At 49.7% G+C, this 46,982-nt stretch carries 36 protein-coding genes and 1 other RNA gene; 14 read left to right on the forward strand and 23 right to left on the reverse strand.

All coding sequences use genetic code 11. The annotated features are described in order from the left end of the window. Positions 1-194: 194 nt before the first annotated feature. An RNA gene (gene ffs / locus NTV65_01945) (signal recognition particle sRNA small type) lies at positions 195-290 on the reverse strand. A gap of 141 nt (positions 291-431) precedes the next feature. Between ffs and NTV65_01950 the strand changes: the two genes are divergently transcribed. After that, the gene (locus NTV65_01950; GenBank protein MCX6113964.1) at positions 432-959 is read left to right on the forward strand and encodes a hypothetical protein; all 528 of its coding nucleotides are present in this window, start codon (positions 432-434) and stop codon (positions 957-959) included. Here the strand turns inward: NTV65_01950 and NTV65_01955 are convergent. The 10 genes from NTV65_01955 to pilM all read right to left on the reverse strand — a co-directional run bounded on the left by NTV65_01955 (position 901) and on the right by pilM (position 11,441). Next, entirely contained in the window at positions 901-2,424 is a 1,524-nt protein-coding gene (locus NTV65_01955; GenBank protein MCX6113965.1) for a J domain-containing protein, read from the reverse strand. The genes NTV65_01950 and NTV65_01955 overlap by 59 nt on opposite strands. Positions 2,425-2,445: 21 nt before the next feature. After that, positions 2,446-3,477 carry a DUF1573 domain-containing protein gene (locus NTV65_01960; protein ID MCX6113966.1) on the reverse strand — a complete coding sequence of 344 codons (1,032 nt, stop codon included), beginning with the start codon at positions 3,475-3,477 and terminating at the stop codon, positions 2,446-2,448. A 39-nt stretch (positions 3,478-3,516) separates the two neighbouring features. Beyond that, positions 3,517-4,875 carry an acetyl-CoA carboxylase biotin carboxylase subunit gene (gene accC / locus NTV65_01965; GenBank protein MCX6113967.1) on the reverse strand — a complete coding sequence of 453 codons (1,359 nt, stop codon included), beginning with the start codon at positions 4,873-4,875 and terminating at the stop codon, positions 3,517-3,519. Positions 4,876-4,879: 4 nt separating this feature from the next. Beyond that, positions 4,880-5,344 carry an acetyl-CoA carboxylase biotin carboxyl carrier protein gene (accB, locus tag NTV65_01970; protein ID MCX6113968.1) on the reverse strand — a complete coding sequence of 155 codons (465 nt, stop codon included), beginning with the start codon at positions 5,342-5,344 and terminating at the stop codon, positions 4,880-4,882. 98 nt (positions 5,345-5,442) lie between these two features. After that, a complete protein-coding gene (locus tag NTV65_01975) occupies positions 5,443-6,291 on the reverse strand; it encodes a hypothetical protein (GenBank protein MCX6113969.1) in 849 nt (282 codons plus the stop codon). Between the two features lie 19 nt (positions 6,292-6,310). Further along, positions 6,311-8,089 (reverse strand): type IV pilus secretin PilQ, encoded by a 1,779-nt coding sequence (pilQ, locus tag NTV65_01980; protein ID MCX6113970.1) that lies wholly within the window; start codon positions 8,087-8,089, stop codon positions 6,311-6,313. 4 nt (positions 8,090-8,093) lie between these two features. Continuing rightward, positions 8,094-9,071, reverse strand: coding sequence for an AMIN domain-containing protein (locus NTV65_01985; GenBank protein ID MCX6113971.1), 978 nt, complete (start codon positions 9,069-9,071; stop codon positions 8,094-8,096). A gap of 284 nt (positions 9,072-9,355) precedes the next feature. Continuing rightward, positions 9,356-9,928, reverse strand: coding sequence for a hypothetical protein (locus tag NTV65_01990; GenBank protein ID MCX6113972.1), 573 nt, complete (start codon positions 9,926-9,928; stop codon positions 9,356-9,358). 15 nt (positions 9,929-9,943) lie between these two features. Beyond that, entirely contained in the window at positions 9,944-10,519 is a 576-nt protein-coding gene (locus NTV65_01995; protein ID MCX6113973.1) for a PilN domain-containing protein, read from the reverse strand. Between the two features lie 16 nt (positions 10,520-10,535). Beyond that, the gene (gene pilM / locus NTV65_02000) at positions 10,536-11,441 is read right to left on the reverse strand and encodes a pilus assembly protein PilM (protein ID MCX6113974.1); all 906 of its coding nucleotides are present in this window, start codon (positions 11,439-11,441) and stop codon (positions 10,536-10,538) included. Positions 11,442-11,647: 206 nt separating this feature from the next. Between pilM and priA the strand changes: the two genes are divergently transcribed. Further along, positions 11,648-13,957 carry a primosomal protein N' gene (gene priA / locus NTV65_02005; protein ID MCX6113975.1) on the forward strand — a complete coding sequence of 770 codons (2,310 nt, stop codon included), beginning with the start codon at positions 11,648-11,650 and terminating at the stop codon, positions 13,955-13,957. 6 nt (positions 13,958-13,963) lie between these two features. Here priA and NTV65_02010 read toward each other — a convergent pair whose 3' ends face one another. Next, positions 13,964-14,626: a hypothetical protein gene (locus NTV65_02010; protein ID MCX6113976.1), complete on the reverse strand. Its 663-nt coding sequence runs from the start codon at positions 14,624-14,626 to the stop codon at positions 13,964-13,966. Between the two features lie 8 nt (positions 14,627-14,634). Then, positions 14,635-16,782, reverse strand: coding sequence for a VWA domain-containing protein (locus NTV65_02015; protein MCX6113977.1), 2,148 nt, complete (start codon positions 16,780-16,782; stop codon positions 14,635-14,637). Positions 16,783-17,212: 430 nt separating this feature from the next. On the opposite strand from NTV65_02015, the gene NTV65_02020 reads away from it, so the two are divergent. Next, complete coding sequence (locus NTV65_02020) at positions 17,213-17,830, forward strand: peptidylprolyl isomerase (GenBank protein MCX6113978.1); 618 nt, start codon at positions 17,213-17,215, stop codon at positions 17,828-17,830. Positions 17,831-17,903: 73 nt separating this feature from the next. Here the strand turns inward: NTV65_02020 and NTV65_02025 are convergent, their stop codons facing one another. The 6 genes from NTV65_02025 to NTV65_02050 form a co-directional block, all read right to left on the reverse strand. Continuing rightward, positions 17,904-19,727 carry a hypothetical protein gene (locus NTV65_02025; protein ID MCX6113979.1) on the reverse strand — a complete coding sequence of 608 codons (1,824 nt, stop codon included), beginning with the start codon at positions 19,725-19,727 and terminating at the stop codon, positions 17,904-17,906. A gap of 203 nt (positions 19,728-19,930) precedes the next feature. Further along, positions 19,931-22,360 carry a PBP1A family penicillin-binding protein gene (locus NTV65_02030; protein ID MCX6113980.1) on the reverse strand — a complete coding sequence of 810 codons (2,430 nt, stop codon included), beginning with the start codon at positions 22,358-22,360 and terminating at the stop codon, positions 19,931-19,933. Between the two features lie 70 nt (positions 22,361-22,430). Continuing rightward, positions 22,431-23,912, reverse strand: coding sequence for a DUF4340 domain-containing protein (locus NTV65_02035; protein MCX6113981.1), 1,482 nt, complete (start codon positions 23,910-23,912; stop codon positions 22,431-22,433). A 27-nt stretch (positions 23,913-23,939) separates the two neighbouring features. Beyond that, positions 23,940-25,544, reverse strand: a complete 1,605-nt coding sequence (locus NTV65_02040) for a Gldg family protein (GenBank protein ID MCX6113982.1) — start codon at positions 25,542-25,544, stop codon at positions 23,940-23,942. Between the two features lie 37 nt (positions 25,545-25,581). Next, positions 25,582-26,352, reverse strand: a complete 771-nt coding sequence (locus tag NTV65_02045; GenBank protein MCX6113983.1) for an ABC transporter permease subunit — start codon at positions 26,350-26,352, stop codon at positions 25,582-25,584. Positions 26,353-26,382: 30 nt separating this feature from the next. Further along, on the reverse strand, positions 26,383-27,129 hold the full coding sequence (locus tag NTV65_02050; GenBank protein MCX6113984.1) for an ATP-binding cassette domain-containing protein: 747 nt from the start codon (positions 27,127-27,129) through the stop codon (positions 26,383-26,385). Between the two features lie 658 nt (positions 27,130-27,787). Between NTV65_02050 and NTV65_02055 the strand changes: the two genes are divergently transcribed. The 7 genes from NTV65_02055 to NTV65_02085 all read left to right on the forward strand — a co-directional run bounded on the left by NTV65_02055 (position 27,788) and on the right by NTV65_02085 (position 34,396). Then, positions 27,788-28,543, forward strand: a complete 756-nt coding sequence (locus tag NTV65_02055; GenBank protein MCX6113985.1) for a DUF2071 domain-containing protein — start codon at positions 27,788-27,790, stop codon at positions 28,541-28,543. Between the two features lie 441 nt (positions 28,544-28,984). Beyond that, the gene (locus NTV65_02060; protein ID MCX6113986.1) at positions 28,985-29,677 is read left to right on the forward strand and encodes a DUF2490 domain-containing protein; all 693 of its coding nucleotides are present in this window, start codon (positions 28,985-28,987) and stop codon (positions 29,675-29,677) included. Positions 29,678-30,041: 364 nt separating this feature from the next. Continuing rightward, entirely contained in the window at positions 30,042-30,656 is a 615-nt protein-coding gene (locus NTV65_02065) for a hypothetical protein (GenBank protein ID MCX6113987.1), read from the forward strand. 74 nt (positions 30,657-30,730) lie between these two features. Further along, positions 30,731-31,408 carry a DUF2490 domain-containing protein gene (locus NTV65_02070; protein MCX6113988.1) on the forward strand — a complete coding sequence of 226 codons (678 nt, stop codon included), beginning with the start codon at positions 30,731-30,733 and terminating at the stop codon, positions 31,406-31,408. A gap of 420 nt (positions 31,409-31,828) precedes the next feature. Beyond that, positions 31,829-33,043 carry a DNA polymerase gene (locus tag NTV65_02075; protein ID MCX6113989.1) on the forward strand — a complete coding sequence of 405 codons (1,215 nt, stop codon included), beginning with the start codon at positions 31,829-31,831 and terminating at the stop codon, positions 33,041-33,043. 299 nt (positions 33,044-33,342) lie between these two features. After that, positions 33,343-33,864 (forward strand): adenine phosphoribosyltransferase, encoded by a 522-nt coding sequence (locus NTV65_02080; protein MCX6113990.1) that lies wholly within the window; start codon positions 33,343-33,345, stop codon positions 33,862-33,864. After that, positions 33,857-34,396 carry a 5'-methylthioadenosine nucleosidase gene (locus NTV65_02085; protein ID MCX6113991.1) on the forward strand — a complete coding sequence of 180 codons (540 nt, stop codon included), beginning with the start codon at positions 33,857-33,859 and terminating at the stop codon, positions 34,394-34,396. The genes NTV65_02080 and NTV65_02085 overlap by 8 nt, the downstream gene beginning before the upstream one ends. Positions 34,397-34,806: 410 nt before the next feature. On the opposite strand, the gene NTV65_02090 is transcribed toward NTV65_02085, so the two are convergent. After that, positions 34,807-36,198, reverse strand: coding sequence for an FAD-dependent oxidoreductase (locus NTV65_02090; protein ID MCX6113992.1), 1,392 nt, complete (start codon positions 36,196-36,198; stop codon positions 34,807-34,809). Between the two features lie 465 nt (positions 36,199-36,663). On the opposite strand from NTV65_02090, the gene NTV65_02095 reads away from it, so the two are divergent. From NTV65_02095 to NTV65_02105, 3 genes are all read left to right on the forward strand, one after another. Next, positions 36,664-37,689 (forward strand): hypothetical protein, encoded by a 1,026-nt coding sequence (locus NTV65_02095; protein ID MCX6113993.1) that lies wholly within the window; start codon positions 36,664-36,666, stop codon positions 37,687-37,689. A 995-nt stretch (positions 37,690-38,684) separates the two neighbouring features. Then, the gene (locus tag NTV65_02100; protein MCX6113994.1) at positions 38,685-39,032 is read left to right on the forward strand and encodes a DoxX family protein; all 348 of its coding nucleotides are present in this window, start codon (positions 38,685-38,687) and stop codon (positions 39,030-39,032) included. 83 nt (positions 39,033-39,115) lie between these two features. Next, a complete protein-coding gene (locus tag NTV65_02105; GenBank protein MCX6113995.1) occupies positions 39,116-40,108 on the forward strand; it encodes a hypothetical protein in 993 nt (330 codons plus the stop codon). Between the two features lie 308 nt (positions 40,109-40,416). On the opposite strand, the gene NTV65_02110 is transcribed toward NTV65_02105, so the two are convergent. From NTV65_02110 to NTV65_02120, 3 genes are all read right to left on the reverse strand, one after another. Further along, positions 40,417-42,759 (reverse strand): tetratricopeptide repeat protein, encoded by a 2,343-nt coding sequence (locus NTV65_02110; protein ID MCX6113996.1) that lies wholly within the window; start codon positions 42,757-42,759, stop codon positions 40,417-40,419. Positions 42,760-42,771: 12 nt separating this feature from the next. Beyond that, positions 42,772-44,292: a lysine--tRNA ligase gene (gene lysS / locus NTV65_02115; protein ID MCX6113997.1), complete on the reverse strand. Its 1,521-nt coding sequence runs from the start codon at positions 44,290-44,292 to the stop codon at positions 42,772-42,774. A 306-nt stretch (positions 44,293-44,598) separates the two neighbouring features. Further along, a complete protein-coding gene (locus NTV65_02120) occupies positions 44,599-46,209 on the reverse strand; it encodes a hypothetical protein (GenBank protein MCX6113998.1) in 1,611 nt (536 codons plus the stop codon). A gap of 135 nt (positions 46,210-46,344) precedes the next feature. Between NTV65_02120 and NTV65_02125 the strand changes: the two genes are divergently transcribed. Further along, on the forward strand, positions 46,345-46,982 hold a 638-nt coding region (locus tag NTV65_02125; GenBank protein ID MCX6113999.1), incomplete at its 3' end, for a M42 family peptidase.

Here is a 46,982-nt window from a genome sequence, read left to right on the forward strand (position 1 = left end):
GCAATGCGGTGGGGGTGAAAACATTAACTGGTCACAAAATCTGCCGTCCCCGATCAGGGGACGACCAATCGAATTACCTATGAAACTTCGCCGTAATCTCAATAGCTTGAATCGCGACATTAAACTACGGTGACCAGTTACAATGCTGCTGAGGTATTAAGATCGGCGCTCCCAGCTATGATGTGCTGGTAAAAAGCGGCGACCGGGAACGCATCACAGATACATGTGGTACGGTTGCTATCTTCCGATCCTGGCCGGGTTCGCGCACTCTCTCGCGCGCCCCAATCGCCGCGTTGATCATTATAGTCCCCTTCTCTGCCACTGTCACGAAGTAGGCCGCTGCATTCACATAAAAGGACTACTGCTGCAAAACGCTACACGAGTGCGGTCATTCGCAGCAGCACTCCTCAAGTTACATGAGAGATATCAGTATGTTGCAATATTATCTGGCGGGCATGCCAGATGCATTAAGGGAGCTCATGCAGATAAACACAGCTATCCTTAGAGAGATCTCGTTCCAGGTATCCGAGGGCAATCCACACTGGGGACTCCTACTTGCAAACGAGTATCTAGACGCAAGCGGCTACCTACATGCGGCGCTCTTTAGTAAGTTTCTGGCAAGATTTGGGGCCAGCTACGCCTGTCATCCCCTAGCAAAACGGCTAAAGGCTGGGGCGCGCGCCGCTGAGCTGCCTAAATATTTAAGGGAGCAGATCGGAGAGCGGGCCCACCGCAGCGACAAAAAGCGGGAGCTACTGGCGGGCCGAAACCTTGCGGTCCTTAGAAGCACTGGAGCTCGCCGTCCGCTGCCGCTGCGCTCACAGCCCCAGATGCGTTTTAGACCGACTGGCATATCGCCCCATCAGATCTATGCACGCAGAGAGCTACCGTTAGAGAGAGCTACCTATCTTCGCTCTCTTGCTCGTGTAACTCTAAAAGTCGCTCATAGCGCTGAGTAATGTAGATAAACTCCTCTGTTGTATCAGCTGGTGCGCCCTGATTGAGATCCGGATGTACCGCTTTAACCGCCTGGCGATAGGCGAGCTTTATCTCCGCTATAGACACCTGTGGATTAAGATTAAAGAACTTGAGAACCTCAAGATACTCAGCAGAAAGCCTTACCTCCACTCCTGCGCCCTGCGCTCTAGGTTGCTTTGGGGCTAGCTCTGCTACATATCCATTAGGATCTTCACTATGCAGAGCTTGCGCCCGACTATGTTCCTGTCTCTGTCTATGTCTCTGTCTGCGTTGCCGAATGAAAAGGAATAGGAGTAACAACAGAGCCCCGCTAGCTAGCGATATCGGCACCAAAGCTCTTTTAATGCGCAGCAAAATAGATTCAGCAGGCCGCTGGCTAAGTTCGGCCTGCGCGTAAAGAAGAGGCGCAATCTTTACAGCTATCTGCTCATCCTTACTGGCATATAACAGCAGGGCCGTTTTTATAGTGGGCTCTGCCATAGCCTGCATAACCGCCGCAGGCTGCAGATCCAGTGCGCGTAGCAGTAGTTCATGATGCTTAGTCGTGCGCTCATTAAAGTTTAAATTTGAGATAATGCGCAGGGTCAAGACAGCTTGCCCCTGGGCAAGCGCCCGTTCAGCAAAAGCGAGCGCAAGCTGCTTGGTGATTGATGGAGCAAGCCTTGCTGTAAGTGGCGCAACTCTGAGAATTTCAAGGTGTTGCTCAAAGGTTTTATTATCAAGTGCGGCTTCTGATTTATGAACCATCGAAACGGAGCTCAGCCACGCTAACAACTCCACCCTCTCGCTAGCATCACCCTGCATCAGAGCTACGACCTGCTGCACGCGCTGGGTGCCTGGTTCAATCCTGCCCTGGGTAAAATCCTGCTCTGCCAAATCAAATCCATACGATCGACATCGCACCAGGGGTTCTAATAGCTCTCTCCCTTGTAACACCAGGCTCTCTAGCTCCTGAACGTTTAGCTGGAAAATAATTGGGCAGACCCGATCTGTTGTGCTCTGCGGGACCACCTCGCGCAGAGCCTCGACTAACGAGCGTCTTCCTAGCTCTGTCGCCGTCATCTGCTGCACTATTTTTACAACATCTGCGTGTGAAATAATGGGGTCATGCAGAAGTGCTGTCAGTAACGCCACTGTAAGTTGGCCATCACCATCAGCACTCGCCGCAACTAGCAGCTCCCCGATACTCTGTAACGATAGATCGTGTAGGCGCCCAGAGGATGTGTAGAGTAGGACAACACGCCGTCCAACTTGAGACTCAGAGACGAGGGCCGCTTGATTAAATACCGCTACAGCGACCTGACCATGTCCCAATTTACCTAGAGAGGTAACCGGCAGTGCTATGCCCTGGTAAGAGACACTATCCGCCATCGCCAATAATGGAGAGTACAGGATCGACACACTACAAATAATAAGTACCTGTAGCACACGGAGAGAACGGGCCATTCGCACTACTCCTGTAACTATTTACTGCTTTGGTGGCAAAACTCCAAACACATTGAGAAATACAACCCGCTCGGTTGGATGATTTGTGGCGATTTCAACCGTAGCTTTCATATCGCTGGTAACCTTTGAGGGATCCACCCTCACAACGATTACCCCACTCTTTCCGGGCTGACTATCAACGAGTGTTGCAGTTACTGCGGCATCCGAGCTTAAAAGTGATTCGATGCTAACGGCTTGCTTCGATCTGTTTTCAAACTTAACTCGGCGCTCAATGGGCTCCACTCCCGACACAACACCGAATGAAACGGTTGCGGGGCTGACGATCAGATCGCCCTCAACGAACGCCACTATAGGTATGTTAAGAGCGGGTTGAGCTGTCCCCGAGAACTCAACTACCAAACGATCCCTAAAGGGCCCACGGGGCGCCTGGGGAAGTAGCGTAACGGTATAAGAGGCGCGCCGCCCAGCGTGCGTGACCTCCTGGATCTGAACGTATGGAGATGGGATATGGACCGAATTGATAGTTGCATCAACTGATTCAGGTACATCGACCGTGAAGCTCCTGCGTCGCTCATCCTCTGAGGCGCTCTGAGTTATCCTTCCGAATTCAAGCATTACTGGTCGCGCGGTCGCTCCAGGTACAATGTTACCCTTAATGGTAAGCACAAAGCTCGGCATGCTTGGATCGTTTGTAAGCACCTCGACGCTCTTTGTTTTATTTCCAGAGAATCCAGCGGAATCGAACTCAACTTTAATTTTGTCCGAGGCCCCAGGCAGTATAACCGGGGAGCCAACGGTTGCCGCAGTGCATCCACATGTTGTATTAAGCCCCTGAATACGGAGCTCTCCGTTGCCGATATTTCGGATCTCAAATTCATGCACAACCTTCTGCCCCTGCTGTGCTGAACCAAAATCAAATGAACGCTCCGCTACCTGAACGGTGCCCCGTTTTGCGGACTCCTGCGCCTGCGCGTTAATGATCAGAGCCGGGCTGTGTGATAACCAGCCGACAAGTAACACAGAGAGAGAAAAAGCTACTAGACTGCGATTCATTATAGAATCTCCCTAATGTTTCTTAACGCGCTAGCGACATCAATCAAATAGCTGCACCTGATCGAGGAACTTTGTTGAGAAGTTACCGCTCCTAAAGTCAGGATGTGAGAGCACCCTGCGGTGCAGTTCGATATTGGTTGTAATACCATCGATCAGATATTCATCTAGCGCAACAAGAAGCTTGTTTATGCAGGATTCCCTATCCAGATCGCGCACGATTAACTTCCCGATCATAGAGTCATAATAAGGCTTGACCGTATATCCTGCGTATATAGCAGAATCAACGCGCACACCGTTGCCACCGGGAGGGTGGTAACTCTTAATCAATCCTGGTGATGGGATCATGGTGCGAGGATCCTCTGCATTAATTCGCACCTCGATAGCGTGGCCTGAGACCTTTATATCCTTCTGTTGCCATGAGAGCTCAGCGCCTGCCGCTAGCATGATCTGCTCCTTAACAAGATCAGTATCGGTCACCATCTCGGTAACTGGATGTTCAACCTGCAAGCGGGTATTCATCTCGATAAAGTAGAACTTATTAGTTGCAAGATCAGCCAAGAACTCTACCGTTCCAAGGCTTGAGTAATTTACCGATTTAACCAGCTCTATCGCGGCATCCTGAATCTGATTCTGTAGATCAGCTGGCAGACCGATTGATGGGGCCTCTTCGATAACCTTTTGGTAGCGGCGCTGAATCGAACAATCACGAATACCAAGGTGCACAACGTTGTGAGCTAGGTCGCCTGCAACCTGAACCTCGATGTGGCGAACACAGGGGAGGTACTTCTCTACTAGGATATGCCCATCTCCAAAGGCGGCCTCTACCTCGCGCTGAGCCATCTGAAATGTGGAGACGAAATCCTCCGGCCCCTTTACGATCTTCATTCCACGCCCACCACCACCGGCGCAGGCCTTAAGTAGCACAGGATATCCAGCCTTATCGGCTATCTTAAGAGCTTCTGCAGGATCGAGGGTCCCCTTGCTATCTCCCGGAATAGTCGGAACACCGACCTTATCGGCAACTCGACGAGCACGCGCCTTATCGCCCATAATGCGCATATTACGCACGCTTGGTCCGATAAAGGTGATGCCACAACTTTCACATATCTCGGCAAAGGCCGAATTCTCGCTTAGAAAACCATATCCAGGATGGATCGCATCGGCACGAGTTGCTACAGCAGCAGACATAATAGAAGCGATATTAAGGTAGCTATCCTTGGCAAGCGCCGGGCCGATACAGACGCTCTCAGTCGCAAGCTTGACGTGCAACGCATCTTCATCAGCCGTTGAGTGCACGGCTACCGTTTTAATACCGAGCTCGTGGCAGGCACGAATAATACGGAGAGCGATTTCACCGCGATTGGCGATCAAAATTTTCTGGAACGGTAGTGATTTCATTAGATTAGACCGCTGGATCGATCAGAAACAGAACTTCGCCGAACTCAACTACCTTGCCCTCGGTTACAAGTATCTTTACGATCTTGCCGGAGCTAGGCGCCTCTATCGGGTTCATCAGCTTCATAGCTTCAACGATGCAAAGGGTAGCGCCCTTGGAGATAATGTCTCCCTCCTTGGCAAACAGCTCTGCGTCTGGGGATGGTTTGCGGTAGAAGGTTCCAACAAGTGGTGATTCAACCTTCACATACCGACCAAGGTCCTCCTGCGGTCCAGTACCATTGGATGGGGCTGCATGCTGCGCACCGACATGCACAGCTGGCACCATATCCATACGGGACTCAAGCTGCGTATAGGCGCCTGCAGCGTTACGGGCCAACTTAACGCGGGTGCCGTCCTGCTCTAATTCAAACTCGGTTACCTCATTTTGTTTGAGGATCCTAATGATGTGCTCGATGTCGTTAATGTCCATAAGGCGACATCCTAGCCATTAATCGGGGGTAAAGCCAAGACCGCTGTAGTTTTTTTTACGATCAAGCGTCGTGAAATCAATATGTTGGCTATGTAGGGCTACTCTTCTACGACGATCTCAGTATCAAGGTCCTCATCCTGCTCTACCTCAGGCTCTGGGGCGACATCCCCGTCCCCGATCCAGTCATCATTAAATTTATCCGGATCAGAGATCTCCGAATCATCCACAAATTGAGCGTCAGCCTCGCTAGCGCTAGCCTGAGCCGAGCCCTGCGGCAATACATCGATAGGAAGGAATGCTGGATTGGTCTCGTAAACCTTGCCCGACGATGAAATACCGGTGATCCTGGCCGTTACCTCTAGGATATACGGTGCCGCCGGTAGGGAGGCGCTGTTAACGTTGAGCCACTCCGTTATTACTGCGGGAACAATCGATGTAAGCGCAAAGGCGGTGTTGCAGTTCCTATTAAAAGTGGGAGGAAGACTTGATACTGGGGTGGCTACTACTCCACCAGCTTGGCCTCCACCTTGGCCTCCACCTTGGCTACCAGCCTCTGCTGGACCAGCAAACACGGTGACCAGTAAATTAGTTGATGGAGGTTGCAGAGCTGCGCCCGGTATAAAGTAATCCAAAAATATGCGATCGGCTCTAAAGAACTGCCCAGAAAGGTTGTTCTGCACACCAACCGCCGCGGTGGTCCTAGCACTACTATCTCCCAACACAATGCTTGTAATACCAAGGGGTGCGGGTATCTGAACACAGCCCCGACTGGTATTGCCAGTGCCGCCGCCCTGATTAGGAGTTGGAACGGATCCGTAGATACCAAGAAACGTTACTGATACGCCCTGATCGTTATTCGCAGCGCCGTTACCGCCACACGCCAAGATTATAACGGAAGCGGCACATGCTATGCCGATGATCGCGTACTTTCTTATGGTTATTTGCATATACCCTCTAACCTTCGTTTTAGCTCGCGGCCTTCATACTTGCGTCGTCGAAACTTCCCTCAACGATGCGCGGCGTGATGAAGAACAGAAGCTCCTCATCTGAATCGTCAACGACACTTCGTCTAAAGAAGGTACCGAGCACCGGAATGTCCTTAAAAAACGGTACCCCTGAAATCCGGTCCCCCTCGGTAATCTTGTAAATTCCTCCAAGTGCAAAGGTCTGCCCACTCGATACGAGCACAGTTGAGCTGGCGCTACGCTCGAACTCGTTAGGAATCTTATCCACCTCCTTCGATCCGAAGGTACTAGACTTGGCCTTAATATCGAGCAGGATAAAGTAATCTGGGGAGGCCTGCGGAGTTACATTAAGCGTAATGCCGGCCTCGATAACCTCAGTAGCGGTAGCGCCAGCTCCATTGGCCTGTGCACCAGATCCTGTTGCTACCGAGAGTCCTCCGTTAGGAAGCTTAACTCTGAACTTCTCAACGCTCTTAATCTGTGCCGCTTTGTTGTTAGTTGTTGCTACGGCTGGTCGACTGATAATTCTGATGCGCCCCTCCTGCTCAAGCTGCGAGAGTCTGAACTCAAGGCTCTTTGTGCCATCGGCGCTACCAAAGAGCATACTAACCGCAGATCCACCCGCAGCACTTACAGCGGCCGGGAAAGAGGAACCGGTGGTCGTACCAGGTACAGTGCTACCACCAATCGAGACCGAGGATGGAAAGTTAAGACCCGTACCGTTTCCAGTCGATGGTGATTGAATATACTGGAATCCAAGCTCGCTACCCAATTCACGCGAAAGGTTGCGACTAGCCTCGACGATCTGGGTTTCAAGGAGCACCTGTGGGGTACGAAGATCGAGCTTGCTAACAAGCTCCACTACGTTCTTGAGCCCGTTCCTAACATCCTTCACGATTATCTGATTTGATCGCTCATCGTAAGCAACAGATCCTCGCTCTGAGAGAACGGTCTCTACAAGGATCTTCATCTCCGCTGCCTTTGCGTAGCTGACCCTTAGATACTTAACACCAATCGGCTCAAGCTCCTCCTCTGCGTCCTGTGCATGCTTTAGGTTCTCACGCTCAACTCGCAACTTCTCAACTGAAGCGATCCGCATCACGTTGCCCTCAAGAACCTTATCAAGTCCGTTACTCCTAAGGATTACGTCTAGTGCCTGATCCCATGGAACATCAAGGAGGCGAAGTGTAACTTTGCCGCTTACCTCCTCGCTTGCAACTATATTGAGGTTTGAAACCTCTGCGATGATTCTGAGCGCGTTATCGATATCCGTATCCTGAAGATCGAGGGAGATGAGGCGCCCACTATAACTTGATTTATCACCAAGCAGCGCATCGAGATCTGCCTCTGATATTCCTCCTACTGTATTTTTGCCCTTAACCTTCACAACTACGGGCTTCTTATCAGTATCTGGGTTTTTTGCTACTACTTCGGCCTGTTTGCCTTTCTGATTAGTTTCCGCCTTTGGCTCATTTTTATCCTTCTGCACCTTTTCGTTCTTTTGATTCTTCAACTCCTTCTCGTCCTTCTTATCAGGTGGTGCAAGTTGTGCTCTAATATCACTTACCACCCTGGCTAGATCGTGCGTCTCTTCAACGATCACCGCTCCGTTATGCTCGCGTGCCGTAAGGTATGCGCTAGGTTGAGAAAAGATCCTAACGAGCACATCCTTACCAGCAACGATAGGTCGTGCAGATCTAATCACTGATTTTGGAGAGTCTGAAAATAGCGCCCCCTTCGTAACTGTATCTGAAAGGGTGCTGCCCTTTAGCGTCAGCACATACTCAGATGGGGCACTTCTCTGTAGTGAGAAGTTCAGCCACCTGCCCGGTTAATGTTTGCCCGTTTTCTAACGACAGTTTTGTGATCTCTGTAGGTGCTGCACCCTTGGCAGGGGCTACTGCTGCGAGGAGCGTCTCAGCTTCTGTGTCTGCTGCGGCTACGCTCAGCTCAGTGCCTACATCCCTATCGATCTTCTGATCGCTAACTATATCGGCGAAGGTCTTAGAAGCTGTCGCTTCCTCGTTTCCTAGCCCCTCTACCTCTATCTTATCGTTTTCGAGTTTTTGTGTTGCATCTGTTTTTGAGGATCTCGCTACAACGGAAACCTGCTCGGATGCTACTATACCCCTAAGTGTAACAACGATAGACCCGTTTATAACTAGTACCTCATGCTGAATCTGCTTGCCCTCTGAAAGGTCAAGCACAACTCGGCTCCGATCGGAGTGTGCTCCTAGGCGTATGGCAGAGATGAAATTAAGATCCGATACGGGCATCTTGCGACTTGCTTTAACTTTTTCAGCCTCGACATCAACAACCAACCTAGCTGGATTACTCAAGCGCTGAACTGAGTACTTTGGGGTATGCCCAGTTGTTTGAAGAGAGATCGTATCGACCCCTGTGATATGTGAGATCTTTATACCGATTGAGCCCGCCGAGCGTGCCAGTATCGTTGTGCTTGGATTCTTATCCTGTACCGGTTGTAAATCCTGAATAGTTTTTAGTGTTGGCTTAGCCTCTTTGGCACTTAGCTGCTTAGACTTGGTGTTGGTGCTTGGCTGTATGCTGGTCAGAGACTTAGAAGGCTCAGAGATATCGATCGTCATTGTATCGGGTGGTAGGAGTGGCCTAATCCCAGAGCCAGAAATCGCATTGGATTTAAGGACTATCGGCTCAGCGCGGCACAACTCTGCTGATGCAGAAAGGATAGCGCAACTGACTAGCAGCGCTGTTCGCATAATATTTATATGTACTAACGTCATGAGAAATTTCCCCTTATGGGACCCTCTAAAAATAACGCCAAACAACTACCTACTTCGCATTTTATCCTGGAAATTTGCTATTTTTGGATCTGCACTCTATGCACGTGGCGCTCCTCGGATAAATTCATGCTCTCGAGATGAGATGGTCCGGTCGCTAGAAAGGTCGCGGAAAGTTTGCAGCACACACCGATCCTGCTAAGCAAGTGCAATCAAACCCATCAAAGACAGCAGAACGGCGTACTACCTAGCAGAAAGGTCGCTTTTTAATTTACTGTAAACACCGCCTACTGGGGACGGCGTTCTATTCCGTGACTTAGATCTGCGGCTTCGATCTGCGAGATCGTGCACGAGAGGGTAACAACCCTTGTAAGGTCAGTATCCAGCCCCCTACTTTCTGGGTCACTCGTGATCCGAAGCTCGCTGATCAGGAGCTCTGGAGCGTTGCGCTCAAGCTGCTCTAAAAAGTTAAGTAGCTCTTGAAAGCTCCCTATCAGAACTATACTCCCCCTCCTTTCCAGTACGGGCCCATGTGATATCGGCTCCTCTCTGGTAAACGACCTGAGTTCAAGTGAGAGCCTACCAGCCAATCCCTCAAGGCGATCGAGTACGCTAGTGCCCTCCGACCTCGCAAATAATGCTCCCTGCTCTATCTCGCCACTCTCTAGCTCCAGCAGTTGTAGATCTACTGAAAGTTTCGTAATTCTACTGCGTTCCTCAGATACCCAACACCACCCCTCAACAGCGCTACCAAGAAATATAAACCAACAGACTAGGATAACCGCACCTGTGCTGCTGGCTAGCAGCATCCTGTGTGAATTGAGCTCCCATCTAGATCTAGTCCCGATATTTTTCACCATAATCATACTCACTCACTACCTCTCAATCTGTGGATCTGGCTCGCTCGGCCTTTGCTGTGCAAGATGCACAACGAAGGAGCGTCCCCTCCCGTCTCCGCTTTGAATCCTGCTAGTTGCGTCAACCCTTACGGCAGAAAATAGTTGGCCCTCTTCCAGGGTGTGCGCGAATGTGGAGAGATCCTCAGCTCTATCGGCATACCCCAACAAACGGACCCCCTCCCTGCCCTGCTCAATATCAGAGAGCCAGAGAGCTGCCGGTAACGCGTTAATAATCTCCCGCAGAATAATACTGACGCCAGCTGTGCCGCTCCTCTCGATATGAAGATCCTCAACTAGCCTTACGATCTGATTACGTTGACTCCTTTGCGCCAGCACCTGCCCCTGTTGCTGCTTGACTAGATTCGCAACCCTGTGGTCAGCACGTAGAGCATCGAGGGTGCTCTCTAACTCGGCGGTATATTTTTTCAGCATAATAGCGACAAGCAGGCACACAACCGATGAGAATAGGGCGGTCATACAGAGTTGGCGGTGCTGTTTAACCCTTAATATCTTGGCGCTTTGCTCAGCTCTTAGGAAGTTTACTGTTATCATCACCCGCACAGCTCCACTAAAACCCCCTAAGCGCCAAACCAACTGCGACACTAAGCTCGCTCTCCATGATGGAATCTCCAAGGCAGATTTTTGCCTGTACGGCCCCCTGCAGTATCTGCTGAACGCCCTTGGCAATTAGCGGCTCCCCCGATATTAAAACATGCTCTACTGCTTCTAAGTGTGCGCCAGCCTCTAAGCGTATCTCACCGGCGATAGCCTCCCCTAGGCGCGCAACTACCTGCGCACCATTTTCACTTGCATCCTTAGGAAATTCTCGAAGCACTACAGGTACCCGATCTCGATAGATGCTGACCCCGACATAGCAGGGATTGATCTGAACTATTGCAAGGGTTTTAGCGCAGTAGTCTGGCCGATAGTGGTACCAGGCGTTGTAGAGCGCTAGCGGCTCTATATCCACAATAACAACCTCTCCACCGATCCTCTCTATAACAGATACAACGCTACGCAGATCGGCTTTGCGCGCTACGGCAACGAAGACACGGTGCTCTAATAAGTTAGGCGAAGGTAATACCGTATAGTCGATCTGAATCTGATCGTGCTTAAGTGCGGTCTCTGCTATGACCTCTGAATGCACCTTTAAGGCGAGCTCCTCCAGGGGGCCTTGCGGTAACCTAAGTACCTTCGTAAAGACCCTCTGCGCGGGTAGCGCCACGGCAAACCGCCGCGACCGTATCTTAGCTTCAATCAGAAGCTCCCTTAGGCTAGCTGCCAAGCGCTCCTCACTACCATAAGCAGCTGATTTTATCTCTCGTACCCCCCAGCGCACAGGAGTAGCTATGCCAGAGCTAGCTCCTCTACAACTGCCGAGCTCGACAACACGAATAGCTCCCCTACCTAGATCGACCCCAACTAAGGAGGAGGAGCGTTCCAGGATTCTATTCTTGAGCGTTAAAAAATCCATGCGCCAACCTACCGCCACCTTCCACTTGCCATATTCCAGCTGTACGTTCGGGTGGGACCTCCCTTTTGTTTCGCCAGGCTAACCCTCCTATATAATTTGCAACCTATGCCCCAGAATTACCCCCCCTTCGGCCGCTTTTCTATGCAAAATCGGCTTTCAAGTTAGGGCTAACGGAGTACTATGCAGCTGCCTAGCCATCACTGCCCATGAGTCAGATACCGCTTCTTAATATCGCTGAGATAGTGGAAGACCCCTCTCCGCAACGCTTCCTTTCGGCTGTAATCTCGCCTCTACAGGGGGAGTACCTTTATGGCTACGACCCTGCGATACACCCCGGTCTCCAGGTAGGAAGTATCGTTATGCTGCCCCTCGGAAAACGTCGAGTTCCGGGATTTATAATCTCTAAGGACTCTGCGCGTGAGGCCAAAAGCCTAGCAGAGATGGGGGCGCGCTCCGTAAAGATTAAATCAATCGCTAGTGAGCCCCCTCCGATAGCGGCCTTCTCGGCGCAGCATCTTGAGTTCTTTGAATGGATCGCCAAGTACTACGCCGAGCCGCTCTCGAAGGTTCTAGACCTTGCGATCCCACTGCCTGCATTTGGGCGCTCCGATCCGATGTTGCGTGCCGTTGCTCAGACGACCTCTATAGAGTTGGGCGCTATAAAGTTGAGAGCCGCTCAACGCAGGGTCTTTGAGCAACTTGTTGCTAGCGGGGGCTGGATTCATATCTCGCGGCTTAGAAAGCTACTCCCTGCTTCGGCCCTGACCATTAACACCCTAATCAAAATTGGACTAATAGAGCAGCAGGAGCTTCCTGACAACTCGCAGAGCCTCCACAAGCCAGACCTTACCTCGCTCTATGATACCCTTACAGCTGAACAAAAACAGGCTGTAGATCAGATCTGTAAGGAGGTTCGCGCAGAATCGTTCTCAAGCTTTCTGCTGCACGGAGTTACCGGTAGTGGCAAGACAGAGGTCTATCTTGAGGTCATTATTGAAGCACTCAAGCACGGGCGTTCTGCTCTGATAGTTGTGCCGGAGATCGCCTTAACTCCGCAGTTAATTGAACGCTTTGAAGCGCGGCTTAAGCAGCCGGTTGCCCTGCTCCACAGTGGCTTAAAACCAAGTGAGCGCTGGCAACACTGGGCGAATCTACTTGCCGGGCGTGTGCGGGTTGCGATCGGCGCGCGTTCGGCTATCTTTGCTCCGATAGATAATCTGGGCGCAATCGTAATAGACGAAGAGCATGACCATTCATTCAAACAGGGAGAAGGGCTGCGTTACAATGCCCGCGACCTCGCCATAGTTCGCGCTAAGATCTCAAAGTGCCCGATCATACTTGGATCGGCAACGCCCTCGCTCGAAACGTATCATCACGCTAAAACTGGCAAGCATGTTTTGCTGGCTCTAACCCACCGCTTCTATACATCTCCGCCGTTAATCTACAAAATAATCGACCTTAATAAGATTAAGCCCTGGGAGATGTCCTCAAAGAGCGTCTCGCCGCAGCTCCTACAGGGCCTTCAAAATACCCTCAGCTCCGGTGAACAGGCATTTGTGCTCTATAATAGAAGGGGTTTTGCAACCTACATGCAGTGCTCAACGTGCGAACATGTCGTTGGATGTCCGCACTGTAGCGTAACTCTAACCTACCACCAAAAAAACAACTCACTACTCTGTCATTTCTGCGGTTTCTCAACTCCCCCGCCGGTGATCTGTGCTGGATGTGGGGCACGCGAGGATCTTAGCCTCGATCCAGCTAAACGTGAATCGATCTTTACTAACCGCGGCGCCGGTACTGAACGTGTATACGAGGAACTTGCAACGCTTTTGCCCGCGGCGCGCCTTGCAAAGCTCGATCGTGATTCCGTACGTTCAATAGCAGATTATACCGATATACTTGGCCGAGTTCGCGAGCGTAGCGTTGATATCCTAGTCGGTACTCAGATGATCGCAAAGGGACACGACCTTCCCGACGTAACGTTTGTTGGCATCGTTGATTGTGATGTGGGCTTACATGTACCTGACTTTCGAGCAGCCGAGCGCGCCTTTCAGCTTTTAACGCAGGTTTCTGGACGTGCTGGACGGCGTGAAAAACAGGGGCACGTTGCGTTACAGACCCGCGTTCCAACACACTTAAGCCTGCAACAAACTGTGCGCGCGGACTACTTTAAGTTTGCAGAGTTAGAGCTCGATCTCCGCAAAAAGCTGGACTATCCCCCGTTCCACCGCCTGCTTCGAGTTATTATTGCGGCCGAGGATAAGATTGCAGCTCAGAAAGCTGCCGGACTACTTGCCGCAGAGCTTTCAGCTATCTGCTTACAGCTTGGTGTAACGATGCTTGGGCCGGCACCTGCCCCAATTGAAAAGGTTCGCAGCCTTTGGCGCTATCATATTCTATGTAAGGCACCCACTGCTGCGCTCCTGCAGCACGTTATGCAGCGCATAAAGAGGCAGTTTGTAGAGCCTAAAAATATTAGACTGGTCTTTGACCTTGATCCGCAGGATATGCTGTAGCAGTTGCTAATGTTGCCCTTCATTAAACTGCTGATAGAGCTGTGCGTACTCTACATCGAGGGCGTCATATCTGCGCTTTAAGATAAAATACTGCTCATTTCCCCTCTGAATCTCGTTTAAAAGGGTCTGTCCCTGCTCCTCTGACTGTAAAAGATCGCCTCTCAGCTTTAGTACCTGCTCCTGCATCTGAGCTGACATCTCGATCTCGGACATGATAGTCTCCATCTTACTGGTTGTTTCAGCGATCTGAACTCGTAAATGATCGTTTTTAGATTTGAGATCCTCCTCCTTTCTCTGCAGAATTTTAAGCTCCTCCTTAGTTTCTGTGGTGCTGGCCTCAAGCTCACGCGTGATCTCTTCAAGCTCTCTTAAACGAACCTCTATCATATCCAACTCCGCCTGCGCGATAGTTACGCGGCCGCGCTCAGCCTTGAGCGACTCGCGCGCCGTAGTAAAGGCTTTAGCACTTAATAAGAGCTGCTGTGGATCCGCCATCTCATGCGAGAGCTCTTGAATTCTGGTCCAAAGCGCTCGTTTCTCCCCTACCTCTGCCAGCACATTGGCATAAACGCTCTCGCGACCAGCATTAACAGCCCGCGCACGTAGGAATATAACGACACCGACAACTGCAGCCTGGAGGATACCAACGATAAGAATAATCAGTGCCATGCTGTGTGTTACGGTAGAGCTCCTTTACCTGTGCTCCTCTCCCGATTCTCCGCTGTAGTCGATTTATTCTTGGTTACTACTGGCTCAAAGATCGGATCATCTATACCAACTTCGCTTTTTGATACTCGTCCCTCTAAATCTACAATCGCATCTACTAAGCTCTTCTGCGGAATATACTTAGGAGCTCCGTTTAATCTTAGGGCCGACCTTTTTTTTAAGATCCTATACGTTATAATTCCAATCAGCAGATTAGCCACGGTTATTATACCTATCGGAATGATAGGGAATTCGGGCTCTTTACTTGCAGGTTGCACCTCTCGCACAACGACATTAACCGGCGCTTCACCGTATCGTCGCACCGTTGTGCGCTTAAATGATATCTCATCTGTCTCCTCCTCAACCTCCTGACGATTCTTGGTCGTTCCCTTAAGCACCGCTTGCAGTGAATAACTCCCATCAAGCGGAAGGGCGTCCGCCTGAACCTCATACTCCAGGGCATTACCTATCGAGCGCTTAAGCGGTATTTCGTAACGCTTACGCCCCTCTAAACTAGCGACCAGTATCACCGAGAGCTCCCTGAAAGAGGTAGCCTCCTTACTTAGCTTAGCCCTAAAGGCCCAGTGTTCGTCTCCATTAATTATACTATCTTTCTCACTTTCCTTAACACCCTCGGAGTGCCCAGATTGTGTATGCTCACCTGCATTACCGGATTGCACGTGCTTACTCTTATGACCAGCACGATCATCTCCAGATAATACTTCAAAGGTAATCAGGGGTGGTTTTACTTTGAACGGTAGGGGCTGTGTTCGATAAAAGGTTGGAGCTTTAGCAGAGACAGTCATCCTATACTCACCTGGATCTTGAATATAAATCATCTTTGAAAAGATCCCATCACGCTTGGTCAGATCCCCCTCGTTGCCCTCATCATTAAGCACCCCTTCTAGAATAGGGGCCGATACGCTATCGGTTGGGATAATCTGAAAAGCATACTTATTAACGCTGTTCATCTCCGGAAGTACAACTGGCCTCTCCCCTTCGTATAATCGTGCTTGTATAAGAGTAGCATTCTGAGAGCGCACTAAGATCGGCCAATCAATGGCAAGTTTTAAGTTGGTCATAACAGCTGTAAACTGCTCAGCTGACTCGACGCCGTTAATCTCCCAGTCCCCCGATTCCGGCTCTTTTACCGTTATTATATCGAACTTTTCAGTTGCGAACCAACTGACATGCTCTGCAACATTGGCTCCGTTCAGGCGTTCACCCTTGGGGCTTGTTAAGGTGATAGATGCGTTAGGAGTATGGCTTATATAGAAGGTAGCCTCTTCAATTCCGTCATCAATGTGTAGCTCCTTGCCAGGCCTAGAAACGGCTGGCTCAGGCTTCATGGCCGTAAAGAGCTCTGCGAAAGTTTTATTGAGGTCTGCGGGGGTCGCTGCATATAAGCCTATTGCATCAGTTGCTCCAGCGATCTCACCAAGCAGCGCGCGATCTGCCTGATCACTAAATGCCAGGGTATAAATCGCTATCTCCTTTGCCTTTATGCCGGGTAGTACATCGTGGATAAGCTCAAGGGTTCTTGCGAACGGCATGCCCTGCGCTGGATCTGGCTCCATCTTTCCATCAGATAATAGAAGCATCACACGTCCAGCTTCCGCGCGTGGTTGCGACTCAAGGATCTCTCTACCGATCTTCACAGCTTCAAGCAGATCGGTATATTGCCCCTCGGTCTTTATATTTTCGATCTCTTTCTCAATAACGGGGCGTTGATCAGCGGTATAGGGCTTGAGAGCTTGTACGAGTTGCGTTTTCCCAGAAAATCCAACAATGGCGAGTCGATCGCCATTATTCAGGAACTGTGTAATCTGCTTTGCACCCTGATAGCGCAGCCGCATCGGATCTGTTTTAATCATGCTTCCAGATGTGTCCAAGAGCAGCACAACATCTATTGGCCTATCCTGGCGCGCGCGCCCCTCAGCATTAGCCGAGAAACTATGTAAAAGTAAGGTTGCAAGCACAGCAAGCGTACTAACGCCCCAGACAAGCGCCTGGGGTCGGTTAACTCCAAGCTTCTCCATCACATGTAACCCTATGGCATTGCGAATACTTAGCCACATCTGCAAGCCCCTCCCAAGAGCCCTTACAGTAAGTATCGACATAAAGGGGAAACTACTGAAGGATTAGCCGTAACTGGTCACCGTAGTTTTATGTCGCGATTCAAGCTACTCAGATTACGGCGAAGTTTCATAGGTAATTCGATTGGTCGTCCCCTGATCGGGGACGGCAGATTTTGTGACTAGTTAATGTTATCACCCCAGATTTGCTCCGCAAATCGACCCCTGAGGGGTTGTTATCACCCCCACCGCATTGCTGCGCAAGCAGCTTGCGCTGCTGGACGGGCTCCGCATATCGGCCCCTTAGGGGCTATTGAGTGTCATTACCGTAGGCAAATATTTCTGGAATATGCTGACTAGTTACCTTTAGCCTATACTATATATATACAGTGAGAGCCGTGGGTAAGAGCTATAAGATACAATATGTTATGGCGTATCTAGTTAAAAACTCGAGGGATTCCATATAGTGAAAGCTTTGCTACATTCACAACTACGGCGCTTTGTAATTATTCCTATTTTTACCACTCTTTGCTTTACGCTAGCCCTTATACCGCTAGCCGCCAACGCCGAGCAGGAGCCCCCCTTTGAGCTCCCTCCAAAAGCTGAGTTACTTAAAATTAGAAGTGCTATTATGGAGACCTCTAAGGGGCGGCTCTTTATCGAGCTCTTTCCCGAGGAGGCGCCGTGGCATGTGGCGAACTTTAAATACTTGGCAGATAAGAATTTCTATTCAGGGGTTCAGTTTCATCTCTTTCAGCAGGGCTACATAATTCAGGGCGGAGATCCACTTGGTAACGGCCTTGGTGGTCCAGGATATACCCTTTCACCTGAGTTCAGCCGCCGCAATCATATCCTCGGCACCCTCGGTATGGCGCGCAAACCTGATACGATCGCTGCAACAAAAAAAACGGTAAATCCGGAGCGCCGCTCCAGTGGAAGTCAGTTTCACCTTCTGTTGGAAGACGCTCCCCATATGGATGGAAATTATACCATCTTCGGTCGAGTAGTTGCTGGGCTTGATACGCTCAAGCAACTACGGCGTGGGGATAGGATCGAGAAGCTTACGGTCTTTATTAGAGAGGGTGGGCGCTAGCTGCATACAGCACTACTGTCAAGGTCCCCTTTCTTTGAACACATAATCTTAAATCAGTAGCATCCGCTGTTCCTCAGCGGCTGCCACGCAGGGCCCTAGCATAATCAGCAACTGAGATGCGCAGGGCATCCAGGATCTCATACATGCGCGCGAAGTTTATGTAACGATCAGGGGTACGCAGCTTCGACCATGTGCCTGTGCGTAGCTCAGAGCCATTAACCACCCGTTTAAGCGAGCCGTGGCCACCGTGACCATCATTAGTTTCGACTACATTCCAAGCTGACAGAGAGGCCACGAATTCGCGGTAATTCATCTGTCCAGTGCGCTGAATAGAGTCGCGAAATTCTTGGCGCTCGTTCTGTCTTTGCTGCTCCGATGTGAGAGCTACATGTTTAGGGGGTAGAGCTGGTGGTGCCGGAGAGGCGACAATTATTCGGGCAAACCATAGCTCAGGAGTTACAAACTCAATGGAGGTGCGGGTGATAACGCTCTCGACCGAGCAGGCGCCTACTTTAGAGAAGAATTCATTTCTAGTCGTACTACCGGGCATACAAGTCCCGAGTATGGTTACCTGCGCCCCCTCGAAGATAACAATCGTTGGCTCGCGATCGCTTATGATGCTCAGCACCTCAGGATGAGAGATCCAGAGCGATCCAATTTTAGACCGCTCGATTGCAAGCGTATCTTGAACAACCTTGCGCGCGGCCTCTATGTTAATGTGCCTCGGTTCTGCTATTAAGCGCAGATCCCAGGCTGGAAATACCTTAGCGTTCTCATCTATGTGCAGGCCCAAGCCCCCTCGAGCGAAGAACTGAAGACGTGATTCAAGCGCAATCCCCCCCAGTTGGAACCCTTGGTCCTTGTAATTTTGTGATGGAGTGGTAAGGCACTGTTTATTAGCGTGTGAGTCGAACGTACCTAGAACTGGTGGATCTTTCGGGTCTGACGAGAAGTCAACGAATGATATCTGCCCAGCGACAAAGTACGAGTTGGAAACCGGAGGCTTTGACTGACTGCTGAGAAATTCCCGGAGGTTTGGTAGCCCGTTTTCCAGAAATATATCCCACAGGCAAGCGCTAGTAAGGGCATTAAAAATCTGCTCTCGATCTGACTGAAATATATTAAGAGTGCGTCGTAGTGTGTCGAACTGAGAACGGGCTGAAAGAGACTCTATTTTCAGCCGTTGCTCACTGGTCGCGGAGGACTCTAGGGCCTTAAAGTAGTCCTGTAATATTCCCTCAAATGGGGCATACTGAAGTATACGACTTATTGTTGCAATAAGAAGTGCTGTGCGAAGATCTTTCATCATCGAGGCAGCAAACGACTGGGCCCCTGCCATCCCAGTCTCATTGGGCGCAGCGATGTAGTTATTGACAGCGGACAAGAGCTGTCCGTAGGCAAACCGCAATCCGATCGTCAGTTGTGCGAGCTGGTTGCCTGATGAGATAGATCTAAAAGAGTACTCTTTTAGGATCTCAAATGTTTCGGAGACAGTTGAATTAATCCACGATTCAACTTCGGGTCGCGGACTAAGGGCACGCTGAAAGTGCCCCTCACTAACACTTTTGGCGACATCTTCAGGTGCCGCCTCTTGTTTTTGTGATTGGTGGGAAGAGTAGAGCAAGGGCTGATGATATGATGGAAGGGCCTCGGCGGCTTCCTGGAGTAGTGGGAGCAGAACCTCGAAGTGTGAGTCAGGTTTTGCGTAGAAGGCATTAAGCAGGGCACGATACCCCATAAGGAGCATCGTATCGCTGTTAAATTTTTGAATTAAAAGTTGGCTCTGTTCCCGCTCCTTTGGGATTTTTCCAAGGGTGATAAATTCTGCAGTTAGATCAATGGACGCCGCGATGCTGCGCAGATCCTTGTCGGTATATTTGAGGCCTGGATAGGTCATAGAGTTACCCCCTAAAGCGCCCTGTAAGATAAGGCTCGATTATATCAAGGAGGGCAGGCTAAAGAATCGTGGAAGGTGAGAATTTTAAGAATATGGTAGATAAGGATAGTAAAATCGATCGATTTTCTGTTGATAGTTACAATAGATCAGCTACTTGCGGAAATTAATTGATTAGAGAGGGTGGGCGCTAGCTGCATACTGCGCTACAGATCTGGCGACTCAAGGTACGAACTAGCGCTCGTCTCATATTCCTCATCAAGGGGCGCGGCTCCCTCCTCGGGCTCTGTGCCATTGATAAAATACTCTAGGAACCCACCTGCTGCTCCCTCCGAGACCCTTCGGCCACTAGATTTATCAACCCAAAATGGGCTAACTCCCTCTGGAATACTAAAATCAAGCTGCTCCGTTACAACTGGGGGGGTATATGCGATACCGAGACGCTCGGCCTCTGCCCTAGCCTCACGTCCAACGGACTCACTAGCTGTGTCCTCCTGATACTTTAAGAAATCACGCATTAGATAGAGCCAGATCGGTGCTGCTACCACGCCGCCCGTTTCCTTTGGGCCGATCTGTTTCTTCTGGTCAAATCCGACCCATACTCCGCATACCCAGGTCGGGGTATATCCGATAAACCAGGTATCCATCTGATCGTTTGAGGTGCCGGTCTTGCCGGCTGCCGGGCGTTCCAGCTCCTTAATTTTGTACCCAGTTCCGCTATTAACTACGCCCTTCATCATATTAGCCATAATAAAGGCGCTATTTTCACTGATTACCTGCTGCCCCTTGCCAACCCTTTCGGCCTCGTAGTCGTACAGAACCTTGCCGAATCTATCCTGTATCTTGGTCACAAAGACCGAATTAAAGAGCACCCCCTTTGCTGGAAAAACTCCATAGGCTCTCGTCATCTCAAGTGGGGTTACTTCGCTACTTCCGAGCGAGAGCGAAAGATTACGGCCAAGTGGGCTCGTGATACCAAGGAGTCGGGCATACTGAATGGCAGCCTCCACTCCGATACGTGAAACGATATCAGCGGAGACTAGGTTTCTCGATTTTTCAAGGGCAGTTCTTAGCGTGATAGGTCCAAGAAACTTCTCGTCGAAGTTGGCTGGGGTCCAGAGCGTATCTCCAACCTTGAAGGTACGGGCGGCATCGACCAGGATGGTTGCTGGTGTATAGCGAAACTTATCTACTGCTGCGAGATAAATGACCGGCTTAAAGGCCGACCCGGGTTGTCTAAGGGACTGTGTAGCGCGGTTAAACTGGCTCTGATTGTAATCGTATCCTCCAGCCATGGCGCGCACCTCACCACTGGTCGGATCGATCAGAACTACTGCACCCTCAATCTCTGGGGTCTGATCAAGCACGTACCTTGCTGGTTTCTTCTCTTCCCCCTTAACATCTGGAGTGGGCTCTCGTAGCGAAACCTCAATGATATCACCCTGCCGCACTACATCAGCAGGGAGTCCGAAGCGGGTAGTATCATCGCGCAACAGGAGCTTCCTCGCCCACCCTGCATCGTTAAGATCAAGGGTTATTGATTGCTTACCAACAAGTAGCTTTGCGGACCCTCTAGCTATTGAGCGAACAAAAGCTGGATATGGCGCGCTATCATCTACCAGACCATCTCCATATTTTATAGCGTACTCCGACTCGCTCATCTTAAAGAGTGGCCCACGCCAACCACGCCGTTTATCAACCTCCCTTAACCCTTTTCTTAGGGCTCCAAGCGCAAGCTGATCTACTTTGACATCTACCGCGGTGGTAATCTCGAGCCCCTCGCTATCTATATCAAGATCCCTCCATCTCTCCAGAAAGACCCTACGTATCTCGCCTACATAATACGGGGATGCGAAGATATTCTGTTGTGATGCCGGATAGACTGTGAGCTTCTCTTGCAGCGCGCGTTCCTTATCCTGCTCAGTTATAAAATGCGCCTCAACCATCTGGGTTAAAACCTGCTGCTGGCGCTGCCGGGAACGCTTCTGATTTTTTAGGGGTGAGACGCTGCTAGGAGCCTTCGGTAATCCAGCAAGTATCGCAGCCTCAGCCAGGGTTAACTCCGGAAGCTCCTTATGAAAGTAGATTCTAGCAGCGGCCTTTATACCGTAGGCGCTATTACCGAAGAAGATCTGATTAAGGTAGATCTCAAAGATCTCATCCTTAGAGAATCGTCGCTCAAGACGATACGAAAGTATCGCCTCCTTGCCCTTTCGTACGAAGCTCTTCTCGGGCGTGAGGAGCAGGTTTTTTACCACCTGTTGAGTTATAGTAGATGCGCCCTGTTTAGCGTTGCCGCTCTGCATGTTCTTTACAACAGCTCGCGCGATACTGACCGGATCGATCCCGTGATGGCTATAAAAGGAGGCGTCCTCCGCTGCAAGGAAGGCCTTGCGCACCATATCCGGAACCTCCTGCAACTTTACTGGATAGCGGCGCTCGGAATAAAACTCCGCCAATAGGGTGCCATCCCGTGCAAGGACTCGGCTTACCGCAGGCGGGGTATAATCCTCTATACGAGAGAGCCGTGGTAGATCGCGGGTCAGGTAATAGTATGCCCATCCACCAAAGAGAGCTGCAACGAGCGTCGTGGCGATTCCAGCCGTAAGTATAATGTAGAAAAGCTTGCGGAACATTACTCCGGAGATTATCCGTCATGTCGCTCGGAGAAAAGGTGGGAAACCAAAAAAACAGGTATAGAACGGGCTACGGGGAGCCCTTGGTGACCGCAAGCGAGGGAATCGGTGTGGCTACAGCTATAAGAGCCTCCTCGTGCAGTACGATCCGCTTAGCTTCAATATCTGAAATAAGCACCGTAAGACCCTGCTCCCCAACCCGCGCATATCTGGCTGGGCCAGAGCTGCCCTTAGCCTCGGCTCCGACCGTCAGGGTTACGAGCTCCTTAAGATCGCCCTTCTTAGTAATGCTCAAGATAAGAAAGGGCGTTTTAAAAGCGTGCGTTGGTACCGATTCAGGGAGGGGAAATTCAACCGCTTTGAGCGCTATTATATCCTCTAGTATCTGCTCGACAAAGACCGGATCGCTTAGCTTTCCGTTAACGTCCCAATCGGTTCTGTTAACGGCGATCTCAACCTCCGGGGCGCCCCCTATGCTGCTTGATCGCACCTTTGCGATATCAGAAACAGTTAAGCTAAAAAGCCTCTGCTCCCGAAGGTCATCAACCCCCTTGGTGAGCTGCTTACCTGAGTCGCTCTCTGTTTTAAATACGGAGGGAGCTCCGGTATAGGTAAAGTAGGCACCCACTGCTGCCTCTTCATCCTTTAAAACGTTCGGGCTCTGAGCTGCAGAGATAGAAACAGTTCGATTGTTATGGGTAAGTCCATCACGGAAGGTAAGCTCGATCTGAACCTCTGGGGTATCAAGCTTATATCGTCCAAGATCGCCCTGTTGCCCATCTAGGAACTCCGCAACCTGTAGCGACCCAAGGGTCTGCAAAAGCTCCCCAACCGTTTCAGAGGAGGCGGAAAGCTCGCGCGGTTCCGTTATCTTCCACTCTCCTACCGCCGGTTGTTTTAAAGTTACGCTCCCCTGTGAGGAGCGCACAATTAGCTGCCTTACGTCAGCCACATTAAACTCAAGTGGGGTCTTAGATCGGATATCGTTACTCCCCTTATTAAGGGCGGTAAAGGAGCTCTCATCCGCCAGAAAAATTCCACTTCGTCCGGATACCTTAACGTAACGCTTGGAGAGAAAAGAATTCAGCTTTCCGAACGCTACCTCAGTTGAGCGCTCCTTGCCCCTATGAACCACCACGGTTAGCGCTGGTAGATCGAGTCCATAGACCGAAAAATTAGGTGAGAGCTGCTTCTCGTCGATCGGCCCATCGATCTTAAGATTAATCAGAGCCGTAACGAAGGAGTCTAGCTCGGTAGTATCAAGGGGTGCGCCGATAAGTTTAACAATGGTCCATGTACCGCTTAGCTTAGACTGCCCGCCCGCTGCTTGACCATCTAACCTCTTTTCGTCAACGCTGTGCGCTATCTGGAACGTTCCTAATGCGGCATTAATAGTAGAGAGATCTATGCGCTCTATCTCGCTCTGATTAAGGACAGCAAAGGCGCTTTGTGTCTTAGCCTCGCGCGCACGTGTTGGAATCGAGATCTTCGTTAGATACAACGCAGAAAGCAGCAGAATAAAGGCTAAAACGATCGTCTTTTTAATATTCATCCTACAGCCTCTATATGAATTATCACCCTATACAAGGGCGACCCTTCTTCTCCACCAAATAAAGAGACCGAAGAGAAGGAGCAGCTCTGGTCCAATAAAACTAAGTGCAAGGATAACGCTATAGGTTGCTTGCGAGAACGGTGAGCTGGAAGCGCGGATACTCTTGGGGCCTATCGCAACGCCCCCTTCCTCTCCAGCCACCCAATTTACCACGTTGAGTGCTAAATCGCGGTTTCCGTAGAGGTTAAAATTGCCGTTCTCTAGCCACGTTGTGTCACCGAAAACAACGACACGAACTTCAGGAACGAATGAGCTCTCTTTGTCTTGGGATTGCTTAGAAAGTTTTTTCTCCATTGCAACCGCTAACGATACCGGCCCCTTCAGATCCTCCGGGTCTCTAATGGCGGTGGCGCTCTTGGGATTTAAAAGATCCTCAAGGTTCCTCTCGCCCCACGATTTAGGCCCCGATTTAAGCAGCTCGGTATAGGTTACCCCTGGGGTCTTGCTACTTGAAGCAAGCACGCTTGAAGCGAACGCAAAAACCGGCGGCTCAGTCTGATTAAGCCGTCCGGTAATGAGATGCGGGCTAAAGCTCTGCGCAACGAACTGCACACCAAGTTGTGGCCCTGCAAATAGCCGTAGCTGTTCATCAAGAATCACATCACGACCAACCTCTATGCCGAACGCCTTGGCTATTATCCTGACATCGTCCGAATCACGATCCTCTGCATTAGCAAGCAGAACAAGGCGCCCCCCCTTCTGTCCGTATTCGATTAATGCTGCTCGCTCCCCCTCCTGCAGTGCTTTCTTTGGTGCTGCAAGGATAACCGCAGCGGCATCGCTGGGGACGGAACCAGTCTGAGCCAATAGCAGCCCCTCGATTACGATATGCTCATCCACCAAGCCATCTGCAAACTCCTTCATGCCCCCTTGCGCCTGGGATTGAATATTCGGCTCACCGTGACCCTGCACATAGTAGAACTTCTTGGCGGCGCCACGCGTTAGTTTAATGATCGCGTTCGTAATTGACTGCTCATCAACGGTGTTAATCCTACTAACGCCCTTACTTACACCATCACCATACTCGATGTAGAGCAGGTTACCCTGCTTCATACCAAGGCTATCCACCTCAAGCGGCCTAGCAGAGGGATCGATAATATCAAAACTAAAGAGCTTATCGTTCTGATAGTGATAGAGATTCAGGAGCGCCCTGGTCTGCTCCTTATCCTGCGACTGCGGTGCATCAATGGCGATAATTTTTATCGGCTGTGCGAGCGCAGAGACGATCTTAACCGACTTCTCAGAGAGACTATAAAGCCCCTGCTCCGTAAGGTCCCAGCGTTTGTCGTTAATCGAGACATAAACATTGACAACGATTAGCAGCCCTAAAAATACCGCAGTGTAGAGCGCAGCGTTATAACCAAAGCGGGCACGACGCCCCGAGATAACCGCGCTAGCTTCTGATATGTTTGCTAGGCCCGATGTCACACCCCACGCCAAAAGGCATAAAGTTCCCAAAACAAGGTGCAAAACGATTAGCGGCTGCTCAAGAAATGAGCCGACTATAACAGCACCGAGAACTCCAAAGAGCAGCAAGACTGTACCGACATAACCAAAAAAACGTAGCACCATCTCCATAGCTATTCCTGATCTCTTAAAAACATCCGAACTATCGCCACCTATGGGCATCTAAGGCCCGCTGCGATAAGAACAATCCCAGTACTATCATACTAACAAAGTAGGTAATGGATCTGAGCGTCACAACGCCCTGCACAAACCCCTGCATCTGATCGATCGGTGAGAGATAGCGCAAGATCTCAGCACCCACTCCGCCAAGCGACTCGGCCGGAGCCTGAATAACGTACAGAAGAAGGAGAGTTACCATACTGCTAACGCCAGCCACGATCTGATTCTCGGTAAATGATGAGACAGCCATCCCGATACTGGCAAAACCAAGGGTGCAGAGCAGAACCCCCACGAACCCAGATATAATCGGCGCAACCTCAGGACTACCGTAAATAATCAGCAGCAATGGAAAGATCGCAGAGATACCGAGCATCACAAATATAATAACAGCGAGACCTAGAAACTTACCGAGCACTATCTCTGATACAGAGAGCGGCGAGGTGAGCAACAGCTCAAATGTACCGCGCCGTTTCTCCTCTGCCACGATGCGCATAGTAAGCAGCGGCACAAGAAAGACCAGTATTACGATCATCGTCTGATAGACCCCCTCAATTACCGTCTGGTTTAGGTTCGGAAGCTGCCCGCCCCGCATCGCAATAACCTGAGACATCTGTTGCATACGCAAAAAAATCGAGAAGTAATTAAAGAAGAAGTACCCAACCAATAGCGTAAAGCCGGTAATAACGAAGTAGGCTATCGGTGAGACGAAAAACGAGAGCAGCTCACGTTTACAGATTGCGATTATATTTCGCATAGCTATCTTTATCCCTAAGTTTAGTCCGATCTAAGCACCCTGATTGATGCACGAGGCGGCATCAACCACCTCATCTGTACTTACACTTTCAAGAAATATCTGTTCGAGACTCTTATCGCCGGTTAGATCGGCTATAAGGCTTTCGAACACTATCCGACCTCGATTAACTATCACCACCTTGTTACATACCATAGAAACCTCAGGCAGGATGTGGGTGCTCAGGAGTACGGTACGATCCTGCCCAAGGGATTTAATAAGCTGTCGTATCTCTATGATCTGCTTCGGATCCAAGCCACTTGTTGGCTCATCAAGGATGATAACCTCGGGCTCATGGATAATCGCCTGCGCCAGCCCAACCCGTTGACGATAGCCACGCGAGAGGTGCTGACAGAGCTTGTTACGCACATCGGTGATAAAGCAGCGCTCCATAACATTAGCTATCTGGCTCTTAAGTTGCGCTCTGGGAACACCCTTTATCTCCCCAACAAAGCGCAGGTATTCACCTACCGTCATCTCTCCATAGAGTGGGGGGTTCTCAGGCAGATATCCGATCCTTCGTCTAACCTGACAAGCTTCGGTAAGAACATCAAAGCCAGCGACCGTAGCGGTGCCTGAAGAGGGCGGCATATATGTTGATAACATCCTAATGGTGGTTGTTTTTCCGGCACCGTTAGGCCCTAAAAATCCAACGATCTGCCCCTTAGTAGCGGTAAAACTGACCTGATCAACCGCTTTATAATCACCATAATTTTTGGAAAGTTTTTTAACTTCAATCATCTTCGCAACTATTCACCCCAGTATAAACTTGTAGCTGTTTAAGCGGATTTGGCCCCTCGGTTGTCCCCCGGAAACACCCTTTCTTGACGACCTCTAATCGGGCACGCTCATTTTAGGGTGAATAGTTGCCCCATCTTTTAGGCCCTCTACAAGGTAGTGGGTTATTAAAGGTAGCTTACGCTATACTGGGGCCGCCGAGTAGTGTGGTATTGTAATGCGTCACCGGTAAATAGAATTTAAGTAGCAGTCTGATACTTGGTTATTAAGCGCCTGGCTAATCTTTTATTAACCACAAATGGAAAGATTTTTGCCTCATACCTTATCGTACAGGCCTAACAATCTAAACTATGGCATTACCAATCTGCCCTTACCAACCAGTGTTTGTCTAGCCTATTTCTTTGAATACATTGCTTACGCGATTAGGTTACCAAGACCCTAGACGAATATCTCACCTGCATGCGGTTGCGTGCGGTCACTCAAGTCTTCAACCTTCGTGAACATTCGTGCAGCTCAGTGTAGGGACGGGCTCCGGTGATCACTTAGTAACTTTTAATTCGTAGCCCCGACGAAGGATTAAGAACTTACTTATCTATGTATTAATTTCACACTGGGCACTAATTCATACTGGCGGGATTATTTGGATCTTGTACGGTAACGAATGATACCAACACCCGAACAGCGCCTCGCAGTGCGAGTGGCACCACATAAATTTCCTGTCATGCTGCAGCGTTGGGCAGGATTGTTATTTCTTCATTGGCCAGTCGACCCGGCGCTGATTGCCGCTCGATTGCCCGCGGGCCTTTACGTAGATACGTTTGACGGAAAAGCGTGGCTGGGTTTGGTGCCGTTTTTCATGGAACGGGTCCGTCCCGCAGGTCTCCCTGCGCTGCCGTGGCTCTCGTGGTTTCACGAACTCAACGTGCGTACTTATGTCCACGACGAAATGGGTAACCCTGGAGTTTGGTTTTTCTCCCTAGAGTGTAACCAACCGATTGCCGTGGAGATCGCTAGACGAGGGTTTCACTTGCCTTATCAGCATGCCAGCATGCGAAGCACGAAATCCTCGGGGCGCATCGACTTCAGCAGCCAAAGAAAATTACCTGGAACGGCTTGTTCGAAATTTGAATACGCCTCTCCAAAAATTACCAGACCCGCAGAAATTGGTTCGCTCAATTGGTTTCTAGTCGAACGTTATCTGTTGTTTTCCTCTCGTCCTTCGGGTCAAATTTTTTGCGGGCAAGTTCATCACCTACCTTATCAAATTTCACCTGCCGATTGCAGTCATTGGTCGACCGAACCACTACGACTCGATGGTTTCTTTGAGCCGACCGAGGCCCCTGCCTCCATGCTTGTCGCTGCCCCGGTCGACGTTAAAATTTTCTCTCTAAAGCCCCTGCGCTCGGCTTCCATTTGATATTGTAACCACTGCTTGGATAGGGATGACTGGGTGGCGCGTGACCATCTGCAGATCATTGGTATAGATCTTTGGTACAGGGTTATCTCTGGTCCTTCAACCGCGCAACATCGTTTTGACAATCTCTCCGACCTGCAGGGATGGTGTATCTATTGCTCCTTTTTTGGCGACCTACCCCCCTATTCCCTCCCTCACCCTGCACCAGAACCTCGCTAGAAGTGCGGCGGTCGCTAGCAAGCCCTACAAAATGCTCACAGGAACACTCTGCACATCGAAGCAAATACTTACCAATAGTGAATCGATCTTCCTGTCCTTAAACGTACTCGCAAATTTTCAATCAAACTCGCCCAATCTACAGGTTACATGTTTATATATCGAATTAATGGAGGTAAAGTCCCTCCACTGCTCTGGCCTACGGGGTGCTTATAATAAGAATTTGTTATGAAAAAAATACTCGCTTCACTCCTCGCTGCCGTGCTCCTGTGGAACGGCGATGCCCAAGCAGATTCTACCCCTACTGACTTTCAAGGGTGGTTTCAGTTCCAGTCGTATATCTCTCTCGATGATGAAAAAAAATATCAATTGTTTCTCGAAACGCAGCCTCGTTTAGGAGATGATTGGAGCCGCGCCTCCACAGTGCAGAATCGTGTTGGCTTAAACTACAACTGGACGAAGGCGTTTAGTTCGATGTTAGGGTATGCGTGGACACCTAATTTCTACAACTCTCATTATCATAGTGCCTATATCGATGAGCAACGAATCTTCCAGCAGGTTGTATACAAACACGACCTCTTCGGAGTGAAGTGGGCGCATCGCCTTCGCCAAGAGCAGCGATTCATTACTGGAGCTGGAAGTATTTCTAATAGAACTCGTTACCAACTTCGCGGTAGTTATAGTCTCTCTCAAGACGGTAACTTTGGTCTTACTGGATACGACGAGTTAATGGTGAATCTTAACGACTCTAATCCGGGACCAACTAGCGGATACGACCGAGACCGAATCTTCTTAGGACCATACTGGGTGGTTAATGGACATCGATACGAGGTCGGCTACCTTGGCGAGCACCTTAAACGATTCGGCAGTGACGAGCGTTGGGCTAACGTAATTCTCTTCTCCGCGACCTTTAATTTCTAACATCTGGAGGCCTCTCACGTGGGCCTCTCTGTAGATCATTGGTACGGGAGTACCTCTGGTCCATCAACCGCGCAACATCGCTTTGACACTCTCTCCGACCTGCGGGGATGGTGTATCTATTGCTCCTTTTTTGGCGACTTACCCCCTATTCCCTCACCCAACCTGCACCAGAACCTCGCTAGAAGTGCGGCGGTCGCTAGCAAGCCCTACAAAATACTCACGGGAACACTCTGCACATCGAAGCAAATACTTACCAATAGTGAATCGATCTTTCTGTCCTTTATCCTTTATACGGTGCCTCTTAAAAGGGTCCTACCAAAAAACTCTCATCCGATCCTGGCTCTCCCATATGATGTAGAGTAACGTGCTTAAGCCTGGCGAGCACCGAGATCTCCGCGCCGCCCTATACTTTTGCCTAAACAGTCGAATTTATCGGATCTCCCGTATGTATGCCTTTTCGATAGTCTTGGGGTTGTTAATCTCTATAGGGTGTTTAGCCTGCCATTCCTCCCAGGCAATAGCGTACCAAGAACGTGACATCCCACCGGAACAGGCCTCACAACCTATTCGCTCCTTCGTTCAGGCTCACTATGCCAATCAGCAAGCAACGTATTCTCTCCAAGAAGGACCAGATGGCACGTTTATTGAGGTAGAGTTTAACGATAGTAAAAATTCGACGCTCCGCTTTACCCCTGTAGGTCAACTCGTGGAGATAGAGGAGCATATTTTATTCGAAACATTAGATACTTCCCTGCAGACAGCTATACGGAATTACATCTCCAGTAACTTCACATCCGCCAAGATCTACTCAACCGAAATAGCTACTATCTTTAAAAGCGCTACTCCTACTAAACGCATCGAAATAAAGCTAACAGCTGCTAACGGAAAAACCGGATATTACCAACTTCTGTTTTCTCAACTCGGAGTATTACTAGAGGCGACTGACATTCCTCTCACTGAGATAGAGACGCTCTTTTAAAGAAAAAAGGGGGGGCTGTGCGTCATGTACTTCCTATAATTCAAGCCTTTCTGACTGCTCTCGTTCTGATGTGCATGACACAGTTCGAAGCTCACTGTGATGACTATACGCTCTACGGCGTTCTACCTTTTGTTTCGAAAACGGGAAAGGTTACCGATACCTTCGATTACAACCTTTTCGCCTCAACAACATACAATTTTAGGAACACAACTTTCAAAGGACGAGACATTCCCGAACGAGATACACAGCTCTATATCCAGCCAAGTTTGATCTACAAATATTCACCGGACCTCAACCTGGCTTTAGGATACGTCTTCCAACGAAACAATCCCTTCTCTTCAGAATACTCGAACGAAAACAGACTTTGGCAGCAGATTCTTGGAGCTCACGACCTTAAAGGGGGGCGAATGACTCATAGGGTGAGATACGAGGAGCGCTTCATTCACAATACAAAAACAGGAGGAGACCCTCTGAGTACTCGCGTTCGATACCAGCTTGGCTACTCGATCCCCTTAGAGGGGAAGGAGCTTGATCCCGGTGAGTTTTATCTAAACAGCTTCAATGAGTTTTATTTCAGCTTAACGGGACAAAAGAACGCAACGTATAGCGAAAACTGGACCTATGTAGGAATCGGCTATCTGATACCTGGCGTGGGAAAGATTGAAATGGGCCCACTGTATCAAACCGTGGTTGTTGATAAGGAGGGTGACAGACGAGACTATGTGCTATGGCAATTAGGGTTTACATTTTAGTAGACGTGAACGATCGATAACACACCTGAAGACCCGCGCACATTAGAGCGCTAACACAAAAACAGCCCGAAGTTGCTCGATGTCCACCACAACGTCCCCGCTCAACTCTATGACTCGTTCGATCCGCCGGTAGATGAGTTCTAAAGTCGTCTCCTTTTTCGACCTGCGGGGATGGTGTATCTATTACTCCTTTTTTGGCGACTTACCCCCTATTCCCTCACCCAACCTGCACCAGAACCACGCTAAAAGTGCTGCGGTCGCTAGCAAGCCCTACAAAATACTCACGGGAAACACTCTGCGCATCGAAGCAAGTACTTACGGAAAATCTACATAATTTTATTCATACCTACTATTCTAGTATATTTCTATATGTAATAATAATAAAATAAGCACTACTTCTTATTTTAAACTATCAGTAATATGACATTGCGCTGGCTTTTTCTGGATCTAAATTCCTACTTTGCATCTGTTGAACAGGCCATAAACCCTGCGCTGCGAGGCAAACCTGTTGCTGTGGTTCCAATGATTGCGGAAACAACCTGCTGCATTGCTGCGAGTTATCCTGCTAAAAAATTTGGGGTAAAAACTGGAACCTCTGTCCGCGATGCTCGCTCTCTTTGCCCCGACATTATCTTTGTTAAAGCAGACCACCGCAAATATACTGCCTACCATAGAAGGATAGTTGCAACAGTTGAAAAACACCTACCAATCAATAAAGTTATGTCGATTGATGAGATGGCATGCGAATTGATCGGACGCGAGCAGAATGAAGACTTTGTGCGCACTAAAGCGCGCCAGATAAAAGACGCTATCTACCGCGATGTTAGTCCGGCACTTACCTGTTCTATAGGAGTTGCCCCCAACAGATATCTGGCTAAAGTCGCCTGTGACATGCAGAAGCCTGATGGCCTAACTATACTCCATCTGCATGAATTGCAAGAGAAGCTCGCAGAACTGATTCCTCGTGATTTCTCTGGAATTGGTGCACGCATGGAAGCTCGTTTTAATAAACTTGACTGCTTGACCGCTAAAAAAATGTATGAATTCTCAATTGAAGAAATGAGGGACATCTGGGGCGGTGTACTCGGAGAAAGATTCTGGCACCTGATTAGGGGTGAAAATCTAGAGGAAGAAAAGACAACTCGTGGAACGATTAGCCACTCTAAGGTACTTTCTCCTGACAAACGTTCTATGACTGATGCCTGGCCAGTAGCTGTGCGACTATTAAGCAAAGCGTGCATGAGACTTCGTGATGAAGAGTTTTACACAAAAGAGCTTTGGCTCTCGATCAAATTTATGGTACGCCAAAAAAACATGAGCTACTGGGATGGTCATGTGCGTGTTAATGAGACTCAAGACAGCATTTTACTGACTAAAGAACTTGAACAGATCTGGCTACACATCCCGCCGCTAAAAATCCTGCGTGTTGGCGTTATTCTCTCCAAGCTTGTACCTTCTACAAAACATCAATTCTCACTTTTTGAGGATTCGAAACGAGCTGCTCTTATGAGCACCCTCGACAGGATTAACAAAAGGTACCGTAGCAATACTCTGTATGTTGGAAGTTCTCAGCCCGAGAAGGATCTATCAGCCTCTTCGATTGCTTTTCAGCGAATCCCTTCTGAATATGAGTAGGTACGCTCTGTTAAGGTCCGCTTTCTTTGAACACACAGTCTTAAATCAGTAGCATCGGCTGTTCCTCAGCCCGGCAGGTAGATGAGTTCTAAGGTCCTTACCCTCAGACCTGCAGGGGTGGACTATATTATTGCTCCTTTTTTGGGACTTAAACCCTATTCCCTCATCCAACCTGCACCAGAACAACGCTTAAAGTGTGGCGGTTGTGACCAAGCCCTACAAAATACTCACGGGAAACACTCTACACATCGAAGCAAATACTTGCCAAAAGTGAATCAATCTTCCTATCCTTAAATCCTATGAATTTAAAAGAATATATCCCTGTCGTGCCCAACTGGCCAAAGCCTGGCGTTAATTTTTTAGATATCAGTGGTATCACTATTAATCCGTTAGCCATGTCATACTGTGTTCAAAGGTTGGTAAAATGTATTACCGATAACGATATCACCAGTATCGTAGCAGTTGACAGCCGTGGGTTTTTGTTTGCGGGAGCTGCTGGCATACAATCAGCAACACCGGTTGTGTTAGCAAGGAAGAAAGGGAAACTTCCGGGAGAGAGTTACAGCCACACCTATGCTACTGAATACAGCACAGACACTGTAGAGTTGCAGAAAAATTCAGTGCTGGGCGCACGTCCCTTGATCATAGATGATCTATTGGCAACTGGAGGAACTATCCTCGCTGTGAATTATTTGATTAAACAAAACTTCACAGTTGAATCAGTGTTTGCGGCTGTGGTTATAAACTTGAAGTTTCTTCCTGGAGAGAAACAGTTGGCCGATCACTCAATACTGCTAACATCAATTGTTAATTATGAATGATATTATTTTTATAGCACTACAAGAAGAAGCTCCAGCATTTGCTGCATATAAAAATGTCGTATTCACGGGTGTTGGAAAAGTAAATGCGTCCGCTATAGCCGCAGAAACTATTGAACGGTATCAACCCAAGCGTGTGTTTAATTTTGGCACAGCAGGTGGGATCACTGTTGGTACTGGATTGTATCGTGTAGGAAAGTTTGTCCAACGTGACATGCAGTGTTTGAAACTAGGTGCCCAACCTGGAGAAACACCATATGAAGCAACTGGAGTTGTACTTGATCTGTCTGAGGGATTGACTTGTAGTACAGGTGATAACTTTATCACAGATCCTAATTTAGAAATACCCGCAGACCTTGTTGACATGGAGGCGTATGCAATTGCTAAGATTTGCAGTAGGCGCCAAATAGAATTTCATTGTTACAAGTTTGTTAGTGATAGTGCTAATGAACATGCTTATCGTGATTGGCATGAAATGATTTCAAGTGGACAACAACACTATATAAATAAACTAAGAGAATTTCAGACTCTTTAGATCATTGTTAGATGATTGGTACGGGGTCACGGCCATTAAGTTAAGGAGTTCCTCACCGATAAGTGTGGGTACATTAGATGGAAAACCCCTGCGCGCGAACGTGCGCCGCTTCCCGTTACCTGTTCCCACTCCGATACCGGTGAACCCTTAAAAACCAGCTTTGACAGTATGGCCGCCGTATGGAGGTGGCGGCGCGGCGCAACTGGTTCATAATATCGCTGTTTCCGTTCGGGAGGAGGCGATTAACACTAATAACCTGATTCAGGAATTCCACCGACTTTTTGTAGACTTAGAGCTTTTCATGATAAAACATATCTTCTATTAATCGGTTCTTTTCTAAATCTGTTCTGGAGTAAGTATAAATACCAGCACTACTTCATGAGAACTCATCCGCGTTCTGCTCGAGTTTTTTACGAAAGGCTCTTCACGACCAGGTTCGCTTCGCGAATACCAGACAGGTACGCACCGTGCACCGTTCCCGGATATCTGCGGTGAGTCGCTTCACCAGCAAAGAAGACTCGATTATCGATCGGTCGCGCGAGCGTATCGTAGTATTCGGTTTTTGCGCCCACCGAAATATAGGAATAAGACCCATAGCTATAAGGATCTGAACTCCACCGCGTCTGCATGACAGCCTCGGGCTCGGGAACCGAACTTCCAAAGATCTTTCGGAATGAAGCCATCGAGGCCGCGCTGATAGTCGAGAGATCGAGTTGCTCGAACCGTCGAGCCTGAGCGCCTGCCGTAAACCCAAATAAGATCGGCACCCCTAAAGCTTGATCTAATGTGTAGTATTCCGGAATCTGAGTTGACGATTTAGCTCCAACGTTTCCGATGAATCCAATGCTGTCCTCGCGCGTCTGCCAAAAAGCGCTCGGAAACTTGAAGTACGTCTTGTCGAGCACTCCCATCCTAAGCTTTGCGAGAGCGTTTACTTTTGCCGTTGGTAGACCGGGAGAAAACTCTATGTCTTCACGTTTCAGAACACCGAGAGGAAGGGTTATGATCGCCCTATCGGCGTCAAAGACTCCGGACTCCGTGGTAACGCGAACGCCGGATGAAGACCAGGATATGCCTCTTACCAACTGATTGAAGCGAATATCAAGCCCCTGAGCGAGCCCATCAATAAGGCTTATATAGCCCGGTTTCAGAAGGAGGTCAGAACCACTGAACGCCTCATCTTGATCGAAGTACTTCAGTGACATCTGATTGAGATCCGCTCCAAACTCTATCCCAATCTCGGATCTGACTAAAAAGTTTACCATATCGCCAATTGCTAGCCCTCGACGTTGTCGAATTCGTTTGATGAGAGGGCTACTGACACTTCCTATAGATCTATCCTGACTAAGCCCCTCTTGAATCGCCAACATCCGCTTTAAAGCGGCATTGTATTCGCGCTCCGCTTGATTCATAACCGCCGTCGAAACGGCGCCCCCTGCTGCATTGACGTACAGATCTTCCCCTTGATCTATATCGTACGTTGCCGCTCCGAATTGACTTGCGAGAGCTACGAGCGGATTACCTTTTGTGCCATGAATAAATGATGCGCCGAGATCGACCGGTGCTCCGAGTGACGTATCCGTACGAATACGCCCTCCGGCGACGTCACGAGCCTCTAACACCGTCACAGAGCACCCCACATCAGCAAGCGTTCGCGCTGCTGAGATACCAGCCATGCCGGCACCAAGTACCAGCACACGCTCTCCCTGTGCAAAGGACTTTACAGTCGAGCCCAGCCGAGCGAGAAGAAGGATAGATCCAGCGGAACGAAGAAAGTGCCGCCGACTAAAGCCTGAATTCATTTTCCCTCTTAAAATATCGGGACGAAAGCGTTTTTTTACTCTATATAGCAGTAGCACCAATTACCATAGTAACGAAAGGCCTAGGAAGGTATCATACCCATGAGATTCTCAACCCTATTACTCCTAACTCTTAGCACTCTCACTGCCACAACGTTGTGCCAGGCGGCGGAACAGAATTGTACTCAAAACCGCCTCGATGGGACGAAGCCTCCGTCGACCCAATTCATGGTATACCCAGCGCAAGCTGTCGTTCCATTCTATCAGTGGCAAAGCAACAACGGATACTGCGGAGAGGTATCCATGATCCAAGCAGGATTAAACCACGGACAGTGGATGTCTCAGTTTAACGCTCGTCTAATTTGCGGAACGGGCCTGTCACAATCCGGACCTCGCGGATGGTGTAAATCACACGATAATCAGCCCCACCACAATGCCCAACTGTTATTGGAAACTCCAGGAACAGGCGTGACCGGTACGTATGAGTACGCTAACGCGCCGAGGTGTTTAGCCAACGCGAGATTAGCAGGAACCACGTACCCTTACCTAACCGGTTTTAAGACCGCAAATATCGGAATTGCGGGCTATCAAGACTACCTATCATGGATAAAAAGTGAGGTTATAGCGGGCCATCAGGTCACCATAGGAGTTCTGGTTCAAGGAGCAGACGATCCTCAGTATGATCATATCGTTTCAGTAACTGCGATTGGAACTAACCACTCCCCGTTAGACAGCTCTTATTACGGGGATGATGTTTTGTATTTTGACGACCACGGTTTGTACAACCTTGACGGGGATACGCCTGCCGACGTAAATCCAGCGATCCCCCTGGGCGCTGGTCGCGACAATACCCGTTGTACCCCTTATATTTTTGGGTATGCGTTCGACTCGCTCTCTGGCACCCGCGAAGAAGCCAATCTAAATTCAGCTCAAGCGTATTCAATTATAGTCCCAGGGGTCTTTCCAACGGATACTATTAACGGAGGAGATGGTGAGGATAGTTATGTTACCATCTCTGGGCACAACTACGGGTTCTCCGTGTCCGGCGCGATCGATAACTCCAGTGGAGGCCCCTACCTCGTGCCCATTAAGATAACGATCCCGAAAGCTACCTACACAAACGGTAAAGCCAATCCTAAGGACCCAAAGGCTGGATGGCAGTACGAAAACAGCATGATCGGCTCCGCCCAAGACGGCTCAAGCTGCACGAATACGGCGCCAAAATACTCCATGAAGCCCTTTACCCTCCAAGCCACACTAAGTGGGCTAACGACCGGCGTAGTGTATAACTTGTACGAATATACTTTTAGCGGCATTAAAGGCACGGGAACTGCGTCAGCTTTGGCTGTACCTACCGATAATTTCAACCAAAACGCATTGATGGCAACGAGAAAAACTCAATTCACGGCAACAAAGTCAACGTATGTACACAGAGTGAACAGAGCATCAAAGCAGATCGTAGTTTTCAGAGCCGTGCCCGCAACCGCTCCGTAAATAGTGCTAACTGCGGGGTCCTCAATTGTGCGTTCTTCTCCTGCAAACTTCGACACCAACTTTAATAGTGGCTAACGTCCACTACGGTCTGCGCGCAGTATTAGGTTACAGGGAGGTCGCTCGCCTAATGCTGCTCAATATTCCGAAGCCACTCTCTCGGACCTGCTGCTGTGATGTATCTATCGCTCTTTTTTTGGGCGAATTACATCCCACTCCCTCACCAAACAAGCACCATAATTAGGCTAGAAGTGCGGCGGCCGCGACCAAGCTCTACAAAATCCTCACGGGAACCACTCTGCACCTCTAAGCAAATACTTACCAAATGTGAATCGACCTTCCTATCCTTTTGCTAGGGTCTGGTTTGGGTGGTGTTTGAATTGGATTAGGATTCAGAAATAAGGACCAAGTGAAAAAGGGAGTAGCATCACTCTTTTAGTAAATTTCATCTTTTTTGAAACTATCTCTGAGAGGTCACGAGGCCCCATGTTACAAGCACCGAGACGAGCAAAAATAATACCGCCGGAAGTGTTTGTAAAAACGAATCTCTAATGCGAATCCGCACGAATATGCCGCAAATCATTAGTAATGAGAGTCCAGCAGCGGAAAAAATCCCTAACCATGGGAACCACTGCCCACAAACGAGCCCTAACGCCCCAAGCACCTCTAACGACCCTGTAATGTATCGCAAGTGGGGGACTCCCCATCGCTTAAACTCATGCTCCATAGCCTCCGCGAACAGACAAACGCTTCCATATCCGAGGAATGAGACAATGAGTACGAAAGTCAGTAGATCGATTGAGGGCATGTTTGACGGTCCTTAGTGTATGGATTGTCAATCGACTTGAGATGACAGTCTCGAGACCCGAGTGATGTGTCCGCAGGCCACTACTGCTCTGAGGCTAAGATGCCTTATTGTCAACCGCAAGAGAGACGTTTAGAATCTCTCTTATGGACCTATCTTAACCTGATAGCGCCAGTAATAGTATAGGCACTACATGAATACCATTATTTTAGCGTTAAAGATTCTCATCGCGGCCTCAATCTTTTTTGTGTGGGTTGTGCGCTACAAAAACATCATCAAAGAGTTTGAGGAGTATGGTCTTCCAGCGTGGCTACGAGATCTCACGGGGATTCTAAAGCTAACGTTCGCGGCAATGCTCTTGTTTGGAGAGCAGGATCTACACATTCCTGTTCTGGGGGCTCTTGGAATCGCTGTTCTCATGGGTTGTGCTCAGATCGTTCATATCCGAGCTGGGACACGAGTGTTTCGGCGGGTACCCTCGCTAGTGCTTTTGCTCCTCTCTGGAGTGATCGCTTATTATAGCCTTGTCAGCTTTGGATGATAAAAAAGCGCCTCACATTAGCGGCTCAGTTCAAAGGGATATGGTGCTCGCCATAAGGAATATCTCTACGTTAAACCTCTCCTATGTTGACTGATAGCAACAAATTTCAGGAAGGGCAGAAAGGAGCACATGGCTGGCCTAGTGATGAGTCAGTATTTAACCGGGCCTGCCTCGGGCCGCCTCGAATCGCGGAGCTACATCTCGAGCTCAGCGCTCTATTGAGCTTAGAAACTATTGATGTGACGCAGGAAGCTGCGGCAATAACCCTTGCGTGGTCTATTCTTCGACATTGCGGCTTGCCAACCTTTGGCGACATTCGAACAAAGCGCGCCGAGGATTTTAATAATGTGATTCCCCTCGAAATTCGAGAAGCTGTATCATTGTCACTTGAGACGGTCGGATGGATGGCATACGCACCAAAGCCTGAAGAATTTGACCGCGCTGCTCAACTGTTTGTGAGAGCGGTGGCTCTCTCTCCACTCGATCTCGCACGATTGGAAAAATTTGCCATAATTGCCGGACAGATTAAGCCCGACCAAATTATGAATTTGCGGCACGACCCGGTGAAGCAAGAGCAAACCGCTATTGGATTCGCAATTCAAGCGACCAAACATATCGAGTATGCCCTCGAGAAAGAATTCGGTATTACGAGGGAGGTCCTGAATGAGACTAGTGGAGAATCGATCGATCGGCTTATTTCGGTATCCGACAAAGAGGTGCGTCCCTATCTGACTCGAATATTACGACATTTGTCGCATCTTCACGGATTACAAGCATACTTTTTTGAAAATGGAGTACACGCGAGTAAAGCGATAGGGGCAGGTTGCTCAGCGCTTCAGATGGCAGGACTTCCTCGGGGAGTCGCTGAGTGTGTGCATACCCTGCGAGACGCCCTGCAAGATCACAATCCCTCTGAGCTTTTAGGTGAAGAGCTTCCCCTTGTTATCTCTATCCTTGACTCGATTTCCAAAGGTTTTCATGTGAAATGGAGGCTGTTTAACAACCAGTCTGCCGGTCGTCGGTCAGAGGAACTTGACAAGCTTTGTCAAATTTTAGAGGCGAAATCTTTGGAGTGATATAGCGTAGTCACTGGCGAGTAGGAGGATGTTTTAAACAAAGTAAAGTTCCTTCACCTTACAGTGCGATTTGGTGCGAGTTGGTGCGAGTTGGTCCTCCTCAGTTGAAAGCGTGGAGCCTTGTTGATCGGAGCGTACTTAAAATTCCTACGAGTCTTTTGAGCAACTTTGCGGCCATACTGTCAAAGCTAGTTTTTAAGGGTTATCCGGTATCAGAGCGGGAGCAGGTAAAGGGAAGCGGCGCACGTTACCGCGCAGGGGTTTTCCATCTAATGTACCCACACTTATCGGTGAGGAAACGTTTATCCTCAGGTGAATAGTTGCGTATTTCTAATCAAAGCACCGACCACCCCCTCTAATTCGGCATCAGAGAACTCTTTTAGGGAGGGCACCAGGGCTATGAGAGCATCCTTTACCTGATCGGCGTGCAGATATCTGCCAGATCTGATCCCCTCCTGCGCCGCAATGGCAGCAACACCGAAGGCGCCACTACCTAGCCGCGCGCTAAAGTCCGCGGCAGTGGCTAAGTAAACACGTCGCTGTATCTTAGAAACCGGAAAGATCCTACCGAGCCCAACATGATAGAGCGATATTCCCTCGGGCTGATTGTGGCTACACCAGGTCATCTCGACCACCCCAGACATGACCTCCCCCATTAGCATCGCAGCTCCTAGGATAAAGCGATCGACATCATCTCCAACCACCGTCTCCATCCCCGGTTTGACCGTTCCGCCTGGGTCAAAACATGCATCTATAATCCTATCAAGCTCTTCAAAATCAGCTAGAGTTCCTCGCAATACTGCTCCCATCTCGCTCAGCTTACGGCGACCAGCTGCTGCCTCTATTTTAAACTCCGCAACCTGTTCAGCAGTTGCCGTAACCCACCACTGTGGTAAAGCCGCAGCGTTCAATAGATCCTTGGCGCTCTGCAGCTCAGTAACGATCGACTCAAGTGCTGAGAAGTTATCTCCACTCGCCCCAAGCAATATTCTATCGTGCATAAAAGCCTCGATCGGAAGCCTCGTGGAGTTATGAGAGAATGTAATTGCTGCCTGCTTATGGAAGGGCGCTGTCCATGTTCCAGCACCAGCATCAACAACTATCTGCGCTAGGTAGAGCGCTAGTACCCGCGCAACGGTTGCGTTATCAATCTGCCCCAAAGCCGCCCATGCACCTTGCGTAGGAAAATCCCCTGCTGGCGCAAATCTATTGATAAAATCATCAAGTATAGCGAAGTCCTCGATCGTACCAAACAACGGAAGCTTCCATGACTCAACTACTGCGCGTGCTGCATTAACAGCAGCCTCAGGTGCCTCGCTCCATAGATCCTTAACGCAAAGATCGCCCCCCTCTTGCTCTACACTCTGTCGCTCTATACCGAGTTCCACTGGGCTAGTTTTTAAACTTTTTTGAAGATGAGCTTCGATCTCCGTGCGTAATGGCTGTGAGGCTGCTGGAGCTAACTCTGTAAGGATCAAGAGCTCCTCATTAGCATCCACGATCTTATTTGACGCGCAGAGTACCCGTACCAAAGCATCCCTAGCAGAGAATCTATCGCGTTGAAAAAGCGATTGTCTAAGTGAGGTCTCTGCTGCCTCGAGCGCCCCTAAGCGCCCCAGCACGGTACCGGCATGAAAAGAGGCCTCTGCCGAGCCGAAGCTGCCCTTTTTAGCTGTTATTTCAAAGTTTTTTAGGGCCTCCCGCAACCCATCTTCATCGCCACTGGGGTAGGCAACCCCGCGGTACGCCACACCGCGCACAAGGTACGATTCAGGATAGTTTGCGTCCTTCTGAATAGCCAAGCTTGCCGCATCTATAGCCCTGCCAAAATCCCCACTTCCGTTATAGGAGCGCGCTAGCTCGCAGGCCGCCATGGCACCGACCTCCTCATTAAAGCTCAGGGTATGAAGGATCGTGCGTGCCTCATTTAGCTGCTTAAGCAGCATACGATAACGTGCAGAGAGGAGTAGCGCGTGCGGCGAGGCCCCACCCCGATCCGGATACTGCTCATAAGCCGCAAGGGTCTGCTCTGGGAGACCAAAAAAACTGAGGCTCATTAATTCTACGAACCAGGCCCTCTCAATATCGCCGACCCCCTGCTCACGCACCTTACGAGCGAGATAATAGGCCTCAAACAGCGCACCATTTTTAAGGGCACGCTCGGCCCGTGCTAGAGGATCGCTGATGCGCTTCTTGCCAAGCGAGAGTGAGCCGATAAACACCGGAATCTCAGCACGAGAGATCTCTACGGCCCCCCCTACTAGATCGTCTGGTAATGAGTAATCCATGCCAGTCTGCAGTACGGAGAGCCCCTCCACAGTAGCGCTTGGATTGATTACGACGCTTGAGATCTCCTGAATATGAAAGAAGATGCGCTCAAGCGCTATCGACATAGGAAGGGCAGACATCTCAAGGGGGGCTGAATATGAGGGCTCAGATGAAAATGCAATAATTCTACGCTCCATTCTCTGATCTGGCGCACGCTCGGGAACCCAGAGGTCATCAATAGCGCGGAGTCCAAGGGAGTCAAATGCGCCCCACCTGCGCCCGATTGCATATGGGGCAGTCGGCTTTACAAGCAGGATCATGGCGGGTGCTTCCAGCACCCCTAAGGCCTCAAGCTCACTTATGCTCCTTGCGTCCTCCACCATGACCTCTCTTTGTTATTCAGGTCTCATAAGTGGGAAGAGGATTACGTCGCGCAGATTCTCCTGCCCAGTTAGCAGTGCCAGCACCCTATCAACTCCCAGGCCCCAGCCGCTAATGGGCGGCATGCCGTGCTCCATAGCGATCAGATACGCCTCATCAACCTCCATCGCCTCTTCGTCCCCTGCGCTCTTTGCCAGCGACTGCTGAACGAAACGCTCACGCTGGTCGAGCGGATCAACTAGCTCTGAGTAGGCCTTTACGATCTCCCAACCGTTCACAACGAGCTGAAACTGATCGACGAAACTTTGATTCTGATCGCTAACTCGCGCTAGCGGTTGTAAGATCTTTGGATAGTTAAACAGGATCGTTGGTTGGATAATCTTAGGTCGTGAAACCTTCTTGTAGAGGTTATCAATCAGGGTCGTCAGACCCATTATCTTCATCCCCTCGAACTCAATACCACGGCTACGGATCGCGCTCCGTAGCTCATCGGCAGAGGTGAACGACATAATATCTAGACCGGAGTCTTTATTGATCAGATCAACGTAGTTTACCCTCGGCCAAGGGGTGCTCCAATCAACCTCATGCTCATTACCATCGCGATCCTTAAGCATCATTCGCCGCGATAAGTTAAGACGCGTAAAGAGATAGTCAAACATCCGTTCGGTAAAGCGAATATTATCCTCAAAGTTCCAATACGCTGCGTAGTGTTCAAGATGGGTATGCTCAGGTAGGTGTGATGGATCATGCCCCTCATTTCTAAAGACCTTGCCCATCTCAAATACCTTCTCGAACCCCCCTACAACTAGCTCCTTAAGGGGCAGCTCGTGCGAGATCCGCAGAACTAGATCTATATCAAGCGCGTTGTTATGGGTGCGGTATGGACGCGCGGCGGCCCCCGTTGCCTGATGCATGAGGGTCGAGGTTTCAGCCTCAACAAACCCCTCCTGCCAGTAGAACTCGCGCAGGCCCCGTAAAAAATCGGCACGGAGCGCAAAGCGGGCGCGGGTCTCCTCATTAGCCATCAGATCAAGGTAGCGCTGACGGTAGAGCAGCTCGCGATCCTTTACGCCATGAAACTTATCCGGGGGTGGAAGAAGCGCTTTTCCAAGAAAGGTCCACTCCTTAACTAGAATAGATTTCTCGCCGGTCTTGGTGGTGAAGATCGTACCATCCACTCCAACGAAGTCTCCGAGATCGTGATTCTTTGTTATCAGCTTATAGAGCTCCTCTCCTAGTGTGTCCTTCTTAAAGATCACCTGCATCCTGCCGCTGAAATCCTGTATGTGCGCAAAGGTGATGCTCCCCATCTGCCTGAAGAGTACGATTCGACCAGCAGAGCAGAGCACTTCGTTCTCGCCCATCTCCCTAGCCTGCTTAAGATCGGTTGTTTTATCGAACCTGGCTGGGTATGGATGCACACCGGCTACCTTAAAGGCTTCAAGCTTGGCTAGTCTATTAGCTCGCTCTGCAACCCTATCTATAACTATCTTTGCTGTGGTTTGCGGTGTTGTCTGAGGTTCTTCTGCTGACATGCTGCTGCTCTATACTCTCTAGAATCTATGTACACTTACTGCGGTCGTCTAAGCAGGATAGCGCAAAAAGCACCGTGTCGCATAGCGAGCTTCTGTAACTATTCACCCCAGTATAAGCTTGTCGCTGGTGAAACGGATTTGGTCCCGCAGTTACCACCTAGAAACATCCTTTCTTGATGTCCCCTGATCGGGGACGCTCATTTTAGGGTGAATAGTTATTGCTCCCACCCCAGTTTGCTCCGCAAACTCGCCCCTTGATAGGGGCTAACACGCACGGATCTGTCCGGGTGAATAGTTGCGAACTTCTTAGCGTAGCGCCACTCTTTCAGTAGCGCCAAGGATAGCCTTGCGAATTCTAAAAGCCTCAGACATCTCGGCGACCGCCCAGTTGAGTGGGGTATGGGGAGATGGAAAGATAAGCTCCTTACCCTTTGGACCAAGATCAGAGATCCAACATTCCGGCATTCTAAGGGGTGGTAGTGCAATTACCCGTAGAGCCCCCTTAGAATCCTGTTCGATAGAGACCTCCCCCTTTCCTGTCAGAAGCGCTAGCCCCTGCTTAAAGAAGCGGTTGTGCAGCACACGATAGCGGGATACCCGTGTTGCTAGGTAACGCTCGCCCGCCCAAGCGGCGAGTTGCCAGACAAAGTGCGTCCAAGCAGCCTTGCGACCCCTTGGAACTACCCTACCTCGGCCAACGAAGTGGCTACTGGCATCACCCGAGGGCGCCCCATACAGCTCCTGAAGCTTTGAAACCGTACTGTACCTAAAAAATCCTCTGCGTTGGTACGAATCATTTTGATAGCGCGCAATTCCTCCAGAGCTCGCGTCCTCTAGGGTAAGGACGGCGCGCAGAAGCTGCGCCTCAATCTGCAGGGCCCACTTACTATCTCGGCCGCTCCGAGAGGCTAGGAAATTAGGGTAATCAAGTTGCAGTAGATAGATCAGGGCTCCATCGGCTCTCCGATATCGCGCATCGCTAGGCTTATACTGGGGCGATTCATGCGGCAGGTCTGAGATCATCTCCTTAATGACCCTACCCTCCATAAAGGTTACGGCTTCAAGCAGGGATAGCGCAGCATAGCGGCGGTCAAGATATGCGCGCTGCTTTAGAAACTCACGCCTAATAAATGAAAAGCCCCTCCGTATTGAGAGCTCGGCGAGTTTAACGATTAATCTGTGCTCCCATGCTCTGACGGAGCTTCGAACGGCAGGGATCTCCTCCCACGAGCCGCTATTCTCGCTTTTCCAGAATTTAATCTGCGCAAGAAAGGGGATAATAAGCCCAAGAAAACGGCGCTGTTTTGCGCTTAACTCACTCAGCGATATACGCCCCTGCTCAATTGCTTCAAGCACATGCCAAGCCAAGATCTGCCAGGCGTCCTGCTTATGCGCCCAGCCCTCAATCTGTGCCGCGTTCAGATTGTTTGAAACAGCGGCAAAGATATAGGGCCAATTGGCGGCCTCCGTTCTAAAGGCCTCCGATTGCGACCTAACTATCCCCTCAAAACGCTTTAACTGGCTAACGGAAGAGATAAAGGTAAGTGCCGAGAAAAGCACTCTCTTACCTTGCATTGCTATCTTTTGATTACTACTGCTTAGGAGCCGTGCTCCGATAATGGCGTTATCCCTGACCCAGTAATGCGTGCCCATCGGCCACATATCGGTGCTTGCCGCGCGCGCTATGGTAAGGGTGGTGCGCTCCCCATCAAGATCTTGCCAGTTATGCCGTTCACACCGGATCTTAAAGGTGCCGGCTTTATCTAACGTTGCGGTCAGCTTCCTAAGCTCCCTGGGGCTCTCTATCGTGAGCGCTAAGGTATCTACCTTAAGCGCCGTTTTTGAGACTCTTTTTGAAAGCTCTATTATAAGCAGTCGGTCCAACTCCTTAAGCTTTTTTGGGGAAATATAATTCATATACGATAGCACCCGATTATGCGCCGAAAAACTGCTGCGCTGCATCTAAATACCGTAAGACATCCGGTGCAAACTAGAGACGCAAACGGGGTCTGGTGATTCATCCTACTTTACCTTACGATTCAGACAAGGCCCATGGACTCAAAAGACTTTCTCCACCAACTACTCCTTACTCCCTCCCCCTCCGGTTTTGAACAACCTGTTCAGAGGATAGTACGGGAGCGTATGAAGCGTTATGCGGATTCAATTGAAACCGATCTACATGGGAACGTTATAGTTGCCCTTAATCCCAAAGCTGAGCGCAAGATAATGTTGGCTGGGCACTGCGATCAGATCGGATTAATGGTGCGCCATATCTCAACTGAGGGCTACATCTATGTCTCTGCCCTGGGGGGTGTCGACATCGGGGTGTTGTACGGGGCGCGCATAACCATCCACTCCGAAAAGGGTCCAGTCGATGGCATAGTTGGCAGAAAGCCGATTCATTCTCAGACCACTGAGGAGCGCGAGCGCCAGAAGAACGACATGGAGAAGATCTGGATCGATATCGGCGCAAAGAATAGAAAGGAGGCCGAAAAGAAGGTTTCAATCGGAGATTGCGCTACATTTCAACTCGCCATCCTTGAGCTTGGGAACGGCCTAATCTGTGCCCCAGGTCTAGATGATAAGGTCGGATTGTTCGTTGCAATGGAGACCCTACGGGTATGCTCATCAAAGAAGCTCTCTGTCGGCCTCTATGCGGTCAGTACCGTACAGGAGGAGGTTGGGTTACG

This window comes from Pseudomonadota bacterium (genome assembly GCA_026390555.1).
Taxonomy (GTDB): domain Bacteria; phylum Bdellovibrionota_C; class UBA2361; order UBA2361; family OMII01; genus OMII01.

Excerpts from the sequence above, each read along its gene's own strand:
- NTV65_01950 (MCX6113964.1), top strand. The coding sequence starts at position 432 with ATGTTGCAATATTATCTGGCGGGCATGCCAGATGCATTAAGGGAGCTC.
- NTV65_01955 (MCX6113965.1), bottom strand. The coding sequence starts at position 2,424 with ATGGCCCGTTCTCTCCGTGTGCTACAGGTACTTATTATTTGTAGTGTG.
- NTV65_01960 (MCX6113966.1), bottom strand. The coding sequence starts at position 3,477 with ATGAATCGCAGTCTAGTAGCTTTTTCTCTCTCTGTGTTACTTGTCGGC.
- accC (MCX6113967.1), bottom strand. The coding sequence starts at position 4,875 with ATGAAATCACTACCGTTCCAGAAAATTTTGATCGCCAATCGCGGTGAA.
- accB (MCX6113968.1), bottom strand. The coding sequence starts at position 5,344 with ATGGACATTAACGACATCGAGCACATCATTAGGATCCTCAAACAAAAT.
- NTV65_01975 (MCX6113969.1), bottom strand. The coding sequence starts at position 6,291 with ATGCAAATAACCATAAGAAAGTACGCGATCATCGGCATAGCATGTGCC.
- NTV65_01985 (MCX6113971.1), bottom strand. The coding sequence starts at position 9,071 with ATGACGTTAGTACATATAAATATTATGCGAACAGCGCTGCTAGTCAGT.
- NTV65_01990 (MCX6113972.1), bottom strand. The coding sequence starts at position 9,928 with ATGGTGAAAAATATCGGGACTAGATCTAGATGGGAGCTCAATTCACAC.
- NTV65_01995 (MCX6113973.1), bottom strand. The coding sequence starts at position 10,519 with ATGATAACAGTAAACTTCCTAAGAGCTGAGCAAAGCGCCAAGATATTA.
- pilM (MCX6113974.1), bottom strand. The coding sequence starts at position 11,441 with ATGGATTTTTTAACGCTCAAGAATAGAATCCTGGAACGCTCCTCCTCC.
- priA (MCX6113975.1), top strand. The coding sequence starts at position 11,648 with ATGAGTCAGATACCGCTTCTTAATATCGCTGAGATAGTGGAAGACCCC.
- NTV65_02010 (MCX6113976.1), bottom strand. The coding sequence starts at position 14,626 with ATGGCACTGATTATTCTTATCGTTGGTATCCTCCAGGCTGCAGTTGTC.
- NTV65_02015 (MCX6113977.1), bottom strand. The coding sequence starts at position 16,782 with ATGTCGATACTTACTGTAAGGGCTCTTGGGAGGGGCTTGCAGATGTGG.
- NTV65_02025 (MCX6113979.1), bottom strand. The coding sequence starts at position 19,727 with ATGACCTATCCAGGCCTCAAATATACCGACAAGGATCTGCGCAGCATC.
- NTV65_02030 (MCX6113980.1), bottom strand. The coding sequence starts at position 22,360 with ATGTTCCGCAAGCTTTTCTACATTATACTTACGGCTGGAATCGCCACG.
- NTV65_02035 (MCX6113981.1), bottom strand. The coding sequence starts at position 23,912 with ATGAATATTAAAAAGACGATCGTTTTAGCCTTTATTCTGCTGCTTTCT.
- NTV65_02040 (MCX6113982.1), bottom strand. The coding sequence starts at position 25,544 with ATGGTGCTACGTTTTTTTGGTTATGTCGGTACAGTCTTGCTGCTCTTT.
- NTV65_02045 (MCX6113983.1), bottom strand. The coding sequence starts at position 26,352 with ATGCGAAATATAATCGCAATCTGTAAACGTGAGCTGCTCTCGTTTTTC.
- NTV65_02050 (MCX6113984.1), bottom strand. The coding sequence starts at position 27,129 with ATGATTGAAGTTAAAAAACTTTCCAAAAATTATGGTGATTATAAAGCG.
- NTV65_02055 (MCX6113985.1), top strand. The coding sequence starts at position 27,788 with ATGATACCAACACCCGAACAGCGCCTCGCAGTGCGAGTGGCACCACAT.
- NTV65_02060 (MCX6113986.1), top strand. The coding sequence starts at position 28,985 with ATGAAAAAAATACTCGCTTCACTCCTCGCTGCCGTGCTCCTGTGGAAC.
- NTV65_02070 (MCX6113988.1), top strand. The coding sequence starts at position 30,731 with ATGACACAGTTCGAAGCTCACTGTGATGACTATACGCTCTACGGCGTT.
- NTV65_02075 (MCX6113989.1), top strand. The coding sequence starts at position 31,829 with ATGACATTGCGCTGGCTTTTTCTGGATCTAAATTCCTACTTTGCATCT.
- NTV65_02080 (MCX6113990.1), top strand. The coding sequence starts at position 33,343 with ATGAATTTAAAAGAATATATCCCTGTCGTGCCCAACTGGCCAAAGCCT.
- NTV65_02085 (MCX6113991.1), top strand. The coding sequence starts at position 33,857 with ATGAATGATATTATTTTTATAGCACTACAAGAAGAAGCTCCAGCATTT.
- NTV65_02090 (MCX6113992.1), bottom strand. The coding sequence starts at position 36,198 with ATGAATTCAGGCTTTAGTCGGCGGCACTTTCTTCGTTCCGCTGGATCT.
- NTV65_02100 (MCX6113994.1), top strand. The coding sequence starts at position 38,685 with ATGAATACCATTATTTTAGCGTTAAAGATTCTCATCGCGGCCTCAATC.
- NTV65_02105 (MCX6113995.1), top strand. The coding sequence starts at position 39,116 with ATGTTGACTGATAGCAACAAATTTCAGGAAGGGCAGAAAGGAGCACAT.
- NTV65_02110 (MCX6113996.1), bottom strand. The coding sequence starts at position 42,759 with ATGGTGGAGGACGCAAGGAGCATAAGTGAGCTTGAGGCCTTAGGGGTG.
- lysS (MCX6113997.1), bottom strand. The coding sequence starts at position 44,292 with ATGTCAGCAGAAGAACCTCAGACAACACCGCAAACCACAGCAAAGATA.
- NTV65_02120 (MCX6113998.1), bottom strand. The coding sequence starts at position 46,209 with ATGAATTATATTTCCCCAAAAAAGCTTAAGGAGTTGGACCGACTGCTT.